Annotated in this window: 51 protein-coding genes, 1 other RNA gene and 1 riboswitch (1 of these 53 cut by a window edge); of the genes, 27 read left to right on the forward strand and 25 right to left on the reverse strand. The window is 65.9% G+C overall.

Annotated features, from left to right (window positions below; genetic code table 11):
• The 3 genes in view from AC1DES_RS08530 to wecB are tightly spaced (at most 28 nt apart) and all read left to right on the forward strand, a layout consistent with a single transcriptional unit that may run on beyond the window.
• Positions 1-885 carry the end of a DUF6541 family protein gene (locus AC1DES_RS08530; RefSeq protein WP_476895265.1) on the forward strand. 1,125 nt of this gene lie to the left of the window's left edge, so the window shows 885 of its 2,010 coding nt (coding positions 1,126-2,010); the start codon falls outside the window, past its left edge; it ends in the stop codon at positions 883-885.
• A 28-nt stretch (positions 886-913) separates the two neighbouring features.
• Positions 914-2,005 carry a polysaccharide biosynthesis C-terminal domain-containing protein gene (locus tag AC1DES_RS08535; RefSeq protein WP_476895266.1) on the forward strand — a complete coding sequence of 364 codons (1,092 nt, stop codon included), beginning with the start codon at positions 914-916 and terminating at the stop codon, positions 2,003-2,005.
• Positions 2,002-3,150: a non-hydrolyzing UDP-N-acetylglucosamine 2-epimerase gene (gene wecB / locus AC1DES_RS08540; RefSeq protein ID WP_476895267.1), complete on the forward strand. Its 1,149-nt coding sequence runs from the start codon at positions 2,002-2,004 to the stop codon at positions 3,148-3,150. The genes AC1DES_RS08535 and wecB overlap by 4 nt, the downstream gene beginning before the upstream one ends.
• Before the next feature lie 77 nt (positions 3,151-3,227).
• On the opposite strand, the gene AC1DES_RS08545 is transcribed toward wecB, so the two are convergent.
• From AC1DES_RS08545 to AC1DES_RS08555, 3 genes are all read right to left on the reverse strand, one after another.
• Complete coding sequence (locus tag AC1DES_RS08545; protein ID WP_476895268.1) at positions 3,228-5,102, reverse strand: hypothetical protein; 1,875 nt, start codon at positions 5,100-5,102, stop codon at positions 3,228-3,230.
• 309 nt (positions 5,103-5,411) lie between these two features.
• Positions 5,412-5,840 (reverse strand): DUF2304 domain-containing protein, encoded by a 429-nt coding sequence (locus AC1DES_RS08550; protein ID WP_476895269.1) that lies wholly within the window; start codon positions 5,838-5,840, stop codon positions 5,412-5,414.
• On the reverse strand, positions 5,840-6,580 hold the full coding sequence (locus tag AC1DES_RS08555; protein ID WP_476895270.1) for a glycosyltransferase family 2 protein: 741 nt from the start codon (positions 6,578-6,580) through the stop codon (positions 5,840-5,842). Before AC1DES_RS08555 ends, AC1DES_RS08550 begins: the two co-directional genes overlap by 1 nt.
• Before the next feature lie 162 nt (positions 6,581-6,742).
• Between AC1DES_RS08555 and AC1DES_RS08560 the strand changes: the two genes are divergently transcribed.
• Both AC1DES_RS08560 and AC1DES_RS08565 read left to right on the forward strand, forming a co-directional pair.
• Positions 6,743-7,768 carry a polysaccharide biosynthesis protein gene (locus AC1DES_RS08560; RefSeq protein ID WP_476895271.1) on the forward strand — a complete coding sequence of 342 codons (1,026 nt, stop codon included), beginning with the start codon at positions 6,743-6,745 and terminating at the stop codon, positions 7,766-7,768.
• Positions 7,769-7,770: 2 nt separating this feature from the next.
• Positions 7,771-9,006: a glycosyltransferase family 4 protein gene (locus AC1DES_RS08565; RefSeq protein ID WP_476895272.1), complete on the forward strand. Its 1,236-nt coding sequence runs from the start codon at positions 7,771-7,773 to the stop codon at positions 9,004-9,006.
• Positions 9,007-9,180: 174 nt separating this feature from the next.
• On the opposite strand, the gene AC1DES_RS08570 is transcribed toward AC1DES_RS08565, so the two are convergent.
• The 5 genes from AC1DES_RS08570 to AC1DES_RS08590 all read right to left on the reverse strand — a co-directional run bounded on the left by AC1DES_RS08570 (position 9,181) and on the right by AC1DES_RS08590 (position 19,528).
• Positions 9,181-10,455: a polysaccharide biosynthesis protein gene (locus tag AC1DES_RS08570; protein WP_476895273.1), complete on the reverse strand. Its 1,275-nt coding sequence runs from the start codon at positions 10,453-10,455 to the stop codon at positions 9,181-9,183.
• A gap of 103 nt (positions 10,456-10,558) precedes the next feature.
• Positions 10,559-13,606, reverse strand: coding sequence for a M43 family zinc metalloprotease (locus AC1DES_RS08575; protein ID WP_476895274.1), 3,048 nt, complete (start codon positions 13,604-13,606; stop codon positions 10,559-10,561).
• 268 nt (positions 13,607-13,874) lie between these two features.
• Positions 13,875-14,078 carry a hypothetical protein gene (locus tag AC1DES_RS08580; RefSeq protein WP_476895275.1) on the reverse strand — a complete coding sequence of 68 codons (204 nt, stop codon included), beginning with the start codon at positions 14,076-14,078 and terminating at the stop codon, positions 13,875-13,877.
• 415 nt (positions 14,079-14,493) lie between these two features.
• A complete protein-coding gene (locus tag AC1DES_RS08585) occupies positions 14,494-16,149 on the reverse strand; it encodes a L,D-transpeptidase family protein (RefSeq protein ID WP_476895276.1) in 1,656 nt (551 codons plus the stop codon).
• 607 nt (positions 16,150-16,756) lie between these two features.
• Positions 16,757-19,528 carry a GH25 family lysozyme gene (locus AC1DES_RS08590; protein WP_476895277.1) on the reverse strand — a complete coding sequence of 924 codons (2,772 nt, stop codon included), beginning with the start codon at positions 19,526-19,528 and terminating at the stop codon, positions 16,757-16,759.
• Between the two features lie 295 nt (positions 19,529-19,823).
• On the opposite strand from AC1DES_RS08590, the gene AC1DES_RS08595 reads away from it, so the two are divergent.
• The 13 genes from AC1DES_RS08595 (at position 19,824) to ssrA (ending at position 30,309) form a co-directional block, all read left to right on the forward strand.
• Positions 19,824-21,047 carry a CpaF family protein gene (locus tag AC1DES_RS08595; RefSeq protein ID WP_476895278.1) on the forward strand — a complete coding sequence of 408 codons (1,224 nt, stop codon included), beginning with the start codon at positions 19,824-19,826 and terminating at the stop codon, positions 21,045-21,047.
• Positions 21,047-21,901, forward strand: a complete 855-nt coding sequence (locus tag AC1DES_RS08600) for a type II secretion system F family protein (RefSeq protein ID WP_476895279.1) — start codon at positions 21,047-21,049, stop codon at positions 21,899-21,901. The genes AC1DES_RS08595 and AC1DES_RS08600 overlap by 1 nt, the downstream gene beginning before the upstream one ends.
• Entirely contained in the window at positions 21,898-22,839 is a 942-nt protein-coding gene (locus AC1DES_RS08605) for a type II secretion system F family protein (protein ID WP_476895280.1), read from the forward strand. The genes AC1DES_RS08600 and AC1DES_RS08605 overlap by 4 nt, the downstream gene beginning before the upstream one ends.
• A gap of 135 nt (positions 22,840-22,974) precedes the next feature.
• A complete protein-coding gene (locus AC1DES_RS08610) occupies positions 22,975-23,175 on the forward strand; it encodes a hypothetical protein (RefSeq protein WP_476895321.1) in 201 nt (66 codons plus the stop codon).
• Between the two features lie 43 nt (positions 23,176-23,218).
• Positions 23,219-23,644, forward strand: a complete 426-nt coding sequence (locus AC1DES_RS08615; protein ID WP_476895322.1) for a TadE family protein — start codon at positions 23,219-23,221, stop codon at positions 23,642-23,644.
• Positions 23,625-24,191, forward strand: a complete 567-nt coding sequence (locus AC1DES_RS08620) for a TadE/TadG family type IV pilus assembly protein (protein ID WP_476895281.1) — start codon at positions 23,625-23,627, stop codon at positions 24,189-24,191. The genes AC1DES_RS08615 and AC1DES_RS08620 overlap by 20 nt, the downstream gene beginning before the upstream one ends.
• Complete coding sequence (locus AC1DES_RS08625; protein ID WP_476895282.1) at positions 24,188-24,709, forward strand: pilus assembly protein TadG-related protein; 522 nt, start codon at positions 24,188-24,190, stop codon at positions 24,707-24,709. Before AC1DES_RS08620 ends, AC1DES_RS08625 begins: the two co-directional genes overlap by 4 nt.
• Positions 24,710-24,806: 97 nt before the next feature.
• Positions 24,807-25,922, forward strand: a complete 1,116-nt coding sequence (prfB, locus tag AC1DES_RS08630) for a peptide chain release factor 2 (protein WP_476895283.1) — start codon at positions 24,807-24,809, stop codon at positions 25,920-25,922.
• Between the two features lie 181 nt (positions 25,923-26,103).
• On the forward strand, positions 26,104-26,922 hold the full coding sequence (gene ftsE / locus AC1DES_RS08635) for a cell division ATP-binding protein FtsE (RefSeq protein ID WP_476895284.1): 819 nt from the start codon (positions 26,104-26,106) through the stop codon (positions 26,920-26,922).
• Positions 26,919-27,833: a permease-like cell division protein FtsX gene (gene ftsX, locus AC1DES_RS08640; protein WP_476895285.1), complete on the forward strand. Its 915-nt coding sequence runs from the start codon at positions 26,919-26,921 to the stop codon at positions 27,831-27,833. The genes ftsE and ftsX overlap by 4 nt, the downstream gene beginning before the upstream one ends.
• A 34-nt stretch (positions 27,834-27,867) precedes the next feature.
• Positions 27,868-29,250, forward strand: coding sequence for a peptidoglycan DD-metalloendopeptidase family protein (locus AC1DES_RS08645; RefSeq protein WP_476895323.1), 1,383 nt, complete (start codon positions 27,868-27,870; stop codon positions 29,248-29,250).
• Positions 29,251-29,355: 105 nt separating this feature from the next.
• Complete coding sequence (gene smpB, locus AC1DES_RS08650; protein WP_024367797.1) at positions 29,356-29,826, forward strand: SsrA-binding protein SmpB; 471 nt, start codon at positions 29,356-29,358, stop codon at positions 29,824-29,826.
• A gap of 114 nt (positions 29,827-29,940) precedes the next feature.
• Positions 29,941-30,309: a transfer-messenger RNA gene (ssrA, locus tag AC1DES_RS08655) on the forward strand.
• 195 nt (positions 30,310-30,504) lie between these two features.
• Here ssrA and AC1DES_RS08660 read toward each other — a convergent pair.
• On the reverse strand, positions 30,505-30,639 hold the full coding sequence (locus tag AC1DES_RS08660; protein WP_476895286.1) for a hypothetical protein: 135 nt from the start codon (positions 30,637-30,639) through the stop codon (positions 30,505-30,507).
• A 48-nt stretch (positions 30,640-30,687) separates the two neighbouring features.
• The gene (locus AC1DES_RS08665) at positions 30,688-31,059 is read right to left on the reverse strand and encodes a hypothetical protein (protein ID WP_476895287.1); all 372 of its coding nucleotides are present in this window, start codon (positions 31,057-31,059) and stop codon (positions 30,688-30,690) included.
• 153 nt (positions 31,060-31,212) lie between these two features.
• Here AC1DES_RS08665 and AC1DES_RS08670 point away from each other — a divergent pair, with 153 nt between their 5' ends.
• Positions 31,213-32,610 (forward strand): MFS transporter, encoded by a 1,398-nt coding sequence (locus AC1DES_RS08670; RefSeq protein ID WP_476895288.1) that lies wholly within the window; start codon positions 31,213-31,215, stop codon positions 32,608-32,610.
• 15 nt (positions 32,611-32,625) lie between these two features.
• On the opposite strand, the gene AC1DES_RS08675 is transcribed toward AC1DES_RS08670, so the two are convergent.
• The 10 genes from AC1DES_RS08675 to AC1DES_RS08720 form a co-directional block, all read right to left on the reverse strand.
• Positions 32,626-32,994 (reverse strand): fluoride efflux transporter FluC, encoded by a 369-nt coding sequence (locus tag AC1DES_RS08675; RefSeq protein ID WP_476895324.1) that lies wholly within the window; start codon positions 32,992-32,994, stop codon positions 32,626-32,628.
• The gene (locus AC1DES_RS08680; protein WP_476895289.1) at positions 32,994-33,443 is read right to left on the reverse strand and encodes a fluoride efflux transporter FluC; all 450 of its coding nucleotides are present in this window, start codon (positions 33,441-33,443) and stop codon (positions 32,994-32,996) included. Before AC1DES_RS08680 ends, AC1DES_RS08675 begins: the two co-directional genes overlap by 1 nt.
• A complete protein-coding gene (locus AC1DES_RS08685) occupies positions 33,444-34,157 on the reverse strand; it encodes a metal-dependent transcriptional regulator (RefSeq protein WP_476895290.1) in 714 nt (237 codons plus the stop codon). It lies immediately after the preceding gene.
• 16 nt (positions 34,158-34,173) lie between these two features.
• Complete coding sequence (locus AC1DES_RS08690; RefSeq protein WP_476895291.1) at positions 34,174-35,460, reverse strand: Nramp family divalent metal transporter; 1,287 nt, start codon at positions 35,458-35,460, stop codon at positions 34,174-34,176.
• Positions 35,461-35,654: 194 nt separating this feature from the next.
• The gene (locus AC1DES_RS08695; protein WP_476895292.1) at positions 35,655-36,431 is read right to left on the reverse strand and encodes a class I SAM-dependent methyltransferase; all 777 of its coding nucleotides are present in this window, start codon (positions 36,429-36,431) and stop codon (positions 35,655-35,657) included.
• A 118-nt stretch (positions 36,432-36,549) separates the two neighbouring features.
• Positions 36,550-38,019, reverse strand: coding sequence for an aminotransferase class V-fold PLP-dependent enzyme (locus tag AC1DES_RS08700; RefSeq protein ID WP_476895293.1), 1,470 nt, complete (start codon positions 38,017-38,019; stop codon positions 36,550-36,552).
• 34 nt (positions 38,020-38,053) lie between these two features.
• Positions 38,054-38,167, reverse strand: a riboswitch (SAM riboswitch).
• A 79-nt stretch (positions 38,168-38,246) separates the two neighbouring features.
• Positions 38,247-39,059, reverse strand: a complete 813-nt coding sequence (gene hisN, locus AC1DES_RS08705) for a histidinol-phosphatase (protein ID WP_476895294.1) — start codon at positions 39,057-39,059, stop codon at positions 38,247-38,249.
• 89 nt (positions 39,060-39,148) lie between these two features.
• Entirely contained in the window at positions 39,149-40,264 is a 1,116-nt protein-coding gene (rsgA, locus tag AC1DES_RS08710) for a ribosome small subunit-dependent GTPase A (RefSeq protein ID WP_476895295.1), read from the reverse strand.
• On the reverse strand, positions 40,248-41,669 hold the full coding sequence (gene aroA, locus AC1DES_RS08715; protein ID WP_476895296.1) for a 3-phosphoshikimate 1-carboxyvinyltransferase: 1,422 nt from the start codon (positions 41,667-41,669) through the stop codon (positions 40,248-40,250). Before aroA ends, rsgA begins: the two co-directional genes overlap by 17 nt.
• A 7-nt stretch (positions 41,670-41,676) precedes the next feature.
• Positions 41,677-42,225, reverse strand: coding sequence for a DoxX family protein (locus AC1DES_RS08720; protein WP_476895297.1), 549 nt, complete (start codon positions 42,223-42,225; stop codon positions 41,677-41,679).
• Between the two features lie 373 nt (positions 42,226-42,598).
• Between AC1DES_RS08720 and AC1DES_RS08725 the strand changes: the two genes are divergently transcribed.
• Both AC1DES_RS08725 and rsrA read left to right on the forward strand, forming a co-directional pair.
• The gene (locus tag AC1DES_RS08725) at positions 42,599-43,351 is read left to right on the forward strand and encodes a sigma-70 family RNA polymerase sigma factor (protein ID WP_476895325.1); all 753 of its coding nucleotides are present in this window, start codon (positions 42,599-42,601) and stop codon (positions 43,349-43,351) included.
• A complete protein-coding gene (rsrA, locus tag AC1DES_RS08730; protein ID WP_476895298.1) occupies positions 43,348-43,608 on the forward strand; it encodes a mycothiol system anti-sigma-R factor in 261 nt (86 codons plus the stop codon). The genes AC1DES_RS08725 and rsrA overlap by 4 nt, the downstream gene beginning before the upstream one ends.
• Positions 43,609-43,687: 79 nt before the next feature.
• On the opposite strand, the gene AC1DES_RS08735 is transcribed toward rsrA, so the two are convergent.
• From AC1DES_RS08735 to AC1DES_RS08755, 5 genes are all read right to left on the reverse strand, one after another.
• Positions 43,688-43,762 (reverse strand): 50S ribosomal protein bL37, encoded by a 75-nt coding sequence (locus AC1DES_RS08735; protein WP_104061284.1) that lies wholly within the window; start codon positions 43,760-43,762, stop codon positions 43,688-43,690.
• Between the two features lie 96 nt (positions 43,763-43,858).
• On the reverse strand, positions 43,859-44,482 hold the full coding sequence (locus AC1DES_RS08740) for a PadR family transcriptional regulator (protein WP_476895299.1): 624 nt from the start codon (positions 44,480-44,482) through the stop codon (positions 43,859-43,861).
• Complete coding sequence (locus AC1DES_RS08745) at positions 44,482-45,309, reverse strand: DUF4097 family beta strand repeat-containing protein (RefSeq protein ID WP_476895300.1); 828 nt, start codon at positions 45,307-45,309, stop codon at positions 44,482-44,484. The genes AC1DES_RS08740 and AC1DES_RS08745 overlap by 1 nt, the downstream gene beginning before the upstream one ends.
• A gap of 168 nt (positions 45,310-45,477) precedes the next feature.
• Entirely contained in the window at positions 45,478-46,077 is a 600-nt protein-coding gene (locus tag AC1DES_RS08750) for a GDSL-type esterase/lipase family protein (RefSeq protein WP_476895301.1), read from the reverse strand.
• Between the two features lie 87 nt (positions 46,078-46,164).
• A complete protein-coding gene (locus tag AC1DES_RS08755) occupies positions 46,165-49,980 on the reverse strand; it encodes a multifunctional oxoglutarate decarboxylase/oxoglutarate dehydrogenase thiamine pyrophosphate-binding subunit/dihydrolipoyllysine-residue succinyltransferase subunit (protein WP_476895302.1) in 3,816 nt (1,271 codons plus the stop codon).
• 335 nt (positions 49,981-50,315) lie between these two features.
• Here AC1DES_RS08755 and AC1DES_RS08760 point away from each other — a divergent pair, with 335 nt between their 5' ends.
• The 6 genes from AC1DES_RS08760 to AC1DES_RS08785 all read left to right on the forward strand — a co-directional run bounded on the left by AC1DES_RS08760 (position 50,316) and on the right by AC1DES_RS08785 (position 57,392).
• Positions 50,316-51,767 (forward strand): GuaB1 family IMP dehydrogenase-related protein, encoded by a 1,452-nt coding sequence (locus AC1DES_RS08760; protein WP_476895303.1) that lies wholly within the window; start codon positions 50,316-50,318, stop codon positions 51,765-51,767.
• 310 nt (positions 51,768-52,077) lie between these two features.
• The gene (locus tag AC1DES_RS08765; RefSeq protein WP_476895304.1) at positions 52,078-53,415 is read left to right on the forward strand and encodes a hemolysin family protein; all 1,338 of its coding nucleotides are present in this window, start codon (positions 52,078-52,080) and stop codon (positions 53,413-53,415) included.
• Positions 53,412-54,476, forward strand: coding sequence for a hemolysin family protein (locus tag AC1DES_RS08770; RefSeq protein ID WP_476895305.1), 1,065 nt, complete (start codon positions 53,412-53,414; stop codon positions 54,474-54,476). Before AC1DES_RS08765 ends, AC1DES_RS08770 begins: the two co-directional genes overlap by 4 nt.
• A 144-nt stretch (positions 54,477-54,620) precedes the next feature.
• The gene (locus tag AC1DES_RS08775; protein ID WP_476895306.1) at positions 54,621-55,583 is read left to right on the forward strand and encodes a metal ABC transporter solute-binding protein, Zn/Mn family; all 963 of its coding nucleotides are present in this window, start codon (positions 54,621-54,623) and stop codon (positions 55,581-55,583) included.
• A 113-nt stretch (positions 55,584-55,696) separates the two neighbouring features.
• A complete protein-coding gene (locus AC1DES_RS08780; RefSeq protein WP_476895307.1) occupies positions 55,697-56,500 on the forward strand; it encodes a metal ABC transporter ATP-binding protein in 804 nt (267 codons plus the stop codon).
• Position 56,501: 1 nt separating this feature from the next.
• Positions 56,502-57,392 (forward strand): metal ABC transporter permease, encoded by an 891-nt coding sequence (locus AC1DES_RS08785; RefSeq protein ID WP_476895308.1) that lies wholly within the window; start codon positions 56,502-56,504, stop codon positions 57,390-57,392.
• Positions 57,393-57,483: the final 91 nt, after the last annotated feature.

Raw genomic sequence — 57,483 nt, forward strand, 5'->3', positions numbered from 1 at the left:
GCCATAGGCGAGCTTCTGACCAGTTCAGGCATCGGCCGTTCGGTATCCTGGGCCATCGCGGCATTGGCCGTCGTCGGCCTGGTCACGCTGCTTGTGCGGCGTCATCAACTCTGGCTCGTGGGCATGTATGCCGTGATCGGTGGGCTCTTCGTCGTCGTAACCTCGTTCCCGTTTGGACCTGTGCGCACGTTCTTCACGGGTGTTTGGTACAACGACCCGCCCCGCCTGGCTTCGCTGCTGCCGGTGGTGATTCTGCCTCTGGCAACCGTGGGCGCCGTGTGGTGCTGGGACACCTGGATTCGCCCCCTTGCGGTTAAATACCCGGTTGGACGCAGTGTCCGGCTCGCGCATCGGCCCGACGGATCACCAGGTCTCGCGATGGGCGCGGCTGCAGTGATTGTGGCCGGCCTGCTGGCCGTCAGCACCCAGCAGGCGAACGTCCGCGAGGCAGTGGCCTCCGCAGCGGTGAGCTATCAATTGTCCAATGACTCGCCGTTGGTTTCCTCCGACGAGCTGGCATTGATTAATCGGATTCCCAGTGAGGTCCCGAAAGACGCGACCCTGGCCGGCAACCCGTGGAACGGAAGCGCGCTGGCGTACGCCTTCACCGGGCGCAGACTTATCCAGCTTCACATCCTGAGCGAGTTGCCGGCCGGCGCGGAGGAGGTGTTCACGCACCTGAATGAGGCGAAGTCCGATCCCGCCGTCTGCCCCGCCGTGCAGCGGCTCCACGTGGGCTACGTCCTGGACTTTGGCCACCGGGAGGTGCACGGGGGAGACAACGGGTTCAGAGGGCTGGACAACCTTGAGGCAGACGGCGTCGCCAGCCTCGTGGATTCCCAAGGACAAGCGAAACTTTACAAACTGACTGCGTGCGGACAGTGACGGCATCCACGTTGAAAGGAACAGTGCAGTGACGATCGCATTAACCGGGAGCAACGGCTTCCTAGGATGGCACACCCGGGTCCTCGCCCATTCCCTCGGCGAGACGACGGAGGCAATAGCCCTGGGCGAGAAGTTCGACGCCGCTGCGGCTTCCACCGCCGTCGAAAACGCAACGACACTGGTTCACGTCGCCGGGGTCAACCGTGGCGACGACGAGACCGTCCGTCAGGGAAACGTGGAATTCGCGGAGCAACTCGCGCTGGCACTCGAGACGGCGTCCGCGAAGCCAACAACCGTCGTGTATGCCAATTCCATCCAGGCCGGAAACAGTTCGCCCTACGGGCTCGGGAAGAAGCAGGCGGGAACAATTCTGGAAGAGGCGGCGAAGAAAGCCGGCGCCCGCTTTGTCGACGTCAAGCTCCCCAACCTGTTCGGCGAGCACGGGCTCCCCTTCTACAACTCTGTGGTCGCCACCTTCTGCCACCTCGCAGCCAACGGCAAACCTTTGCACGTCCAGGACGACAAGGAATTGCTGCTGCTCCACGCGCAGACGGCCGCGGAAGTCCTGCTGGGGCTGCATGAGCCGGAGGACGCGCTGGGCCTCGCCACGACCAGGCTGGTCAGCGAGGTGGCGGCCTTGATCCAAAAGACTGCGGACCATTATTCCACCGGGACCATTCCCGACATTTCCGGACCCTTCGAACGGGACATGTTCAACACCTACCGTTCTTTCCTGGTCGGCGACCGGCTCCCGATTTCATTGGACCGGAAGGAAGACGCGCGAGGCGCCTTCTTCGAAGTCGTGCGCAGCGGTGGAGGAGAAGGCCAGTCCTCGTTCTCCACGACGGTACCGGGCGTGACGCGGGGCCAGCATTACCACCGGCGCAAGATAGAACGATTTACGGTGCTGTCGGGCACCGCTGAAATTTCCATGCGAAAACTCTTCCGCGATGACGTTGTCACCTATCACGTCGACGGGCAAAATCCTGTCGCCATAGACATGCCGACAATGTGGTCGCACAAGATCACAAATACCGGATCCGATAAGCTATACACGATGTTCTGGATCAACGAAATCTTTGATCCAGCCTCTCCCGACACTTTCCCGGAGGAAGTATGACCGACGCTGGCCGCAGGCTAAAAGTTTTGACCATTGTTGGCACCAGGCCCGAAATCATTCGCCTGGCTGCCACAATTCGACGTCTGGACAGAAGCACGGACCACGTTTTGGTACACACCGGCCAGAACTACGACTACGAGTTGAACGAAGTCTTTTTCGAAGACCTGGGACTGCGCAAGCCTGATCACTTCCTGGCCGCCGACACGTCATCGCTGGGCGCCGTCCTGGGCTCGATCCTGGCGAAGACGGAGCAGGTCCTCCTGCAGGAGAAGCCGGATGCAATGCTGGTCCTGGGCGATACCAACAGCTGCATCTCCGCGCTGATGGCCAAGCGGCTCAAAATCCCGGTCTACCACATGGAGGCCGGCAACCGGTGCTTCGACGAGAACGTTCCCGAGGAAACAAACCGCCGCCTGGTGGACCATGTTGCCGACTACAACCTCGTCTACACCGAGCACGCTCGTCGCAACCTGCTCGCGGAAGGGCTTCACCCGTCCCGCATCCTGCTCACCGGTTCCCCGATGAAAGAGGTCCTGCAGGGCAACGCGGACGCCATCGCTGCGAGCGATGTCCTCGAGAAGCAGTCGCTTACCCCCGGCGGGTACTTCATGGTCAGCGTGCACCGGGAAGAAAATGTTGACAGCCCCGAGCGCCTGGCCGAGATCCTGAAGGCCCTCCAGGCCGTGAGCGAGCGGTACGGGCTTCCCGTCCTGGTCTCAACACACCCGAGGACCAGGAAGCGCCTCGAGGACCAGCCGGAAGAGCTTAAGCGCGGTCTGCGCTTCCATCCGCCATTTGGCTTCAATGACTACGTCAGGCTGCAGAAGGATGCACGGCTCGTCCTTTCGGACAGCGGGACCATCAGCGAGGAGTCTTCGTTGCTGGGGTTCCCTGCGGTGACCTTGCGGGATGCAATTGAACGGCCGGAGTCCCTCGACACCGCAGCCATCATCACGACCGGAGTGAAGGCCGACGCAATAGTTGATGCCATCACGATCGTTCTGGACCAGTTTGAGACGGATGGTCCGCCGGCAATTCCGGCGGATTACCAGATCAGCGATACGTCGCGCCGGGCAGTGAACTTTATTCGCTCGACCGCCCACACCCACCACCAGCGGGCCGGAATCGCCGTCAACCCCCGCTAAGACCGCGACCCAGAACTAAGGCCACCCCTGCGGCAGGGGTGGCCTTAGTTCTGTGCCAGCGGGCTGCCAGGCCGGGCCTAGTACGTAATGATCCGGGACGCGAACTGGGGACGCCAGGCCCGCAGTTCCGGGACCAGTTCCGGGTCCACGACGACGTCGATGTCCGGCTTGGCTGTCAGGATGGCGTCGATTGCCTCCGGGACATGGGACGGACCCCGGTAAAGCGGCTTGACCATCGGCACCGCGAGGTCGGAGGACGCCGTCCACTTCCCTTGCAGGGTCAAAGACCATTGTGCTGCCAGCTGGGGGTCAAAGGCGTCGTCGAAGCCGACGTAGATGAAAGGCCGCGGGTTCTTCAGGGCGGCCATTCCGGTCAGTTTTGAAATCAGCCGCGGTGCCGGGTCGGACAGTGCCTTGGACTGCTGCAGGACGCCTACGGCACCTTGCGCTGTCGGCTCCAGTCCCTGTTCGCTCAGATTCGTGAACGGCAGCCCGAAGAAGTGCGTGGCGCCCAGCGACGTCAACAGGGACGCGGCGACAAAGGTCTTTCGGCGGCTCTGTCCTGCCAGGAGGGGCGCCCAGAGTTCCGCCGCCCCAACAACGGTGCAAACGATGGCCAGGAGCTCGACTGCAAGGAACGACTTGTGGAAGTAGTACGTGACTTTGGAAGCTTCCATCAGCTGGAATACCGCCAGGCCGACGAGGAGAACGGCTGCGAAGAGCGGGGTTGCCAGAACGTGGAGAGACGTCAGGGTTCCCCGGCGGTCGTCGGCGTGGCCGACCTTCCGGCGGGAGTAGAAAGCCAAAGCCACAAAGGCATTTGCGACGATGCACAGCACAGCCACGCCTGTGTCGGCCGTGGCTGTCCCGCCTGGTGTGGTCAGGACCTCGCCCGCCGACAACTGGCGGAGCTGCCAGACGGCGCCGAGCACGCCGGACACGGCCACGGCCGCAATCGCCGAGTGGAGCGCCAAGCTGCGCCAGCCGGCTTCCCGCCGGTGCCAGAACAGGTAGACGCCGTAGACGAGGACACTCGGAAGGCAAAGGATCAGCAACAGTATCCAGCCGTGGGCGACGGCAGTCAGGATCAGGACAAGGGCACTCGTTGCGGCCACAGGGTGAACGACGCGCCGCAGCTGAACGACCGCGATGCAGGCGACGCAGAGTGCCACCCCCAGTCCGAAGTTTGGGAACGCATTGAACACAGGAATGGCTCCGGGTCCAACTATCCACGCAGTAGCCACAACGGCGACAAAGGGAAGCGTGACCAGGAAATGTCGCCGGAAAACGGGCAGGGAGGTGAGGGCCGCCACGACCAGGAGGGTGCCAAGGACGGCGGCCACGCCGACGAGTTTGAGGAACAGGACTGATTCCTGGGCGACGTCGCCGGCCTTGCTGCCGGCGACGACTTCAGCGAGGGAAGCCAGGAGTGCGTGGAACCCCTGCGGATACGAGGTGGCTGACCAGGCGCTTCCGTCGGGTGCAGAGGGAAGCAGCGCAATCACGGAGCCATGGTTGCGAATCATGTTGAACATGTTGAAGTGCGGGGCGAAGTCCCACGACCGCGTGAGGAGCAACAGCGTCGACTCGAAGGATTGTGCGAACAGGAAGTTCTGGACAACCCAGCCCGAGGCGACGCCGGCTACGGCCGGCAGGGCATCTACGGCCTGGAACCGTGGCACGAAGCGCCGGAACGACAACCGGCGGACGACTGCAAACGTGACCGAGCCAAGCAGGCCCGCGGCAGCCAGCGCGAGCAAGACCGTTCCGCGGTCAAGGTAGGGCACGTCAGCACTGAACCACCACATGAAGGGGGAGATGCCTGCCAGCGCAATAATCGAGAACAGGATTCGCTGGGACAGATTCCGGCCGATCGGCGTGATCACCATGACCAGTGCCAGAACCACAAGGTAGCGCCAGCCTGTCAGGCCGCCGGCCGCACGGAAAGCCACGACTGCAACAAACGCCGCGGAGCAGGCGAGAATTACCGCTATCCACGATGTGACGGGGCCGGCGGGCCGGCGACGGGCGCGGTCCGCAGGCGTCCGCAGCGTCCGGCGGAGGACGACGTCTGGAATGTCTAAATCCGGGCTGGTCACGACTTCCTAGGTGACCGCGGTCGGCGGGATCTTCCCCCGTCGTTCCTCACAGTCGTAGATCCCCGGTCCGAGCGCGTGCGCCGCTTCCCGCGGAATAACAAAGATGGACCATTGAATTCTACTTGAGGCCGTGCTAGGGGTCGGATGGCCGGCAGTCCGCCGTCATTCTCCAGGGCCGGCGGGGGACTGTTCGCTCGGAGACCAGGCAGTTTCCGCTGGCGCCTCCGGGCGCCGTTCCAGCTGGCTGAGGCCCGCTTCCACGCGTTCGACTGCCGAGCGCAGGATGGCCACTTCTTCGGCGAGCGTGCGGTTCTCGTCTTCGACCACCGACAGTTCCCAGGACAGGTGGAGGCACACACCCAGCAGCAAGATGATGCACAGTGCAAAGAGCAGGTTGGAGGCAACCTGCACGCCGAGAAGTTTGCTGACAGAGGGCAACAGGCCCGGCCACCCGGCCAGCACGAGGGCGCTAGCGCCGATAATCAGCCAGAGCGCCGCATATTTTTCCCGGAAGACTTTGCGGCGGACCAGTTCGAGCACAATCCCCACCATGACCAAGGCGAAAATGAATGCGGCCAGAGTGTTTCCCATTAGGCGGGGCCTTCCTGTACTGCGATTCTCGAGCGGCTCCGGGTCACGGCAAAGAGCAACGCGAACACGGACCGCAGCAGGTAGATAGCGGATTTGGCTGGGTTGTGGCTCGGCGTGCCCCCTTGTCGGGGCCGCATGGCGACGGGTATCTGCGTGACCCTGCAGCCTGATTTGATCGCGACGACCAGCGAATCGATGGTGTCGCCGAGATATTCTGCCGGGTAGTGATCCAGGTACTGTGCAATGGCGCGCCTGTTGCCGGCCCTGAATCCGGACGTCACGTCCGTCAGCTTTGTGTGCGCCAGGGCGGAGATCACGGCAGCCAGGAACACCATGGCCCAGCGGCGGGGTCCGGAGACCTTGTAGTCACCCTTGGCCGCGAAACGCGCTCCGATCGAGATATCCGCCGATTCCAGCCCCTTCAGTACCGCTGCGATGTCGCGGGGATCGTGCTGGCCGTCGGCATCGACTTGGATGACGGCGTCGTAGCCGTAGCGGTCTGCGTACTTGAAACCAGTGCGCATGGCTCCTCCGACCCCCATGTTGAAAGGGAGCCGGAGGACCGTCGCGCCAGCGGCCGCTGCGGCCGGGGCAGTGTCATCGCTTGAGCCGTCGTCGACGACCAGGACGTCGTATCCTTCGTTCAGGTCCAGCACCTCGGCCACCGTGCTGCCGACGGTTTCGCCCTCGTTCCAGGCCGGCATGATCACGAGAACTCGGCGTGTGTCTGGGCTAGGCATGATTGCGATTCTACGCCGAAACCCGGTTAACCCGAATTTGGCGACCGTCTATCCGTCGCCGCCGCTCATCCCGCCAAAACCGGGTGAGGGCGCCCCGCTGATATCATCTAACGGTTGCAGCCACACTCGCAGCCCTATATATCTGCTGACCAAGGAGACAAGTTGTTCAAGAACAAGACCCTTTTGATTACCGGAGGCACCGGCTCCTTCGGAAACACTGTTCTGAAGCACTTCCTGCACACAGATATAGGCGAGATCCGGATCTTCTCCCGCGATGAGAAGAAACAGGACGACATGCGCAAGGCCTACAGCAACGACAAGCTGAAGTTCTATATCGGTGACGTTCGCAACATTGACAGCGTCCGCGAAGCGGTGCGCGGAGTGGACTACATCTTCCACGCTGCCGCACTCAAGCAGGTGCCGTCGTGCGAATTCTTCCCGATGGAGGCTGTCCGGACCAACGTCCTTGGTACCGACAACGTCCTCACTGCGGCAATTGACGCGGGCGTCAAGAAGGTTGTCTGCCTCTCGACCGACAAGGCTGCCTATCCGATCAACGCCATGGGCACATCAAAAGCCATGATGGAGAAAATCGTCATCGCGAAGTCACGCAACGTCGATGCCACCGAGACTCTCATCTCCTGCACGCGGTACGGAAACGTCATGGCCTCGCGTGGCTCGGTGATCCCCTTGTTCGCGGATCAGATCCTGGCCGGAAAGCCCCTGACCGTGACGGACCCGCACATGACCCGTTTCCTGATGAACCTCGACGAAGCCGTCAAGCTGGTTCTTTTTGCGTTCGAGCACGCCAACCAGGGCGACTTGTTTGTGCAGAAGGCCGATGCGTCCTCCGTGGGGGATCTGGCGATTGCGATGAAGCAACTTTTCCGGTCCGACTCCGAGATCAACGTCATCGGTACACGACACGGTGAAAAGGCGCATGAGACCCTGCTCACGAGGGAAGAGCGGGCGAAGTCCGAGGACCTCGGAGATTACTTCCGGGTGCCCGCGGACACCCGGGACCTCAACTATGAGAAGTTCTTCGATGCCGGAGATACCGTCAGTGAGACGCTGGAGGAATACACCTCACACAACACCCACCAGCTGACCATTGATCAGATCATCGAAAAGATCAAGACCACGGACTACATCCAGGAACTCCTGCCGTCGATCCCGACAGCCTCCTAGCAGTGGCGGGCAACGCAAAAGTCCTGGTAGTAAGCCAGCACTTCTGGCCCGAGGGGTTTCGGATAAATGATATCTGCGACTACCTGGTCGAAAAAGACGTGGATGTCGAAGTGCTGTGCGGGCTGCCGAACTACCCCAAGGGTGAGTTTTTTCCCGGCTACACATGGCGCGGCCCCTTCAAAGAGCAGCACAACGGAATAAACATATTCCGGGCTCCGGAGATACCGCGCGGTGACAATTCAAGCCTGCGCATTTTCTTGAATTATGTTTCTTTTCCCGTAGCCAGCCTGATCCATCTTCCCCGCTTGATGTTCGGCAAGTACGACAAGATTTTTCTTTATCAGCTGTCGCCCGTCATGATGTCGATTACCGGCCTGATCCTGTCGAAGGTCCGTAAAATAGAATCGACTATGTACGTGCTGGACCTCTGGCCGGAAAACCTGTTCTCGGTTTTGAACATACAGAACAAATTCTTTCGCCGCCTTGCCGAAAAGGTGTCCCACTGGCATTACCGCCAGGCGGACAAGATCGTCGTGCTGTCCGAACAGATGCGCGGGAAGATCCAGAGCATCACCGGCCTGCCGGATGAGAAGATCACGGTGGTGCCCCAGGCCTGCGAGAGTCTTTACGAGCAGGAGATCCACGATCCCGAACTGGCGCAGCGGCTCGGCGGGGGCTTCAAGGTGGTCTTCACGGGCAACATCAGTCCGGCTCAGTCCTTTGAGACCATCATTGATGCGGCGCAGACCCTCAAGTCAGAGGGGCTCACGGATATTTCCTGGGTCATCGTCGGTGATGGCATGAGCCGGAGCGACGTCGAAAGCGAGGTCACCCGGCGCGGCCTTGGGGATGTTTTCCGGTTTGAGGGCCACCACCCGGTTGCCGATGTCCCGAAGTACACGACTCTTGCAGACGTCCTGGTGGGGTGCCTGGTGAAAAGCGATCTTCTGGAAGCCACTATCCCCGCGAAAGTGATGTCCTACATCGCCTCCGGCCGTCCCCTCGCGCTGGCCATGGATGGGGAAGTCCGGACTCTGGTCGAGGACCAGGCGCAGTGCGGACTCGTGGGGCCGGCCGGTGATTCTGCTGCCCTGGCGGAGAACATACGGTCGCTCCATGCCATGACCGACGCCCAGAGGCGCGACCTTGGAGCGAGGGGGAAGGCCTACCACTTCGCCAATCTCGAAAGAAGTATTGTGTTGGGGCGCCTGAAGGATTTCATCCTGCACGAGGCCTAAAGGTTTCCGGCCCGGAAGTCTATGGGCGGGACCGGTCATGAGCGGCAAAAGGACCTCCCGGGTCGCGCGTGGAGCTCAGCGTGAGCTGCACGACGCCGGGGGGTCCTTTTTTGTGTGCACTGCTGCCAGCTAGCCCGGGGTTCGCCGGCCAGTGGCCGTGGCCGTGGCCGTGAGCTAGACAGCGGCCTCGGCGGCCTTGGACGACAGCCCCAGGGAGAAGACATGAACCGCTATGCCTACTGCCGGGCCAAGCGTCAGCGAAAGGATGCAGCGGGCTTCCAACGGCAACGGGAGCAGCAGCACCGCGATAGCGACAGCGGTCGCCGTGACCCAGCCTGTAGAAAACGCCCGGTGATGTCCCATGGACAATGTGGCTGTTCCGGTCAACGTCAGGACGGCCATGACAACAGACGCCAGCGTCAGCAGCGCGAGCGTCATGCCGCCGACGTCGTAGCCTTTCCCGAAGAGCAGCATGAGGCTGGGCCCGATCAGGTAGGCCAGGACGGCTCCGGTTCCGCCGACTGCCACCAGAAGGAGAATCGGCTTGCGCAGCGCGCGCCAGCCCTCGGATCCCGCTCTGACGACGTGGGCGATGGCTACCCCTTGAAAGGCTTGAAGTGGCACCATGATCGGGGCTCTGGTCATGGAAATGGCCAGCAGGAGAGGAGCCGACTGCTCGTACACCGCCGAGGCAGTGGTCAGCTTGAGCAGGAGCGGGAAGGCGACAATCAGGGCGGCTGATGAGATTGAGGAAATCACCGCGTGAAATATTTGCCCCAGGAGCTTTCCCAGTGGAACGTCTGCACGCACTTGCAGCGATCGGCGGGCGGCCCGGGAGGTGGCGAGCAGAAGCAGCCAGGCAGCCAAGGCGCAAAAACAAGCAACCTCTAGTCCCAAGAGCCCGAGCGCCCAGGCCGCGGCGGCACCTACACAGGCAAGCCGGAGAAAAGCATCCAGAATCAGAAAACGGCCAAAGACGGACCACCGGCCGCTTCCCTGCAGGGTTCCGGCCAACGCGCAGTGACCGGAATAGAGGATCGCCGTGAGGATCAGGCCCAGTGAAATGATCTGTGAATTGTGGAAGAAATTGAATGTCGTCAGCAGGGGGGACAGGACCGCGATCAATGCCGCGACCACGCCTCCGCTGATCAGCCCAGCCGTAATGAGCCGGGGGTGGCGGGCTTGGTTGTGGCCACCCAGGGCCGAAACCGTGGACGCGGCACGCGTTGACTCCGTTTGAACGCCGCCCAGAACGCCATAAACGAAGAAGAGGCCGGCCCAGAACGCGAGGAACTCCGAGTTGTCCTCTTTGGACAGGGAATGACTGGCGATGAACAGGATCAGGATGCCGGACCCGGCCGAAACAGCGGATCCAATGGCCACTGCCGAGGCAGAACGACCGCCAAAGCTTTGACCGGGGTTCGTCGTGACGTCTTTTGATGCGGCCATACGTTTAGCGTGGTCTCCGGTTTCTACAGCACAGTGGATGCAGTTCCAAGAGTACCTTGTGGCAGATGCAGGGCAGCCTGGCGTCGTCTGCAGCCGGCTATGCCTAGGGCGCCTTCCTGGGGGTGACGGACGTTCCCTGGGTGGGGGACCACGTGATGGTCCCGCCTTGGTACTCCTGGAAGCAGCCGCCGTTGGGCTGGCCGCAGGTGACGTCGCCGGTGGGGTAGGCGAGTGGGCCCGTGAGGAACCCGGTGGCTGCCCAGGCGGATCGGATCGGACCGGTTGTGGGGTGGGCGCCTGTGGCCGGGGACCAGATGATTGCTCCACCCTGGTAGTCCTGGTAGCAGCCACCGGCAGGCTGGCCGCAGGACTGCTCGCCGGTCGCGTACCCCATCGATCCGGAGAGGAAGCCCACGCGGGTCCAGGCCGTCCGGATTGGCTCCGCGGCAGCGTGGGCGCCGCTGGCAGCGGACCAGGAAATGACACCGCCCTGGTAGTCCTGGTAACAGCCGCCCGAGGGCTGGCCGCACGTGACATCCCCCGTGGGGTAGCCCATGGTTCCATCCACAAAGTTCATCGATGCCCAGCGTGCCCTGATCGCCCCGAATGTCGGTCGGGCGCCTGTGGCAGGGGACCAGATGATGGCGCCGCCTTGATAGTCCTGGTAGCAGCCTCCCTGCGGCAGTCCGCAGGTGACGTCTCCGGTGGGGTAGCCCAGCGGTCCGGTGGCGGATCCGCTTGCGGTCCAGGCGGTGCGCACGGCCCCGCTCAGGGCGTGCGCCCCGGTCGTCGGGGTCCAGGTGATGATCCCGTTCTGGTAGTTCTGGATACAGCCGCCCGAAGGCTGGCCGCATGTCACCTCGTCGGAGGGGTAGCCGAGGGGCCCGTCGAGGAAGCCCGTTTTGGCCCAGGCCGAGCGGATGGGGCCGGTCGAGACGTGGGCGCCGGTTCCTGGGGACCAGATGATCGCGCCGCCCTGGTAATCCTGGTAGCAGCCGCCGGAGGGCAGCCCGCAGGTCACCTCGCCTGCGGGATATCCCAGCTGGCCGTCGAGGAAGCTGGTGGCCGCCCAGGCAGCCCGGATCGGGCCGGTGGAGGCGTGGGCGCCGGTTCCTGGGGACCAGATGATCGCGCCGCCCTGGTAGTCCTGGTAGCAGCCGCCGGAGGGCAGCCCGCACGTCATGTCGCCCGTGGGATATCCCATCGGGCCGTCCACGAAGTTGAGTGCGCCCCATCGTGCCCTGATCGGGCCGTAGGTGGTCCGGGCGCCGGTGGCCGGGGACCAGATGATCGCGCCGCCCTGGTAGTCCTGGTAGCAGCCGCCGGAGGCGAGCCCGCAGGTTACATCGCCCGCAGGATAGCCCATCGGTCCGGTGAGGAACCCGGATCCGGCCCATGCCGCGCGGATCGGACCGGTGGAGGGGTGGGCGCCGGTGGCCGGGGACCAGATGATCGCGCCGGCCTGGTAATCCTGGTAGCAGCCGCCGGAGGGCTGGCCGCACGTCACTTCACTGGTGGGGTAGCCGAGGGGTCCGTCGAGGAATCCGGTTTTGGCCCATGCTGCGCGGGTCGGGCCGGTGGAGGCGTGGGCGCCGGAGGCAGCGGACCAGATGATCGCACCGCCCTGGTAGTCCTGGTAACAGCCCCCCTGCGGCAGTCCGCAGATTTCGGCAGACGTGGGGTAGCCCATGGGGCCATCGACGAAGTTCAGCGCGCCCCATAGGGACCGAATCGCGCCGGTAGAGGGCTGGGCGCCGGTGGCCGGGCTCCAGATGATGGCCCCGCCTTGGTAGTTCTGGTAGCAGCCCCCGGTTCGCAGTCCACAGACGACGCCTGATGTGGCGCTGCCCAGGGAAGTCGTCGCCGAGGCCACCGGTGCAATCGCCCGGCTCGCAACAGCCGCCGTCGATTCGATGGTCACGCCGGCGGCCGTGTCGGAAATCCAGTCGATGGACACGCGCGTCCCTGCGTGCGTCGTGAACGCCTGGCCCGCCTGCCACGCGGAATTCCGGCTGTAGTAGCCGGAATAAGGTTGGGTGCTGGGCATCAGGATGATCGAACTGGCTACGGTGAGGCCTCCGTTCTGGACGATGTTCACGCCCCGGTTGCCGCCGACCGCGGTCGCGGCGTCGTATCCGACGGGAAGCCGCAGCTCCAGGTAGTAGACCTCGCCGCTCATGGGGTCGGTGAACTTCACGGCCCTGTTGGGCGCCGTGCCGGCCCAGGCGGTGAGGGTGAAGCTCCTGCTGTCGGCGATCCTGCCGGCGTCGAGGATCTCATCCCCGCGGCCGAACCCGCCGTACTGCCAAAGGCTTGAGCTGATCGTCGGCTGGCTGAGCTGGGAGACGCCCATGAGGTCGCCCGTGTTGCCGTACTCACGAATCGAGCAGCTGGAGTCGGCAAAGGACCCGTCGGTGTTGCTGGCGACGTCCGAGGCCCCGTCGGTGCACTGCAGGCTGTCGGAGTGCATGAGGCCGAACACGTGGCCGAACTCGTGGGTGATGACACTGTTGGTGAGGTTGCCCGGCAGCGGCATCAGCACACGCCCGCTGATCCCGGAAGCGCTCCACCCGGCGCCGTAGGCGTTTGACGACAGAAGGGGTGTGGGGATGAAGACGACCAGGGCGGTGTAGGGATTGGTGACCCAGTTGAGTTCGCGGGTGACGGTGTCCATGATCTGGGTGTACGACTGGCTTGAAGTGGCCGCGGACTTCACTCCGGTGCGGGTGGCGGCGACGGAAAGGGACAACCGGTTATTGGACATGGTCTTCCAGTACCGGCTCGCGGCGTCGATTGCCGCATTGGCCGCCGGGAGGGAGATTGCTGCTGTGTCGGCGGGCGATTTGTCGGCGAGCTGCACGGTCACCAGCGTCACTTTGATGTCGCCCGCCCGTGCCAGGGAATACGACTCGGTAGTGATTGCGGGGGCGGGGGCGCGGCCTTTGACCCCGGGCGCCGGAGGAGTTTCGAAGGTTTCGGCCGTCGTGGGCGGCGTATTCGTCTGGTCGACGGAAGGGGCCGGTGACGGTGTCGGTGCAATGGTCAGCGGGGTCTGCGCGACTGCGGCCGGTGCGGCCTGCGCCGGTGCCAGGGCGAGAATGGGGATAGACACCGCGGACAGCAGCAATGCAGTGAGTAGTGCTGCGAACATCCGAATTTGCTTCATTGTTTCCCTTTTAAAATTGCGGCACCTCCCTCGCCACCGCCAGGCGGCAGCAGGGAGGGAGGGAGGTCAAAGTAGTCTATGGAACAGCCCGGAGACAAGGCGGTTCATTTGGCCAAACCTGCGGAGTAGTTTTGTTTCGAGGCCGCATCCTGCGACAAGGGTGGGCGTTTCCTGCGGAGATCCGTCGCATCCCTGGACCCATAAGAGTCGGCTTGCCCGGGACCGTCGCAGGTTTTGTCTGCGCGCGGCGCATCTATAGACCGGCCGCCGTCGCCAGTTTCTTCATATTTGCCCTGCCCGTCGCTGTTTCCCACGATTTCGACGACGGCGTCGCGGCGACGAGCTTGAACAGGCGGGAGTCCTGAAGCGAGGCCACCACAAATTCCGTCGAGTCGCTCAGTTTGTTGACGCCGAATTTCGCTGGGTGCGCCAGCCCCGGAAGGTCTTCGGCGTTCATGAGGAGTGCAAATGGATTCGCGGCAATTGCCGCCTGTGGCGATGGATACGTCAGGACTTCGATGACAAGGCCGTTGGTCGTAACCCCGCTTTTGTCGAATGGATAAAGACAGGAGTCGGTGGTGGTCCCGTCTGGCGACCTTTCGGAACTCGGCTGGGAGGGACCCAGCGAGGACGCGACATCCCCCAGGGCGTCCTGGATGGCACCTTGGCTCAGCAGGGCGCAAGCAGCCGAGTCCGACGACGGCAGGACGGTCCGTCCATCCCTGCCAATGGTGGGCCCCGTGGGGGCGTTGCTGCTCGGTGGCGCCGCAGGGGAGTCGCTGCTCGCTCCGCTCCCGGACGAAGGCCCGCCGGACGAGCACGACGAAGCCGCAACCAGTATCACTAGTCCGGCGAAGCCGGCCGCCATGCGCCTACCGGAATACATCGGAGCCTACCCCCATGATGAGCCGATCGCCGGGTGCGGCTGTACGCAGGTAACGCACGATGTCGCTTTCGCTCAATGAAATACATCCCCAAGTGGCTACAGGATTGGAATGGAGGAAGATGGCGAAGCCGGCATTCATTGTGATGGGCGAGTCCGGTTCCCGGTTGTAGTTGATCACGGCGCCCTGCCTGTAGTCGCCCTGCCGGCGCGTGGCGTAGTACCACATGTTTTCATCCGGAAAAATGTCTGCGCTGGACTCGAAGTACCTGTTGTAGTTGCCGTTCAACCGTCCGCCCCACCGGGAATAGGGGTTCAGGGTGATGTAGTTCAAGGCCGTCCCTGGGTTTCCGATTCCGAAAGCATCAGAAATCGTGAAGGAACCGGTGGGCGAGTATTTGTTGATGGTCGGCCCGGTTGCAACGCCCGGACGGGCAAAACCGCTTTCGCCGTCAAATCCGCTGGTGCTCCATTCCGTGCGGTAGGCGCCGTTCTCGCGGACGCAGTTCACAAAACTGATGTGGGTCGACGGGTAATTCTCGGCAACCGCGAAGGACACCCGGGGTGTTCCTCCGGGGTACTTCGTGGTGCCGCGGTTCAGCGATTCGCAGTAGCTTGCCGGGAACTGCGAGTAGCTAATTCCGGACTGCGGCGACCAGCTGACCTTGCCAAACTGGTAGTACTGGGTGCACTGCCCGCCGCTGCAGGTTTCGGCTCCTGTGGGAAAACCAAGCGAGCCGCGGTCGAAGTTCCGTGCTCCCCATTCGGCCCGGGTGGCCCCCCACGTGGGCTGGGCTCCGGTGCCAGGACTCCAGATGATGGCGCCGCCCTGGTAGTCCTGGTAGCACCCTCCTTGTGTAAGTCCGCACGTTTCGGCGCTGGTCGGGTACCCCATCGGACCGTCGACGAAGTTCAGCGTGCCCCATCGGGCCCTGATTGCCCCCCAGGTGGGTTGGGCTCCGGTGGCCGGGCTCCAGATGATGGCCCCGCCCTGGTAGTCCTGGTAGCAGCCTCCCCGCGGCAGTCCGCAGGTCTCAGCGTTCGTCGGGTAGCCCATCGGACCGTCTACGAAGTTCAGTGTCGCCCACCGGGTCCGCGTGGCCCCCCACGTCGGCTGGGCCCCTGTGGCGGCAGACCAGATGATGGCCCCGCCCTGGTAGTCCTGGTAGCAGCCGCCCTGCGGCAGCCCGCAGGTGACGTCTCCTGTGGGGTAACGCATGGGGCCATCTACGAAGTTCAGTGTCGCCCACCGTGCCCGGGTGGGACCCCAGGTCGGCTGGGCTCCGGTGGCGGGAGACCAGATGATTGCGCCACCCTCATAGTCCTGATAGCAGCCGTTTTGGGGGAGCCCGCAGGTTGCGGCGGCAGTAGGGTAGCCCATTTTGCCATCCGCGAGGTTTTGCGCGGTCCACTTGGCGAGAATGTCGCCAGTGACGGGCTGGGCCTTCGTGGTGGCGGTCCAGGCTATGCTGCCGTTGGCAAATTCCTGGAGGCAGCCGTCGTTGCGCAGCCCGCATGACGCGGGCGCCTTGGCCGCCCCAAGGATGCCGGTCTGCGCCCCGAGGCTTGTCCAGCGATCAAGAATGGCTTGGGCGCCTGTGGTCAAGGGAACGCCGGCGTCCGCCTGGGCTTGGGCGCCTGCCACGGGGGGCGTCGCCGCCGCCTCCGGCGGCTGGATCGAGGGAGCCGGGGGCGTGGGGCCGGACGGGGCACCCGGGGTTGGCGACTGGGAAGGCGGCCGCGGCTCCGGCGGTGCGCCCGGTGCCTCTGAAGGTACCGCAGTGGCGTCGTTCGACGGCGTCGCGGCGGTTGCAGTCGGAACCGGCGAAGGGGCGGGGGTTGAATCTGCAACTGCCGGAGACCCGAGGGTTACCGCCAACGTCAGTGAACCCAGGACAACCCAGAAAGGTCTGTGGCGTGTTCTCATTTTGTGCATTTATCCCCCAATTAACGGCCCTCACGACTGCAAGAATCACAATAGCGGTTATTCGCGGTGTTTACCCGTAATAAGGAGGACGCGCCGAAATCAATAGTCGGCAGTGCCGGGCGTGGGGCAGGTTAGCCGGCACAAGTCTTCGGTGACCTTATGGGTCATTAATGATGGGGATTGTTTCGGAATTTCCCGGAGAAATGCCGCCGCAATCTGTGGTTCCAGTCGGCGTCTTATCCCCGTTCGTGCCAGTCCTATGGACGTTTTGCAGCGCTGTCCCGGCGGGCGTAAATCACAAAGCGCTGCCCGCAATTGCGCATCCCTACGGCGCAGTCCTGAGTTTGACCACGGCCCCCAGGGCGGCCGACCACGTGATGGTCCCGCCCTGGTAGTCCTGGTAGCACGCACCGGCAGGCTGGCCGCACGTGACGTCGCCGGTGGGGTAGCCCAGTGGGCCGGTGAGGAAGCCGGTTTTGGCCCAGGCTGCACGGATCGGTCCGGTGGAGGGGTGGGCCCCGGTGGCCGGGGACCAGATGATCGCGCCGTTCTGGTAGTCCTGGTAGCAGCCGCCGGAGGGTTGGCCGCACGTGACGTCGCCCGTGGGGTAGCCCAGCGGCCCGTCGAGGAAGCCGGTTTTGGCCCACGCGGTCCGGATCGGTCCTGTGGAGGGGTGGCCGCCGGTGGCCGGGGACCAGATGATGGCTCCGTTCTGGTAGTCCTGGTAGCAGCCGCCGGAGGGCAGCCCGCAGGTGACTTCGCCCGTGGGGTAGCCCAGAGGTCCGTTCAGGAAGCCGGTTTTTGCCCAGGCGGTTCGGGTCGGACCGGTGGAGGCGTGCGCGCCGGTCGCCGGTGACCAGATGATCGCGCCGCCCTGGTAATCCTGGTAGCAGCCCGCGGAAGGCAGCCCGCACGTGACGTCCCCGATGGGGTAGCCCATCGGTCCGTCCACGAAGTTCATGGCGGCCCATCGGGCCCGGATGGGTCCGTAGGTAGGATGGGCGCCGAGGGCTGCGGACCAGATGATCGCGCCGCCCTGGTAGTCCTGGTAGCAGCCGCCGGAGGGGAGCCCGCACGTAACATCGCCCGCAGGATAGCCCATGGGGCCGCTGAGGAATCCCGATGCGTTCCACGCCGTGCGGACGGACCCGGTCGCCGTGTGCGCGCCGGTTGCGGCGGACCAGGCAATCGTTCCGCCCTGGTAGTTCTGGTAGCACCCGCCGGCGGGCTGCCCGCAGGCGAGGTCGCCGGTGGGGTAGCCCATCGGGCCGTCGACAGAGCCGGCTTTGCCCCACGCAGTCCGGATGGGACCGGTGGATTCGTGGGCGCCGGTGCCGGCGGACCAGATGATTGCCCCGCCCTGGTAGTCCTGGAAACAGCCGCCTGAGGGCAAACCGCAGGACACGTCACCGGTGGGGTAGCCCATTGTTCCATCGACGAAGTTCAGCGCGCCCCAGCGGGCCCTGATCGGCCCGTAGGTGGCCCGGGAGCCGGCGCCGCTGGACCAGATGACCGCACCGCCCTGGTAGTTCTGGTAGCAGCCGCCCTGCGTGAGCCCGCAAGTGACCTCACTGGTCGGGTAGCCCAACGGGCCGGTGAGGTAGCCGGTTGCGCCCCAGGCCGTGCGGACGGATCCGGACGTGGTGTGTGCGCCCGTGGCCGGGCTCCAGATGATCGCCCCGCCCTGATAGTCCTGGTAGCAGCCGCCCTGCGGCTGGCCGCAGGTCACGTCGCCAGTCGGGTAGCCCATCGGACCGCCGAGGAACCCGGTGGCCGCCCACTCGGTTCGGATCGGCCCGAAGGAGGCGTGCGAACCCGTGCCGGGGGACCAGATGATGGCGCCGCCCTGGTAATCCTGGTAGCAGCCGCCCTGCGGCTGGCCGCAGACAATCCCCGAGGCCGGCGCTCCGAGCGACGTGGTGGAAGCTGCCGTTGCGGCAATCCCCTGAGTCGCAGCGGGCGGCACTCCAGTGGCAAACCGCTGGAGGCTGGCGTAGTCGCCGTTCCAGATGTTGGAGTCGCCAGCAAACGGGCCGGTGCTGCTGTACTGCCACATGCTGAAGTTGTCCCAGCTCGACGGAATCGGGCCGGCATAGTCTGAGGCGGATCCGGGATAGTAGGCGACCCACAGCGGATAGTCGCTAAAGCCGCCCGGATCGCCGGTGCACTGCTTCCACCAGGACGAGTTCGTGTAGATGACCGGCAGGCGGCCGGTCAGGGAAAACATCGTGTTTCCGAAGTCGTGCACCCAGGACGTCAGCTGCGCCGGTGACATGCCGTAGCACGTGTCGCCGAAATAGACCCCGTTGATGGTCCGGCCCGCGTACGGGTTGTACTCGAAATCCAGTACGGGCGGAAGGGTGTAGCCGTCCGAACTCCACCCGCCACCATTCTGGACGAAGTATTGTGCCTGGTCCGCGCCTGACGACCAGTTAGGAATTGCAAAGTGGTAGGCACCCCGGATCATCCCGACGCTGCGTGATCCGTCGTACTGGGAGCTAAAGGAATCGTTGGTGAAGTAGTTGCCTTCGCTGGCTTTTACGTAGGCGAAGCGGGCACCCATATTCCATTGCGTCGGCCAGTCGACGCCGGACTGGTAGCCGCTGACGTCAAGGCCCTTCACGCCAAACGACGGCGACCACGAGCCCTGCGTTGTCAGTGTTTCGATCGCTGCCGACTGCGTGCTGGTTTTGAGGGACGGCGAAGGTCCGGCAACCCGGGCGGAGCGCTGGCCCATCTCGGCGCCTCCAGGGCCCACGGCGGCAGCCATTGCGGCCTTGTCCTTCGACGCCGTGCCGGCAGCCGGGGCACCCACTGACGCCGTCGGGGCGGCGGCCGGGGCAAGAGGCGCGGAGTTGGGGGACACCGTCGGTGCCGGAGCCTGGGCGGCGGACGCGGGCGCGGGCGTGGTCGTCGGCGCTGCCGTCGCAGCTGCCGTCGCGGTGGTGGTCGCTGCGGAAACGGCCGGCGTCGGTGTCGGCTCGACGGCGGCGGACGGCGAGGCGAGTCCAAGCCCGGCCAACAGGGAGGCGGCCAGGGCGATGACCCCGACTCGGCGGCCGCGGTGACTATTGGGGGAAGTTAGGGTCCGCTTCATTTTCCGCTCCGGAACAACGACACGTTCTTAGGCCGCATCACATGGGTCTCAAGGCCGGGTCCAGCGCCAAGAAGTGGCCCGGCTAGAGAATGTCTGACTTGTCGCGCCCACCCTAACACCGGCAGAAATGTGAAACCAGTGATTCGGATGGTGCTGGTGTGAATGTTGTCATGCCGCAACCTTAAAAGTTGTCCACAAGCCCCGCGGCAGGCTCTTGCCCGGCCGACGGCCTCCGCCTATTTTTAACCCAATTGCACCGCCTGTCGGCAGGGGCGAAAGTCATATTGGGGGCCCCATGGAGGCTGTGCGTATTGTCGAGGACGAAGTCCGCGAGCTGATTCGGCGGCGGGGTCTGGACCCTCAGCGGCAGGCAGGCGAGGTCCGGCGTCTCGTGGACGCAGCAGTCAGTGACTACGACGAGCGGGCGCTCCTTGCGCCGCTGCCTCCGCTGGGACCCCTGGAGTCGGCCCGAAGATTTGTCTACGACGCGGTGGCCGGGTTCGGGTCGCTGCAGCCGTTGCTGGATGATCCGGCAATCGAGGAAATCTGGATCAACTCCCCCAACGAGATCTACGTGGCGCGCAACGGGGAATCGGAGCTGACTTCTGTCTCCCTGACAGGCCAGCAGATCCGGGACCTGGTGGAGCGGATGCTCAAGAGCTCCGGCCGCCGCTTGGACATGTCGTCTCCGTTTGTGGATGCCGCCCTTCCGGACGGGTCCCGTCTGCATGTAGTCATCCCGGATGTCACCCGGCGCCACTGGGCCGTGAACATCCGCAAATTCGTGGTCAAAGCCAGCCGGCTTGAGCATTTGGTGGAGTTGGGCACGCTCACTCCGCAGGCCGCACGCTTCCTCGGTGCGGCCGTGGCCAGCGGCCTCAACATCCTCGTGTCCGGAGCGACGCAGGCAGGGAAGACGACCATGCTGAACTGCCTCGCCGCGAGCATCGGAACCCGCGAGCGCGTCATCACGGTGGAGGAAATCTTCGAGCTGCAGTTTCCGCTCCGTGATGTTGTGGGTTTGCAGTGCCGGCAGCCCAATCTTGAGGGCGCGGGTGAAATCCCCCTGCGCCGACTGGTCAAGGAGGCGTTGCGCATGCGGCCGGATCGGCTGGTGGTCGGCGAGGTTCGGGAAGCGGAAAGCCTAGACATGCTGATCGCCTTGAATTCCGGGCTCCCCGGGATGTGCACTGTCCATGCCAATTCGGCGCACGACGCGGTGACGAAAATATGCACCCTTCCGCTACTCGCTGGGGAGAACATCTCCAGTGCCTTCGTGGTCCCCACGGTGGCCTCCTGTATTGACCTTGTAGTCCATTGCAGCAGGCACGCCAACGGGCGCCGGCAGGTGACGGAAATCCTGTCGCTCGGCCGCAGGGTGGAGAACGGCATCATCGAGTCGTCCATGGTGTTCGCTGTGACGGATGGACAGCTCCGTGCCAGGGCCAATTCGATGCCGGCCGCGGAGAAATTCGCGCAGTCCGGGTACGACGTCGCGGCGCTGCTGGGGCCGCTCTGATGGCGCCGCTGCTGGGGGTGCTCGGCGGGGCGGGACTGCTGTTGATCTGGTGGTCGTTATGGGAGAAACCGCGGACGGTCCGGCCCATGCGCCGGGCGGGGAGGCTGGAGGACCTGCTGCGGACAGCGGGCATAGAAAGAGTCAGCGCGGCGGGACTGATCACCTCTTGTCTAGGGGTCGGGGCCTTCACGACTATTACGTTTTTCGCAGTGACCCGGTCGTGGCCGATCTCTGGATGTTTTGGCATGTTCGGCGGTTGGCTGCCCATGGCTATCGTGCGATGGCGCGCCCGCAAGCGCGCAGCCGTCCTGCGCCAGCTCTGGCCTGACGTTGTGGACCACCTGAGGTCGGCCATCAGGGCAGGACTGTCGTTGCCCGAGGCGCTGATCCAGCTGGGGCACAAAGGCCCGGTGGAGCTCCGTCCTGTGTTTATCGACTTTGGCTCGGACTACCGTTCGGGAGGCAGGTTTGATCCGTCCCTCAATCGCCTGAAAGAACGGCTGGCGGATCCGGTGGCTGACAGGATCGTGGAAGCCCTCCGACTCACCCGGGAGGTAGGCGGCTCAGACTTGGGCCGGCTCTTGGGCACCCTCGCAGAATTCCTGAGGGAGAGCGCGCGGACCAGGAGTGAGCTTGAGGCCCGGCAATCCTGGACGGTCAACGCTGCGCGGCTTGCCGTTGCCGCTCCGTGGGTAGTTCTGGTACTGCTGGCGAGCCGCCCCGAAGCAGTGACGGCCTACAACACGCCGGTCGGCGCTGCCGTGTTGCTCGGCGGACTTGGGGTCTCACTGCTTTCCTACGCCATCATGCTCCGCATCGGTGCTCTGCCGGAAGACGAGCGGGTCCTCCGATGACAGGGCTCATGGCGAGCGCCGCGGCGTGCGGGCTTCTCCTCGGTTCCGGCCTGTGGCTATTGCTCGTGAGGCTCCCGTTCATGCGCCCCATGACGTTCGCGGATCGCATCGGGCCGCAACTGAAGACCCATAACCTGGAATCACGGCTCCTGCGGTCAGTGCCCGGAAACATCACCCCTTTTGGTCCACTCGAACGAATTCTTCGCCCTGTGATCAGCGATGCCATCGCGTCGGCGGGCAGGATCAACCTTGGCTCGACGGCCTTGAACCGCCGGCTTGCCCGCGCGGGCAGCAGCCGGACGACGGCGGATTTCCGGGCTGAGCAACTCCTGTGGGCTCTTGGCGGTTTCGCCCTCGCGGTCGGTGTGCTCGTCCTCGCCGGAGTGATCGGACGGTTCAGCCCGTTCGTGGCCGTCCTGGTCGCGCTCGGCGCCGCCACGGGCGGATTCCTCCTGAAGGACTATCTCCTGGGTGCGCTCATCAAAAAGCGCGAATCCCGAATGATGGCCGAGTTCCCCAGCATCGCTGAGCTCATGGCCCTTGCTGTCAGTGCCGGCGAAAGTGCCACCGGGGCGCTGGACAGGGTCTGCCGCAGTGCCAGGGGGGAACTGGTGAAGGAATTTACCCGCGTTCTGGCCGAGACACGCGCCGGGACGCCCCTCGTGGAGGCGCTGCAGGAGTTCTCAGCGCGGACGGACCTTGGCCCGCTGGTCCGCTTTGTTGACGGGATGATCGTTGCCGTGGAGCGGGGAACGCCCCTCGCAGACGTGCTGAGGGCACAGGCCCAGGATGTCAGGGACACGGCGAAGCGGGATCTGATGGAGTCGGCTGGGAAGAAGGAAATCGGGATGATGGTGCCGCTCGTTTTCGGAGTCTTGCCGCTCACCGTCGTATTCGCCGTGTTCCCGGGTCTGGCGGCGATCAGCCTGGGACTGTAGGGCCCGGATTCCCCCGGCACGTATCACGGGGGAAGTAAGGAACATATCACGAGGGAAGCAGAGACGAAGCAAGAGAAAGAGGACAAAGTGACAAAAATCGGAAGCCGCGTGGCGCTGTTGATCTTCACGCTTGGCATGTTGCTACGGCGGTCCGGTCCACGCACCGGAACCAGAAATTCCGCTGAAGATGGCCGGGGGCACAGCGAACGTGGCGACGTCCCGGGGTGGGTGATGATCACCCTGATGTCGGCCGTCCTTGTGGCGGCACTGCTGGCGCTCGCCGGGCCGGCCCTCGAGGCATTGTTCAACCAGGCTATGGACAAGGTCGGGCAATAGTCCACGGGAACCCGCCGGACATAGGGGCTGGAGGCGGGACATGATGGACGGGCGGGCGCCCGCTTGCCGTACCGGCGATTATCCCGCCCTGGCCGGAAGTGCGCGGCAAAACGGCTCGGCGGTTGTCGACTTCGTGCTGATCGGCGCCCTCGTGACGCTTTTCTTCCTGGCGATCATCCAGCTGACCCTCGTCCTCCATGTCCGGAACACGCTGATTGATGCGGCAGCATCTGGTGCTAGGTACGGCACGCTCGCGGACCGGAACTCCGAGGACGCGCGGTCCCGGACGTCCCAGCTGATCAGCGTGGCACTTAACCCGGAGTTCGCACAGGACGTGACGACGCGCGAATCGACGTATCAGGGCATCCCCACGTTGGAGGTGACGGTCCGAGCCCCATTGCCAGTCATTGGCCTGATCGGTCCCCGCGCAGTGCTGGAGGTGACAGGCCATGCGGCCATCCAGCGGTGAACGGGAAGTGCCCTGCCCCGATCAGCGCAGCCCCGGCATGGGCCGTCCCGGCCACGCACGGCCCGGTACGGGCCGCCCCGACGGCTGCCGCCTTGGCCACGCACGCCCCGGCGAGGAAGGCACGGGCGACGACGGCGCGGAACGGGGGAGCGCCGTCGTCGAGTTCGTCTTCCTGGCCCTGCTGCTGATGGTGCCGCTGGTCTACTTCATCATCACGGTGGGTCAGATCCAGGGCGGTTCCTTCGCCGTCGTGGGGGCCGCGGACCAGGCAGCCAGGGTCTTCGTCGCCCAACCCGACGCAGCCAGGGGACGCGCAGCCGCCGAACAGGCTGTGCAGCTGGCGCTCGCCGACTATGGTCAGCCTGCGGCCAACGCGAGCGTTGACACGAGTTGCGAACCCGCGGACTGCACCGCCGCCGGGTCGGCCGTGACCATCACCGTGCACCTCACCGTGCCGCTGCCGTTTGTTCCGTTCAGTGATTCGCTGCGGCTCAACGCCAGCCAACTCAGCGCCTCGGCGACCCAGATTGTGGGACGCTTCCGATGAGTCCCTGCAGCGACCGCCGCACGCCGCCCTGTCCCCTGGACCGCAGTCCCCTGGACCCGTGCCCCCTGGACCGCAGTCCCCAAGCACGAGGCGAGGACGGCCAGCTGATGGTGCTGATCATCGGCTACGTGCTGGTGGCCCTCCTGGTCGCAACCGTGGTGATGGCTGCATCCAGTGTCTACCTCGAGCACAAGAAACTGCTGTCCATGGCGGACGGCGCATCGATGGCGGCAGCGGACAGCTTCACCTTGGGACAGCTCGGAAGCGGCTCCGGCGCTCCCACCGCGATCCTCAGCGCCGGCAGGGTGCGCAGTACCGCCGCCGACTACCTGAGCCGCAATAGCGTCTTTGCGCGGTTCAGTGACCTCGCCGTCGCCCCGGCGACAGGGAGCCCCGACGGTTCTACCGCTGTCGTGGCGCTGAGCGCCACCGTTCACCCGCCCATCGTCAACTTCCTGGTCCCGGACGGCATCCGGATCGAGGCGACGTCGACGGCGCGGTCCCGGCTGACGCGCTGACCGCGCACCGGGTACGACCCCCGCAACGGGGCGGACCGGGACGGACCGGGGCGATCGGCGGGGCGGCGCGCGGGGGATAGCGTAGGCTTGAAAAACCATGGCAAACATTGATTTTCCCGCTGAAATCCGCGCGCTGCGCGCCACCTATGCCTCCATCGAGAACGTTTCGAATGTCGAGGCGCTCAAGGAAGACATCGCCGAACTGAGCGAGCGGGCAGGCGAGCCCAACCTGTGGGACGATCCCGCGGCCGCGCAGGTCATCACGTCCAGGCTCTCGCACCGGCAGTCGGAGCTGGAACGACTGAACTCGCTGAACTCGCGCATCGACGACCTCGAAGTCCTCGTGGAGCTCGGCCAGGACGAGGACGACGCCGCCTCCATGGGGGAAGCCGCGACGGAACTTGAATCGATCAGGAAAGCGCTCAAGGAACTCGAAGTCGTGACGCTTCTCTCCGGTGAGTTCGACGAGCGTGAGGCCGTGGTTACCATCCGTGCAGGCGCCGGCGGCGTCGATGCCGCGGACTTCGCCGAAATGCTGCTGCGCATGTACCTGCGCTGGGCCGAACGCCACGGCTACCCGACGACCATCATGGACACCTCCTACGCCGAAGAGGCCGGCCTGAAGTCCGCCACCTTCGAGGTCAAGGCGCCGTACGCTTACGGCACGCTGAGCGTCGAAGCCGGCACCCACCGCTTGGTCCGGATCAGCCCGTTCGACAACCAGGGCCGCCGGCAGACCTCGTTCGCCGCTGTGGAAGTGATCCCGCTGATCGAGCAGACCGACTCCATCGACATCCCGGACAACGAGATCCGGGTGGACGTCTTCCGCTCGTCCGGCCCGGGCGGCCAATCGGTCAACACGACGGACTCCGCGGTCCGCCTGACCCACATCCCCACCGGAACCGTGGTGTCCATGCAAAACGAGAAGTCACAGCTCCAGAACCGCGCGGCGGCCCTGCGGGTGCTCCAGTCCCGCCTCCTGCTGCTCAAGAAGGAGCAGGAGGACGCCGAGAAGAAGGCGTTTGCCGGCGACGTCAAGGCCTCGTGGGGGGACCAGATGCGCTCCTACGTCCTGAACCCCTACCAGATGGTCAAGGACCTCCGTACCGAGCACGAGGTCGGCAACACCTCGGCCGTGTTCGACGGCGAGATCGACGACTTCATCGACGCCGGGATCCGCTGGCGGACCGACAACCGCAACGCCGAGAAGTAGGCCCGGCGCGCCCGTGCTGGGAGGTCCCTGGCAATCGCGCGACACGCCCTGCCGCTCCGGCCCATCCTCCGGCGTCCGTGCGTATAGTCGAGGGGCCGGAGCTCTACTTCCCCCAAACGAAAGCCCGTGCACCGGCAGCAGAACAGGGTCCTAGCGCCCGTCCTGCAGGGTACTTAGGGCCATGATCCGTTTCGAAAATGTCACCAAGGTCTACGACCAGAACGCGCGTCCCGCGCTGGACTCGATCAACCTTGAGATCGACCGTGGTGAATTCGCCTTCCTAGTCGGCGCCTCAGGCTCCGGCAAGTCGACGTTCCTGCGCCTGGTCCTCAAGGAGGACCGGGCCTCCTCCGGTGCCGTCTATGTTGCCGGCCAGAACGTCGCGAACATTTCCAGCTGGCGCGTGCCCAGACTGCGACGGGGCATCGGCGTCGTCTTCCAGGACTTCCGGCTGCTGCCGCAGAAGACGGTCTTCGCCAACGTCGCCTTCGCCATGCAGGTCATCGGCAAGAGCCGCAGCGTCATCCGGGACACCGTGCCGGAGGTCCTCAAGACGGTAGGCCTCGAGGGCAAAGAGAACCGGCTGCCGCATGAACTTTCCGGCGGCGAGCAGCAGCGCGTGGCGATTGCCCGCGCCGTCGTCAACCGCCCCGGCATCCTGTTGGCCGACGAGCCCACGGGAAACCTCGACCCCACCACCTCTATGGGCATCATGGGGGTGCTGGATAAGATCAACCAGAACGGCACCACCGTGGTGATGGCGACGCACGACGACGACATCGTCAACGAGATGCGCAAACGCGTCGTGGAACTGAAGAACGGCGTCGTGATCCGTGACGAGGCCAAGGCACTGTACACGTCCATGATTCCGGTGGTGGGGCAGTCCCGCCGACTGCGGGACGCCAGCGGCCGGGACTCCGAGCCCGTCGCCTCCGCCCGCAGCGAAGTACGGGCCGACTCGCGCGCTGGTGCCCGAGCCGCCGGGGAGGGCCAGCTGTGAGGCTCGCATTCGTCCTCGGCGAAATCGGCAGCGGCCTGCGCCGCAATGTGGCCATGGTGGTCTCCGTCATCCTCGTGACCTTCGTGTCCCTGACGTTCGTCGGCGCCGCCGGCATGCTGCAGCTGCAGATCAACCAGATGAAGGGCTACTGGTACGACAAAGTCCAGGTCGCCATCTTCCTGTGCAGTGACGGCTCGTCGGCGCCCGGCTGCGCTACCGGACCGGCCACCCCGGAACAGCAGGACAACCTCCGCAAGCTCCTGCAGTCGCCGGCGGTGTCCCAATACGTCAACGACTTCCAGTTCGAGTCCAAGGACGACGCCTACAAGCACTTCAAGGAGCAGTTCTCCAATTCCCCGATCGTGGACTCGGTGACGCCGGACCAGCTGCCCGCCTCCTTCCGGATCAACATGAAGGACCCGGAAAAGTACCAGATCATCAGCGAAACGTTCTCGTCCCAGGCCGGCGTGGAAACAGTGATCGACCAGCGCCAGCTCCTGGAGAAACTGTTCTCGGCCATGAATGCCGCCTCGCTCGTGGCGGTGAGCATTGCCGGCGTCATGATCGTCTGCGCCATCCTGCTGATCGCGACGACGATCCGGCTCTCGGCCTTCAGCCGCCGCCGGGAAACCGGAATCATGCGCCTGGTGGGGGCATCCAAGGCTGTCATCCAGCTGCCCTTCATCCTTGAGGGCGTCATCGCGGCCGTGATCGGGGCTGCCCTTGCCTCGGGCACGTTGTGGGCCGTCGCCCACTTCTTCCTCGGTGACTACCTTTCCAAGCTTTACCCGGACACCGCCTTCATCTCGCCGGGCCAGACCCTGATCCTGGCGCCTGCCCTGATCGGACTGGGCGTTGTCCTGGCCGGAATATCCTCGCTCCTGACCCTCCGCCGATACTTGCGGGTCTAGAGTGCGCAACGAAAAGGGAACGCTTATGACACCGATGGCCCGTCCCACCCTTCGGCTCCGCCTGGTCGGACGCCGCAGCCGCATGATCAGCGCCACCCTGGCATTGGTCCTGGCGGGAAGCATGGGCGCGTCGGCCCCGGTTGCATTTGCGGACAACCTTGAGGACCAGCAGGCCGCCCTGAAAGACCAGGCGGCGCAGGTCCAGGACTCCCTTGAGTTCGTGGACGCCAAGATCTCCCAGGCCGCAGCGGATCTGGTGGTCTACCAGGGGCAGCTCCCGGGAGCCCAGCAGGCGCTCCTTGATGCCCAAGGCCGCGTGGCCGGCGCCGTCAAGGAATCGGAAGCACTGGCTGCCCGCGTGGACCTGGCGCAGCAGAACAAGGCCAAGATCACGCAGCAGCTCGAGACCGACAAGCAGAAGATTTCGGACACCAAGAAGCTGATCGGGCAGATCGCCACGCAGGCGTACAAGTCCGGCGGCGTCCCGTCCAACCTTTCGCTGTTCTTCGGCTCCAACAGGAGCGGGAGCCTGACCGACACCATCGACCTCGCCGACCAGGCGATGCGAAGCCAGAACTCGGCGATGGACAAGCTCACCCAGCAGAGCGCCACCAACGTCAACTCGCAGGCACGGCTGGAGGCCGTGGAAACGGAAATCACAGACCTCAAGGTCAAGGCGGACGCGGCGCTGGAACGGGAAAAGGCGGCCCGCGACGAAGCTGAAGCCAAGAAGGCCCAGGTGGACAAGCTCATCGCCGACACCACCCGGATCAACGCCGAACTCCAGGCGGCCAAGCCCGGCATCCAGAACCAGCTCGCCCAGGTCAAGGCCCAGCAGGACGCCGTGGCCGCCGAAATTTCCGAGCGTGACCGCAAGCTCCGTGAGGCCTGGGAAGCGGAACAGCGCCGCATCGCAGAGGCGGCTGCTGCGGCGGCGCGCGCTCAGGGACAGGCTGTCCAGCCCTACGTCCCGCCGGCCCAGGGCTCGCCGTCGGCGTTCGGGCTCCGGCACCCGTTCGATTCCAACATCCCCATCACTTCCGGATTCGGGTGGCGCGCGACGCCGCCGGGCACCATCGACTTCTACGGCACCGGCGGCTACATGCACACCGGCATCGACTTCGGCGCCACGTGTGGCACCCCCGTGTATGCGGCGGCGGCGGGCACCGTCTTCTCCGCCGGTTGGGGAAACGACGGCGGCGGCAACCGGGTGAAGATTTCCCACGGCGTCGTCCAGGGCAACTCGCTGACCACGATCTACTACCACAACACGTCAGTGGTCGTTTCCGTCGGCCAGCAGGTCAGCCAGGGACAGCTGATCGCCTACTCCGGGACCACCGGAAACTCCACCGGATGCCACGCGCACTTCGAGACCTGGCTCAACGGCCGGGCTGTGGACCCCATGACCCTGCTCTGACCCGGTCCAGCAGGGAACCGCAGCGTTGGCTGCCCTGCCGTAAACTGGAATAGCTCCGCGCCACACGGCCGGAGCGAACCACCAACAGATTCGAGGAGTCCTACCGTGCCCAAAGAAAGTGGCCGAAAGGTAGTGGCCACCAACCGCAAGGCCCGGCACGACTACCACATCCTTGACACGTATGAGGCCGGCATCGCGCTGATGGGCACCGAAGTGAAGTCCCTGCGCGAGGGCCATGCGTCCATGGTGGACGGCTTTTGCACCTTCTACAACGACGAGCTGTGGATGGAGGGCATCCACATCCCTGAGTACCACCAGGGGAGCTGGACCAACCATGCCGCACGCCGGCGCCGGAAGCTGCTCCTGCACCGCGACGAGCTCACCAAGATCTCGCACAAGATCCGCGAATCAGGCTTCACGATCGTCCCGCTGCAGCTGTACTTCCTGGACGGCCGGGCGAAGGTCGAGATCGGCGTCGCCCGCGGCAAGAAGGAATACGACAAGCGCCAGACACTGCGTGAGCAGCAGGACAAGCGGGAGGCCCTGCGCGTCATGCGCGAACGCAACCGGCGGTAGTGACCGGGTTCGGCCGACCGCCACCTGCGGGAATGATTCCGGCAGGGCGTGCGTTATGATTAGTAGTCCGGGAAGGATACGAAAGTATCCGGACCGGGTTTGATAAAAAAATACGGGGATGATCGGTTTCGACGATGTTAGTCGCGACAGGTGAAGCGGGCCGAGGATGCAGAATTATCTCGTAAACGCTGTCTGCAAACCAATAAGTGCCGAATCAAAACGCACTGACTTCGCTCTCGCTGCCTAAGCAGTAAGACAGTCCGTCAGCCCGAGGTTGCTATTGCCCCGGATCCTGGCGTCATTTAGATAGCCACTGCTGTTTACCTCCGTCATCGGGGTGAACGGGACTCTTAGATGACTGGGCCCGGATCAGCCAGCTGTTTGCAGCATGGCCGGGGCCGAGAAAGTCCGACGCAAACTGCGCCCGGAGAAGCCCTGACAACACGACATCGGACGGGGGTTCAATTCCCCCCATCTCCACCATGGGAGCCCCGGCAACGGAGCTCCACCCCGTAGAACAGAACAAAAGACCGGAAGCTCTTGCTTCCGGTCTTTTGTTTTTGCTGTGGCTCATCAGGAAACCGGCTGGCCCCGCGCCCGCTCTGTGCCTGGGAGTCCGGCGCCTGCCGGGCGCCTGCCGGCGCTTCTGGAAAGCGCCTCCCGACTGGCGCTTGCAGGTCAGCGCTTCTTGATGTGTGCCACCGGGTCGGTGTGGGTGTCAGCGACGTTTTTCGCCTTTTTATCGGCCCGTTTTTCCTTGATGGTCTTCACCGGTTTCTTTGTCAGATGCTGGTGCGGCGACTTGTCAGGCATTGTGCCCTCCCTCACGGCAGGGGCCCGGAATGGCCCCTTGCTCTTAAGTTACGCCTCGGGGACGGCGACGTCCACGATGCCGACGAAGCGGCTGCCGACGCCCTCATACTCGCTGCGGACGAGTCCTGCGGCCACCGCGGGGACCTCGTAGGGTGCATGGTGGGCGCAGCAGACATAGGTGAAGTCCGGCCACCATTTTTTGGGGCGGGCGGCTTCGGCGAACCCGCAGACGGCGCACGTCAGCTGGACCCAGACAGGGCGCTTGCCGGTCCGGTTGGCCTTGGACTGGACCAGCCAGGCCGGGGGATTGTCCAGGAGATCGCCGAGCTCGGCGTCGGACAACCGGGACGGGATGCCGTGACGGTGCGCCATTTCCAGGGGAATGTCGAGGATCTGGGCTGCTTCACGTCGGGTAACCATCCTTCAACTTTACGGGATTTCAGGTCACCTCCCGGACCGGGAACTGCGCTCAGGGGAGGCCTGGATCCGCCTGGACCAGTCCTCCCGCGCCGGACACGCCGGTGTTAGGCTCATCCCAGGATCCGCAGCCCCAAGCCGTAGGAGGTAGCAGCCATGTCCGGCGCCTCCGAGGCCAGCACCCTGGACTTGCAGAAGCGGGTGCTGTACGTGGCGATCGTTGCCTCCTTCATCGCATTCCTCGACGGCTCGGTGGTGAATCTCGCCCTTCCGGCCCTCGAGCGCGAACTCGGCGGCGGCCTCGTGGTCCAGCAGTGGGTCGTTGACTCCTACCTGCTCACCCTCGGCGCACTCATTCTGGTGGCAGGCTCGCTCTCGGATTCCTTCGGCCGTGCAAGGGTCCTGCGCTGGGGCCTGGCCGGATTCACGATCACGTCCGTTCTCTGCGGACTGGCGTGGAGCGGGGAGTTCCTCATCCTGTTCCGCGGGCTCCAGGGCATTGCGGGCGCCCTGCTGGTCCCGGGCTCGCTGGCCCTGATCGTCACGTACTTCGAAGGCCCTGAACAGTCCGCCGCGATCGGCAAATGGTCCGGCTGGACCAGCGGAGCCATCGTCGCGGCACCCCTCATCGGCGGGCTGTCCGTGGACCTGCTCTCCTGGCGGGTCATCTTCTTCATCAACATCCTTCCCGCGGCTGCAGTGTGGCCTGTGCTCAGCGGCCTGCTGCGCACGGACAGGGTCCTCGGTCCCGGCAGGCACATTGATTTCCGGGGTGCCGCCCTGGCCGTCGTGGGCCTCGGGGGCGTTGTCTATGCCTTCATCGAACGCGGCAGCCTGGGCTGGGACAGCCCCCAGGTCTGGTTGCCTTTGAGCGTGGGCATCGCGGCCCTCGCGGCATTCCTGACATACGAGGCACGTGCCACCACCCCGATGATGCCGCTGCGGCTTTTCCGTATCCGCAACTTCGGCTGGGGCAACCTTGCCACCAGCGTCATTTACGGCGCACTCTCGCTCGGGTTTTTCGTGCTCGGCCTCTACCTGCAGCAGGTCGCCGGCCTGGGCGCGACGGCGGCGGGGTTCGCCCTGCTGCCGTCCACCCTCATCCTCCTGCTTCTCTCCGCGCGAATGGGCCGGCTGGCGGGCCGCTTCGGTTCCCGCTGGTTCATGACCGGCGGTCCGCTGCTGTGCGGCGCCGGCTTCGTGATCCTGACTGCCGTACGGACGCCCCTGGACTATGCCTCGCAGGTGCTCCCGGGAGTGCTGGTGTTCGGCCTCGGCCTCGCGGTCACTGTGGCTCCGCTGACGGCAGCGATCCTCGGCGCGGTTCCCCCGGAAGAAGCGGGCATCGGATCGGCCGTGAACAATGCCGTCGCGCGTATCGCGGGTTTAGTTGCGATCTCCTTCGCCGGGCTGATCGTGGGACCTGCGGTGACGACGTCGGGGCTTCATGCCGTGTGCTACGCCACGGCAGCGCTGTTTGTCGCGGGCGCGGCCTTCTCTGCTGGCGGCATCCGGAACCCCGCGCCGGCGGCGGAGCTTCCCGACGCCGAATAGCGCCGAAAAGGACTGCTAGCCGGCGAGGACGAGGCCGAGGGCGGCCGCCGTGAGACCAGCCAGGAGATTGCCCGCGACATTGAGCGCGGCGGCGCGGTAACGCGTCTCGCTCACCAGCCGCACTGTCGCGGTGGTCCAGGAGCTGAACGTGGTCAGTCCGCCGGCCAGGCCGGTCGCGACCCCGGCGTGCCAGTCTGCGCCCAGCTCCAGGTGGCCGGCCAGGCCGATGGAGAGGCCGATGATGAGGGAGCCGGTTACGTTCACCGCGAGCGTGGCCCAGGGCCAGTGCGGATGGGGGCCCGGGTGGTGGGCAAACCAGGAGTCGACGGCGAACCTGAGCAAGGCCCCTGCCACACCGAAGATTCCCACCAGGAGTGCGGTCATCATGGGGCGCCGCCGCCGAGGTCGGCGATGGCCTTGCCGGTCTTCCAGCCTGCCGCCGCGGCCCCGAGCCCCAGCACGAGGGAGAGGCCCAGATAGGCCAGCCACGTGGCATGAAAGCCGGTGCGGAACTGCTGGTCGACTGCCATCACGAGCGCCGAAAACGTCGTGAACGAGCCCAGAAGGCCCGGGCCGATCCCGGCCCGGAGCCAGAAAGCCGTCCTGGGCCGTGCGATCCAGATGGTGGTCAGGGTTGCCAGGACAAAGCTCCCGACGACGTTGATCACCAGGGTGGTCCACGGTACTGCGCCTGCCGGCTCGGGAAAGAGCAGGCCGGCGCCGAAGCGCAGTTCCGTCCCGAGGAAGCCGCCGACAGCGACGGCAGCCCAGGCCCGCCAGCCCGGCATGCCGGGGCGCCGGGCGGTACGGCCTTCCGCCAGCACGGTCTTCACTCAGTGTTCTTCCATGGTGCAGTCTGCATGGGTCGCTTCGCTGTGGACCCAGAGGGCGGACGCGACTTCCTCGGCGAAGTCGAATTCGCGCGGGGCTTCGCCTGAGCCGATCCGAACCACGAGCGGGCCGCCGAACGGCCTCCGGCCCAGGATCTCCACCTCGGCGTCCACGTCGATGTCCTCCGCCGCCAGGTAGCGGAGCAGTTCCGGGTTGTCGTCGCTGATCCGGGTGATCCGGCCGGTGTGGCCGTCGTCGAGCTCGCTCATGCGGTGCGCCGCGGGCATGAGGACGGAGCCGTCCGCGGCGGGGATGGGATCGCCGTGGGGGTCCCTGTCCGGGTTTCCCAGTTTGCCGGCCATCCTGTCGATGAACGTGTCCGAGACGGCGTGTTCGAGCAGTTCGGCTTCGTCGTGGACCTCGTCCCAGCGGTAGCCCAGTTCCCGGACGAGGAAGGTTTCGATCAGCCGGTGCCGCCGGACCATGGACAGGGCCAGCCGGACGCCGTCGGGCGTCAGCGTGATGGCGCTGTAGGGCTTGTGGTCCACGAGGCCCTGGTCCTTGAGCTTGCGGACCATCTCGGAAACGGAGGAGTTGGCCACACCCAGCCGCTGTGCAAGCTGGGTGGAGGTGATGGGCTTCTCCTGCCACTCGGTGAAGGAGTAGATGACCTTGACGTAGTCCTCGATCGAGGAGGAGGGCGTACTGGTCTTCACAGAGCCAAGCCTACCGTCAGCCGCGCCCGGCGAACGTGAGCCACAGCAGGACCAGATTCAGGGCCACCACCAGCACGACGCTGATGATGGCTGCGATCCGAAGGACCGGACCGTCCGCGAAACCGCCCATCAGGGTCTTGTTGCTGGTCAGGACAACCAGGGGAACGAGGACAAAGGGGATGCCGAAGCTCAGGACCACCTGGCTTAGGATGAGTCCCCACGTGGGATCGAAACCGACGGCCAGCAGCACGATGGCCGGGATCAGCGTGACAACGCGGCGGGTCATCACAGGGACGCGGACCTTGAGCAGGCCCTGCATGATGGTCCCGCCGGCGTAGCAGCCCACCGAGGTTGATGCCAGGCCTGAGGCGAGCAGCCCCACGGCAAAGACGACGCCGACGACGGGGCCAAGGTTCGCCGAAATGGCCGCGTGGGCGCCCTCTATGGTGTCTGTCCCTGCCTCGCCGCCCAGCGTCGATGCCGCCAGCAACAGCATCCCGATGTTCACGATGCCTGCAATGGCGAGGGCGGCCACGACGTCGAACCGGGTGGCCCGGACAAGGCGCGCGATGGCGGGGACCGGGATGTGCCCGTGCTCGTCCGGGCGGTGCCGGTCCCGGGAGAGAGCAGAGTGGACGTAGATAGCGTGCGGCATCACGGTGGCGCCGAGCATGCTGGCCGCCAGCAGGACCGTGTCCGGGCCCTGGAATCCCGGTACGAGTCCGGCCAGGGCGCCGCCGGGATCGGGCGGGCTGATGAACAGGCCGGCCAGGAATCCGATCGTGATGATGCCCAGCAGGAACATGATGATGAACTCGAACGTCCGCTGCTTTTCCCTGCTTTGGACCGCGAGGAGCAGCATCGAGACGGCGCCGACGATGACGGCTCCGAGGGGGAGGGGGAGGCCGAAGAGCAGATGCAGTGCGATCGCCCCGCCCACCACCTCGGCCAGGTCGGTGGCGGCGGCGACGATTTCAGCCTGCAGCCAGAAGGCCCGACGCCAGAAGGGCTTGAGCCGCTGGCCGAGGATTTCCGGCAGGCTCTTGCCGGTGACGATCCCGAGCTTCGCGGACTGGTACTGGACCAGCACGGCCATGACGTTGGCCACGACCAGGACCCACACGAGCAGGTAGCCGTACTTCGCTCCGGCCGTGAGATTGGCCGCGACATTCCCCGGGTCCACGTAGGCGATGGATGCCACGAACGCCGGTCCCAGCAGTCCAAGCAATGCCCTGCGCGCACCCGGGTGCTTCCGCGTGGGTATGCCGTGCGGCGTCGGTTCGTGTCCTGTTACATCCAGCACTGCCAGCTCCCGTGATTCGTCGCGTCCGCGTTGACACGACGGGTGGTTCCGGCCGGCACCAGGGCCGGGATCCAGGTTTTTTGCATGCCTACATATAAGAGTTAGGCATACCGAAACAATAAGCCCCGGGCGCGGTGCATGCAATGCGGCAGGCGCGGACCCGGGTCAGAGTCAACGCCGGTGCGGCAGCCGGGTCAGGCCCGGACCGCCCGCCAGGTCTGCGTCAGGTACGGCAGGCTGAGGATCTCGCCGGGGGCATGGGCCAAATGCTCCTGCAGGTACCAGTCCAGGTTTCCCATGACTTTGGACCGGGTGGCCTCCGTTGCTGCCAGATAGTAGCTGCGGGTCTTGGCCAGTTCCTTGATGTCCTCCGGGGTCACGGAATCTTCCCAGCGGGTCAGCTGGCTGGCCAGGCCGGTGAACTCCGGGCCCACGGTCGGCGTAAAGTGCGGTTTGTGGACGTCCCCTGCATGCATGATGCGCGAGAGCCGGTGCACCCAGGGAACCGAGGTGTCCAGCTGGTTCCAGACCAGCCCCAGGACACCACGGGGCCGGAGGACCCGGGCGATCTCCGTGCTGGCCGGAAGGGGATCACACCAGTGCCAGGCCTGGGCCACCGTGACAAGGTCGAAGGCTTCAGCCTCGAGTCCGGTGTCCTCCGCCGTTCCCACGACGGCGGGGACCCCCGGCAGCGTCCGGCGCAGTTGTTCCAGCATGTCCGCCGAGGGATCGACCGCGACCGTGTGCAGTCCACGATCGATCAGCAGCGCGGTGAACTTGCCGGTTCCGGCGCCGATGTCCGCGGCATTCCGCGCCCCGGCCGGGATCAGCCAGTCTGCGGATTCGCCAGGGTAGCCCGGGCGGACACGCTCGTAGTGTTCCCCGCCGTCCTGGAAGCTTTGCCCGAGCTCCTGGCGCCGCCCGCTGTGGAGTTTGGGTCCGTTGTGGAGCCTGGGGCCGCCGCGTGCCACGTGCGATCTCCTTCGGGAAAGTCCTGGTGTTGTGGATACCCTTCGAATTTACCGCACTCGCGCTGGCCTTCAGGGCGAGGTCTTCAGTGACTGGCCTTCGGCGCCTGGCCGCCAGGGCCTAGTCTTCAGTACACGGCGCCGCGCCTGCGGTGCCGGGTGTGTTCGGCGCCCAGTGCGGGTAGCTGCGGGTGTCGTTCGCCGGCACCCACCGGCCGGCGTCCACCACGTAGTCCCAGCCAAGTCCGGTCTGCCGGAGTCGTTCGATGCCGGCCAGCAGCCGCTGTGCATCCTCCAGCCGTGAGCCGAGGCCGAAGCTGGCCCGCAGGGAGCCGGCGGGCAGGCCGAGCCGTTTGAGCAGCGGGTGGGCGCAGAAGCGGCCGTCGCGCAGGCCGATGCCGTGTTCGGCCGAGAGATAGGCGGCCACGAGGCCGGCGTCGTAGCCTTCGACCGAGAAATTGACGACGCCGATGGTGCCGGTGCCCTCCCCGTCGCCATCTGCAGTGGTGTCTGTGAAGATGTGGTGGACGCTCACGCCGTCGATGCCCTGGAGCCCGTCGACAAGGAAAGCGCGGATGGCGTTCTCATGGGCGTGCCACTGCTCCTGGTCCAGGGCGGCGATCACTTCCGTGGCGCGGGCCAGCGTCGCCGCGCCCAGGACGTTGGGGGATCCGCCTTCGTGCCGTGCGGGGCCGGTGGTCCAGCTGACCGAATCGAGCCGTGCGTCACGGACGGCGCCGCCGCCGGCCAGGTGCGGGGTGCCGGCGTCGAGCCAGTCGGGGCGTCCCACCAGGACGCCCGCACCGAACGGCGCGTACAGCTTGTGGCCGGAGAAGGCGACGTAGTCGACGTCGTCGGCGGCGATATCGATCCGCCGGTGCGGCGCCAGCTGGGCGGCGTCGACGACGATCCTCGCCCCGAACTCGTGCGCCAGGGCGGCCAGTTTCCGGACGGGCAGGATTTCCCCGGTGACGTTGGAGGCTCCAGTCACGGCAAGCAGGCTGATGCCCCCGTGCGCCAGTTCCCCGCGCAGCTTCTCCACCGTGGCCGTGAGGGTGGGGGCCGCGACGACACTGCGGTGGGGCACGCTCTGCCACGGCAGGAGGTTGGCGTGGTGTTCGATGTCGAGGTAGAGCACCTCGCCGGTGTGCCGGCCCCCGCTCACGGGCAGGCATCCGGCCAGCAGGTTGAGGGAGTCGGTGGTGTTCCGGGTGAAGATGACGGAGTCATCGGCGCGGCCGCCGACGAAGTCCCGCACGATGCTCCGGGCGTTCTCGTATACCGACGTGCTGATCTGGGAGGCGTAGCCAGCGCCGCGGTGCACGCTCGCATAGAACGGCAGGATCTCGTTCAGGTAGGCAGAGACCACGGACAGGGCGGGGGCCGAGGCGCCGTAGTCCAGATTGGCGTAGCGGACGTGTCCGCCGTTGATCAGCGGAGCCTGGATCTCTGCACCTGTTACCGCGGAGAGCGGCCGGCGGGCGATGGCGAACCGTGCGTCGGAGTCCGCACCGGACAGCAGAACGTCGGGGCGGCCGGCCTGGGAGCCTGCTGTGGCACGGATGGCGGCGGGAAAAGTGGCAGTTGTCATGGGACCTCGCTCGAAAAGGACCCCACGCACCGGGGATCCGCGCTTGCCGGGTCCGTACCGGACCGGCCAGGTCGTCACCCGGGGCACCCCACCGCGAATGGAGGGTTGCCGGCCAGCAAACCGGGGTTTTGCGCTGGCACTCGTGACCTGCTTCGAGCCTAGGACATCCGCGCAGCCGGGGAAAAGGCCCGGCGCCAATGTGAAGCGCTTTGTTACGGGACGGGCGCTTAGAGGAGGTCGTCCAGGCCCGGGTTGAGGCGCTTCAGGACTTCTGAGTGGAGGATCGAGTTTGTTGCCAGGGCGTTGCCGCCGAACGGGCCGTCTTCGCCTTCCAGGGACGTGAAGCGGCCGCCGGCTTCGGTCACGATCGGCACCAGGGCGGCCATGTCGTAGAGGTTCAGCTCCGGCTCGCAGGCGATGTCGACCGCGCCCTCGGCCACCAGGCAGTAGGACCAGAAATCGCCGTAGGCCCGGGTGCGCCAGACTTCTTCGGTGAGGCCCAGGAACTCGTCCAGGTTGCCGCGCTGCTTCCAGCCGGTCAGGCTCGAGTAGGACAGTGAGGCGTCCGAGAGCTCGGAGACGTTGGACACCCGCAGCCGGGTGGCCGCAGCAAGTGATCGGCCCGTGTAGGCGCCGGCACCCTTGGCCGCCCACCAGCGCTTCCCCAGTGCCGGGGCGCTGACGACGCCGACGACCGGTTCGCCCTCGTCCACGAGGGCGATCAGGGTGGCCCAGACCGGGACGCCACGGACAAAGTTCTTGGTGCCGTCGATCGGGTCGATGATCCAGCGGCGGGAGCCATGGCCGGAACTGCCGAATTCCTCGCCGAGGACGGCGTCGCGGGGGCGGGAACGGGACAGCTGGCCCCGGATGGCCTCCTCCGCGGATTTGTCGGCGTCGGTCACAGGCGTGAGGTCGGGCTTCGTCTCTATCCGAAGGTCGAGCGCCTTGAAGCGGCTCATGGTCTGGGAATCTACGGAATCTGCCAGTACATGGGCAAGGCGCAGGTCATCGTTGTAGCTCGAAGCGGGTTGACTCATGGTTCCAAACTACCGCCAAAGCGGGCCGGCAGGCGGTAGGCCACGTCGCGGCGCCGCAGGCCGGGGGACCGGCAGCCCGGCCGTAGGCCCTACGAGACGGTGCCCAGTTCCTTGACGTCCTGGGCTTCCATCCGCGGGTCCGTCCCCAACAGCCGGCGCAGGGAGGCGAGCCGGGCCGGGCCGGAGGCTCCCGCGTGGCCGGCGGCCACCCAGGCGTCGACCCCGCAGTTGACGGCGGTGGAATCGTGCTTGCAGCCACGCTCGCAGTCATCGGTTCCCGGCTCGAGGTCGGGGAAGGAGCGCAGGATCCGGTCCGGATCCACATGGGCCAGGCCGAAGGACCGGATGCCGGGGGTGTCGATGATCCAGCTGCCGGCCGGGGCATCGTTGACTTTCAGGGCCAGCGCCGAGGAGGAGGTGTGGCGTCCGCGGCCGGTCACCGCATTGACGCCGCCGGTGGCCCGCTCGGCTCCCGTGAGCGCGTTGACCATGGTGGACTTGCCGACGCCGGAGTGGCCCAGCATGACAGTGACCTTGCCGTCGAGGTAGCCGCGCAGCTGGGACACCGCGTCCTTGTCCAGCCGCGCGGAGAGTCCGTCGTCCGAGCGGGCGTCGATGCCGGACGCAGCCGAATCCGCCGTCTTGGAGATGATCACCGGGAAGTCGAGGTGCCGGTAGTTGGACAACAGCTCCGCGGGGTCCTTGACGTCAGCCTTGGTGACGAGCAGCAGCGGTGCGATGCCGGCATCGTAGGCGGCCACGAGGGCCCGGTCGATGAAGCCTGTCCGCGGCTCCGGATTGGCCGCAGCGACCACCACCACGAGCTGGTCCGCGTTGGCGACGACGGCGCGTTCAATGGGGTCGGTGTCATCGGCGCTGCGCCGCAGGAGCGTCTTGCGGTCCTGGATCTTGACCAGGCGGGCGAGGGTGTCCGGTTCACCGCTGACGTCTCCGACCAGGGAGACGAAATCGCCGGCGACCACTGGGGAGCGGCGAAGTTCGCGGGCCCTGGCGGCGATGATCTTGCGTTCGTCGCCGGTGCCTTCGCCAACGACGGCAGTGTAGCGCCCGCGGTCCACCGTGATGATCCGCCCGGTGACCGCCTCGTCGTAGCTGGGCCGGTCCTTGGTGCGGGGGCGGGTGCCTTTTTTGTTGGGGCGGATCCGGACGTCGGATTCATCCCACGAGTCAGTGCTGCGTGCCAACGGTGGCATCCTTCTCTTCGGCGGGGGCCGCGCGTTCCGTGGCGGAGCCCGGCAGGGAACCGTGGGCCAGCATCGCGGTCCAGAGCTGCGGGAAGTCCGGCATGGTTTTGGCCGTGGTGCCGATGTCGTCGACTTCGACGCCGGGTACTGCCAGGCCCAGGATGGCGCCTGCCGTGGCCATGCGGTGGTCCGCGTAACTGTGGACGACGCCCCCGTGCAGGGCTGCCGGGCGGATGATCAGGCCGTCGGAGGTTTCCTCGGCATCGCCGCCGAGTCGGTTGATTTCGGCTACCAGTGCGGCGAGACGGTCCGTCTCGTGTCCCCTGAGGTGCGCGATGCCGCTCAGGCGCGAAGGGCCGGTAGCCAGGGCGCACAGGGCTGCGACGGTGGGGGCGAGTTCGCTCGTTTCGTCGAAGTCGGCGCCCCGGATCTCCGGCCCGCCGGTGACGGTGAGTGTGCCGTTTTCCAGCGTGACGGTGGCTCCCATAGTGGCCAGGATGCTGCGCCAGAGATCGCCGACCTGGGTGGTCCCGGACGGCCAGTCCGGGATCCGCACCGTGCCGCGGGTGGCCAGGGCCGCCGCCAGGAACGGGCCGGCGTTGGAGAGGTCTTGTTCGATCCTGTGGTCGAAAGCCCTGATGCTGCCGGGCGAGACGATCCAGTGGTCCGGGCGCGAGTCGTCCACGCTGACGCCTACGCCGCGCAGCACGGAAACGGTCATATTGATGTGGTCGAGGCTCGGCACGGGCGGTCCGACGTGCTCCAGGTGCAGCCCGTCCGCGAAGCGCGCCCCGGCCAGCAGCAGCGCGGACACGAACTGCGAGGACGCGCTGGCGTCGATGACAAGGTGGCCGCCGCGCACTGCGCCGGCGCCCTGCACGGTGAACGGCAGCGAGGACGCCGGGCCGCCGTCGGGGCTGCCGACCGCGACGCCGAGCCCCGCGAGGGCCTCGATGATGGTTCCCATCGGCCGTTTGCGGGCGTGGGGGTCCCCGTCGAAGAGTGTCAGGCCCTGGCGCAAGGCAGCGACCGGGGGAACGAACCGCATGACGGTGCCGGCCAGGCCGCAGTCGATGGACGCCTTGGTTGCGGGTGTGTCGAGGCTGATCGGGGTGATGCTCAGGTCAGGGCCAAAGGCGCCGTCACCGGGGACTTCAGTGATGGTGGCCCCGAGTTGGCGCAAGGCGTCGATCATGAGGGCCGAATCACGGGAGTGCAGGGGGGCGCGCAACCGCGACGGCCCGTCTGCGAGGGCTGCCAGCACCAGGTACCTGTTGGTCAGGGACTTGGACCCCGGGACCGTAACGGTGGCGTCGACCGGCCGACCGGCGAACGGGGCCGGCCAATGCCGGCCGCTGTCGGACGGGGCCGGGCCGGATGGTGCGGTGGAGGTGGCGCCAGTCATTGCCGTCTTAGGCCCCGACTGCGTGGTCTACGGCCTTGCGCACTGCTTTGTCGGCCTTCTTCAGCCGCTTGCCGGTGTTCTTCCTGGCATCGGCGGCGAGGTGCCCCGCGTTCTTCCTCGCGTCGGCGGCGAGGTGCTCGGCGCGCCAGGCCAGGCTCGGTTTGCCGGCTGTGTCCACGGAGGCCAGCAGCACGCCCCCGGTGAGCGAGACGTTCTTGAGGAGCTGCTTGCGGCGGGCGTCCCGGCCCTGCTTGGAGGAGGTGTCCGCACTGCGCCATTCAACGTAGCCGTTGAGAGCGGAGATAACGGCCAGGACAGTGGCGGCAAGGCGGGCCGATTTGCCGAGGGCAAAGCACACGCCTGCGCCGATCTGGGTGCCGCCAATGACCCGGGCCAGCACTTTCTCGTTGGTCTGGAACGGCAGCGATTCGGCCGCGCGGCGCAACAGGGGAGACAGCTGTGCCGCAGTGTCATCCGCGTTCCTTAGCTTGTCCATGCCTGCGAGGACGAAACTGGAGGCGAGCATGGGTCGGGCGAGAAAACGGACAAAGGACATGAATTTCCTCCTGGATGGACGAGCCGCGGACGCTGTGCGGGAGAACCGGTTCCAGTCTTGCACTTTTGCGGAATATTTGCCTGTTGCGGGTGGTTGTGAATTGCAGGTCCCCGACACGCTTTGTGGCCGGGTTATGAGCAAGTCGGGCCCGTGATGACGGGCCTGGAGACGGTTGGGCCAGCAATTGGCGGTCAAAGGAGGCAACGGTTTGATTCTAGTGAAGGACGGCGCAAAGCTGACCAGCCCGCCGGGACCCGCGCGGCTGGATGCTGGCGCGCTGGAAGCCTGGGACATGACGGTGCGGGCCCTCGGGTCAGACGCTGCGGCGGCGTTTTCGGCCGGCCGCAGAAAGGTGACAGTAGACTTGAAGGCAATGAGCACCATGGACCCGGCCGTTGCGGCCATGCACGAGGTTGCCGGAAACGACGCCAAACCCGCTGAGACACCCGTTGCCGGCCCGGAAAGTGCTGTGCAGGAGACCCTGGTCGACGGGAAGCCGCTGGACGTCGCCACCGAGACCACAGAAGAGCGCCGGCTGCGCTTTGAGCGTGACGCCATGCAGTATGTGGACCAGTTGTATTCCGCGGCCATGAGGATGGCGCGGAATCCCTCGGACGCGGAGGACCTCGTCCAGGAGGCGTACACGAAGGCGTTTTCAGCCTTCCACCAGTACAAGCCCGGCACCAATTTGAAGGCGTGGCTGTACCGCATCCTCACCAACACCTACATCAACTTGTACCGCAAGCGGCAGCGCGAGCCGCTGCAGTCGAATTCGGACACGATCGAAGACTGGCAGCTGGCCCGCGCAGAATCCCACACATCGTCGGGACTGCGTTCGGCCGAGGCCGAGGCGCTTGACCACCTCCCCGACTCGGACGTGAAGCGCGCCCTGCAGTCGATCCCCGAGGAGTTCCGGCTCGCCGTCTACTTCGCCGACGTCGAGGGCTTCGCGTACAAAGAGATTTCAGACATCATGAACACCCCGATCGGGACTGTCATGTCCCGGCTGCACCGCGGCCGGAAGATGCTGCGGGATATGCTCGCCGACTACGCCGCCGAGCGGGGATTCCGGGCCGCAGATTCCACCGCGGCGGCCGAGAGCAACCAACAGGAGAACAGGAAATGAGCGACTGCCAAGGACTGGGCGACTGCGACGACGCCCGGATGCAACGCATTTATGAGTACCTGGATGGGGCGCTCACGCATGACGACATCGCTGAGATCAAGGACCACCTGGACAGTTGCCCGGAGTGCTTTGAGCAGTACGACCTCGAGTGTGTCATCCGCGTGATGGTGAAGCGGTCGTGCACGGAGGCGGCTCCCGAAAACCTCAAGAATTCCATCCTGGACCGGATCCATTCGATCCGGCCGGTCGAGGCCTGAGACAAGTATTAAGCGAAAGACCCCGGCAACCGTAGGTTTCCGGGGTCTTTCGCTTAAAGCTGTTATTCCAAGCCTTGGCTTAGGCGTTGGGGCGCTTACCGTGGTTCGCGCCGCCACGCTTACGGTCACGACGTTTACGTGCACGCTTGCTCATAGCTGGCCTCCTTAATCTTGGTACTCAAAAGAGCTGCCCTCAAGTCTCCCACATCACGGCACGCGCCGCGAACCGGGAGCCGGCCTGCGCCGGGGTTCAGCCCTCCAGTGAGTTGCGGATGGAGATCCTGGCCTGGTCCAGCACCGTCTTGACCGTCTCGAGCGTAACCGCGGTGACGGGCCTGCTGCCGGCATGGCGTCGAAGCTCGACCCGGATGTCGTCCCGGAACGCCTGGACCAGCATTTCCGCTTCCCTCAGCCGGCGGTCGCCCTCCTGGGAGTACCGGGCGCCGGCCTGCGTCCCGGGCGCTGTTCCCGCGGAACGGACGGTGGAACGGGCCGCCTCCGCGGTCGCGGCCAGGTCAGCCCGGAGGCCGCGCATGTTGACCCTGATGTCCTGCCGGAGGTTGTCGGCGAGCCGGCGCACCGACGCGGAGATGTCGTTCTCCACCCCCGCGAGTTCGTCCCGCCGGTTGTTGAGCTCCAAGAGTCCCGCCGCAGTGATGCTGTAGTTGGTGCGCCGGCCCTCCGCCTGGGTGGCCACCAGCCCCTCCTCCTCAAGCTTGCCCAGGCGCGGGTAGATCGTGCCTGCACTGGGGGAGTAGGTCCCACCGAAGCGGTCGCTGAGGGCCTTGATGAGCTCGTACCCGTGTTTGGGGCCGGACTCGAGCAGCGCCAGCAGGTACAGCCGCAGCGCACCGTGGGCAAAGACCGGGGGCATCAGAGCCCCGCTTCGTGATCCGCGGTCGGCTGGCCGTGGAAGATCGAGGTCTTGCCCGAGACCGAGTTCGTGCGGACCAGCATGAGCTTTTCATCCGGCCCAGCGATCGTTTGGACGGTGCCGCCGGGCTGGGCGTACTTCTGGTCGTCTATGACGACGGCGCCGCTGGCCGTCTTTGCGATGATGTCGACTCCGACGTCGTGCGGGACCCGGATGGTGACGTCGCCCGAGACCGAGTTGGCACCGAAATCCCGGGTGAAGCCGTGAAGGTCAAAGCTGAGGTCGCCGCTGACGGTGTTGGCGCGGATGTTGCTGAACTCCCCTGAGGCCGTCACTTCACCGGAGACGCTTTTGGCTGTCAGTACGCCGTGGTGGTTGCGGGCGATCACCTCGCCGCTGACCGTATTGACGGAGAGGTCCCCGGACGTGCCGTCGGCCAGCACGGAACCGGAAACGGTGTTCAGGCGCGTGTGGCCGCTGATTCCGGCCACCATGCCGTCCCCGCTGACGGTTCCCGCTTCAACCTCGACGCCGGCAGGCAGGGCGATGCTGATGACCACGGAGTTGCTGCTGCTGTTGTTGACGGTACCCATCAGGTTCTTGAACCAGCCCTGCGCGCCGTGGAGCTGGTGCCGGACTTCCAGCCGGCCGTTGACCAGGACGATCGAGAGCGGGTCGCCACGGATTTCGGAGACCTCGATCCGGGCAACGTCCTCATCATGGGTGACAACGTCGAAACGGCCGCGCACGATTCCGAGCTTGAGCGCGCGGACGCCGTCGACGTCGATGGTCTGGGGACCGGTGACGGTCCACGTGTTCTCTGACATGGGTTCCTCCGGAAAGCGATGCGGGAGTCGGGACGAATTGCGATATATCGTGACTGTTAAGTCACGATATATCGCGCCCTAGCGCCCGTCAAGATATATCGCGATATTCCCCGGCGGAATGGCCCTCGCAATGCGGACTGCCATGTGCTGGTTGCGCGGTGCGGAGGCCTACTCCGGCGCGTCAATTCCGAGCCACTGGAACCAGCCGCGGTGCAGCACGAGCCAGGCCATGAGTCCGTAGCCGGCCTGGCCCGGGGTCCCGCCGTTGGCGGCCAGGTCCTGGCGCCACTGCTCGTGGTTCAGCAGCGGGGAGAAGGTGTCCACGTAGAGGTGCTTCCGGCGCGTGGTCACGTCGGCGAATGCCGTGTTGAGCTCGCCGAGCCGGCGGTTCTGCGTCGGGTCGAGGGTGGGCGGCGGCCCCACGACGAAGACTTCGATCTTGTTCTGCGTGGCGGAGTCCAGGATGTTCGCCAGGTTCAGCCGGCTTCGCGCGGTGGAGAGGCCGAATTCGATGTCGCGGCCGGACAGGCCGATCACCAGGCGGTTCTCGTGGTGGTTGCCGAACCGGCGGCCCGCCTCCTCGAACCAGCGCGCAGCCAGTGCCTCCGTGCCTTCTTCGGGGCACGGCAGGGAGTAGCTTTCGAGTTCCAGGCCGTCCTGGGGCGTGCGGGCCAGGACGCGGCCGAACCAGCCCAGCGCGCGTGGATCACCAAGCCCGGCCAACAGCTCGTCCCCAACGGCCGCAATGCGCAACTTTCGATCTTCCACGACTACCTCTTCACTCCACGCTGTTCATTAAACAAAGCTGCCCGGCCGGAGTTGCGTGATTCAGTCTCCGGCCGGGCAGCGATGACACTATTTACGGGCGAACGCCTGCTTGAGCAGGCTGTCCTGCTCGGCTGCGTGGCGCTTCATCGACCCTGCGGCGGTGGAAGCCGAGGCGGGGCGCGAAACGAGGCGTACACGGCGGTCCAGCGCGTCCGGAAGGTTGAGGCCGATGAACGGCCACGGACCCTGGTTGGCGGGCTCGTCCTGCGCCCAGACCACTTCGGCGTTGGGGTACTTGGCCAGCTCCGCGGCAATCCCGGCGGCCGGCAGCGGGTACAGCTGCTCAACGCGGACGATCGCCGTCGTCTTGTCCTCGGTCTTCTGCCGCGTGGACAGGAGATCGTAGTACAGGCGGCCGGAGACCAGCAGGACGCGTTCGACGGCGTCCGGCTGCAGCTGCTCGTGCTCGGGGATGACCGGCAGGAATGAACCCGTGGTGAAGTCCTGCACGGAGGACGCTGCGGCCTTGAGGCGGAGCAGCTGCTTCGGGGTGAAGATGATCAGCGGCTTGCGCGGCCTGCTGTAGGCCTGGCGGCGCAGCAGGTGGAAGTGCGAGGCCGACGTCGTCGGGTTTGCCACGATCATGTTCTCTTCGGCACACATCTGCAGGAAGCGCTCGATGCGGGCGGAGGAGTGGTCCGGTCCCTGGCCTTCGTAGCCGTGCGGGAGCATCAGCACGAGCGAGGAGCGCTGGCCCCACTTCTGCTCGGCCGAGGAAATGAACTCGTCAATGATGGTCTGCGCGCCGTTGACGAAGTCACCGAACTGCGCCTCCCAGAGCACGAGGGCATCCGGCCGCTCGACGGAGTAGCCGTATTCGAAGCCCATGGCAGCGTATTCCGAAAGCAGGGAGTCGTAGATCCACAGCTTGGCCTGGTCCTCCGAGAGGTGGGCCAGGGGCAGCCACTCGTCGCCGTTGGCGCGGTCGTGGAAGACGGCATGGCGCTGCACGAACGTGCCGCGGCGCGAGTCCTGGCCGGCCAGCCGGACCGGGACGCCTTCCATAATGAGCGAGCCGAAGGCCGCGAGCTCGCCGAAGCCCCAGTCGATGCCGCCTTCACGGGACATCAGCTCACGCTTCTCCAGGAGCTGCTTGAGCTTGGCGTGGACGGTGAAGCCCTCCGGGATTTCGATGTGGGCCTTGCCGATGCGGGCCAGCATTTCCGTGGAAATCGCGGTCGACGCCGGGGCCTTGACGCCGGTATCGGACTGCTGGGCCATGGGACGCTCGATGTCGGACACCGCGGCGGAATCGGCCGTGATGATCGGAATCGGGGACGTCTGCGCGGCATGGGTTTCGGCGAAGACGCGCTCCAGGCGTTCCTGGTAGTCGCGCAGCAGCTGCTCGGCCTCTTCCTCGGTGATGTCACCGCGGCCGATCAGCGATTCGGTGTACAGCTTGCGGACCGAACGCTTGGCTTCGATCAGGTTGTACATCAGCGGCTGCGTCATCGAGGGGTCGTCGCCCTCGTTGTGGCCGCGGCGGCGGTAGCAGACCATGTCGATGACAACGTCCTTGTGGAAGCGCTGGCGGAACTCGTACGCGAGCTGGCCGATCCGGACCACGGCCTCCGGGTCATCGCCGTTCACGTGGAACACCGGAGCCTGGATCATCTTGGCGACGTCCGTGGAGTAGGTGGACGACCGGGACGACGACGGCGCGGTGGTGAAACCGACCTGGTTGTTCACCACGATGTGGATGGTGCCGCCGGTGCGGTAGCCGCGCAGCTGGGAAAGGTTCAGTGTTTCCGCAACGACGCCCTGGCCCGCGAAAGCAGCGTCGCCGTGCACCATGATCGGCAGCACGGGGAAGGCCTCGCCCTGGTCCAGGCGGTCCTGCTTGGCGCGGACGATGCCCTCCAGGACGGAGTCCACAGCTTCCAAGTGGGACGGGTTCGCGGCGAGGTAGACCTTGGTCTCCTTGCCGGCGTCGGAGGTGAAGGTGCCTTCGGTGCCGAGGTGGTATTTCACGTCGCCGGAGCCCTGCACGGAGCGCGGGTCCTGCGTGCCTTCGAATTCGCGGAAGACCTGCGCGTAGGTCTTGCCCGCGATGTTGGTGAGCACGTTGAGCCGGCCGCGGTGGGCCATGCCGATGGCAACCTCGTCGAGCTCGTCGTCGGCCGCGTCGGAGATGATGGCGTCGAGCAGCGGAATCAGGGACTCGCCGCCCTCCAGGGAGAAGCGCTTCTGGCCGACGAACTTCGTCTGCAGGAACGTCTCGAAGGCTTCGGCAGCGTTGAGCTTGGAAACAATGCGCAGCTGCTCATCGCGGCTCGGCTTGGAGTACGGGTGCTCGATCTGGTCCTGGAACCACTTGCGCTCGGCCGGGTCCTGGATGTGCATGTATTCGATGCCGGCCGTACGGCAGTAGGCGTCGCGGAGGACGCCGAGGATGTCACGGAACTTCAGCATCGGCTTGCCGCCGAAACCGCCCGTGGGCCATTCGCGGTCCAGGTCCCACAGGGTCAGGCCGTAGGTCAGGACGTCGAGGTCCGGGTGCTTGCGCTGGACATACTCGAGCGGATCGGTGTCCGCCATGAGGTGGCCCCGGACGCGGTAGGCGTGGATCAGCTGCTGGATCCTGGCGACCTTGTTGATTTCGTCGGCCGGGTCCACCTGCAGGTCCGGGCTCCAACGCACGGGCTCGTACGGAATGCGGAGGGACTCGAAGATCTCGTCGTAGAAGTTCTGGGCGCCAAGCAGGAGCTGGTGGACCAGCTTGAGGAACTCGCCGCTGCCGGCACCCTGGATGACGCGGTGGTCATAGGTGGACGTCAGGGTGAGGACCTTGCTGATGGCGTTGTGCGCGATGATCTTTTCGCTGGCACCCTGGAACTCCGCGGGGTAGTCCAGCGCGCCGACGCCGATGATGGCGGCCTGGCCCTTGGACAGGCGGGGTACCGAGTGCACTGTGCCGATGCCGCCGGGGTTGGTCAGGGAGACGGTGGTACCGGAGTGGTCATCAGCCGTCAGCTTGCCCGCGCGGGCACGCTTGATCAGGTCCTCGTAGGTGTGCCAGAACTCGGAAAAGTTGAGCGTCTCCGCCTTCTTGATGTTCGGCACCATGAGCAGTCGGGTGCCGTCCGGCTTGGGCATGTCGATGGCAATGCCGAAGTTCACGTGGGCCGGCTGCACGGCCACGGGCTTGCCGTCGACCACGTCGTAGTAGACGTTCATCGACGGGAACTGGGAGAGGGCGCGGATGACGGCGTAGCCGATCAGGTGCGTGAAGGAAACCTTGCCGCCGCGGGCGCGGGCGAGGTTGGAGTTGATGACCACACGGTTGTCGATCAGCAGCTTCGCAGGGATGGCACGAACGCTTGTAGCGGTCGGCACTTCCAGGCTGGTGATCATGTTGGAGGCGATGGCCTTCGCCGGGCCGCGGAGGACGGAGACGACATCTTCCTCGGGGGCCGTAGGGGCCTTGACGTTCTTGGGCAGCTGGGCCGGAATCGGCTGGGCGGCGGTCCCGGCTTCCTGGCTGCGGCCGCCGTCGCGGGCGACAGTGGCGGGGGCCTTCTGGGCGGGAGCAGGAGCGGGTGCTGCAGTCGCGGCCGGGGCAGGAACCGGAGCGGGTGCTGCAGGCGCTGCCGGCGGCGCTGCCGGAGCCGCGGCAGCAGGCGCTACAACGGGAAGTTCACGTGTCGTGGGGTGCGCAACAGGTGCTGCGCCTGACGTTCCGTTGGCAGACGAGCCATCACCGGCGTCGAAGGATTCGAACAGGGGCCACCACTTGGCGTCAACCGTGTTCTTGTCCTGCTGGTAACGCTCGTACAGTTCGTCAACGAGCCACTCGTTTCCGCCAAATTCCTCTGGTAGACGGTGGCTAGGCTGCTCTGGCACTTGAAATACGCCTCTTCCATGAGTTTGATTCCTCTGGTTTCCACGGTGCCGCGGCACGACGATCGAACCAGTCTCTGCGTCCAGTGAACCCAGACCCATGCCAGTCTAGTGACGATTCTTGCCAAACCGCCAATAAGCGTGACTCAAATCATGAACTCGTCCGGACCCCGCAGTTCAGCGCCGCGACATTGTCCGCCGGGCGGCTCCGCAGGGCCGCGCCGGAGCCGCGCCGCAGCCGCGCCGCGGCCTCGCCGGCCTCGCCTAGAATCGCAGGGAGGACCCGTGTGGCGCCGGGAATGCATGTCAATACTGAGTACGCCTACAAAGGAGCAACCGTGCGTTTCCTGACTGAGCCCACCACCGACCTGACCTACTCCGACCTCTTCCTTGTGCCGTCCCGTTCCGACGTCACCTCGCGGCTCGATGTGGACCTCGCCGCGGACGACGGCACGGGCTCGGCCATTCCGCTGGTCGCCGCGAACATGACGGCGGTGACAGGCAAGCGGATGGCGGAAACCATGGCGCGCCGCGGCGGACTGGCAGTCCTGCCGCAGGATGTGCCGCTCGATGTCATCCGGGACGTCACGGCGTGGATCAAGACCCGCCACCCGGTGCTGGAAACCCCGGTCAGCCTGACGCCCGCGGACACGGTGATCGATGCCCTCCACCTCATGGGCAAGCGCCCGCATGGGGCCGTGGTGGTCGTGGACGAAGCCGGTGCCGTCGCGGGGGTCGTCCGCGCGGCCGACTGCGAGGGCCAGGACCGCTTCGCGTCGCTGGCCTCCGTGATCCGCCACCAGCCGCTGGTCCTGGACGCTGAAACGCTCGACGGCGGCTCGGACGCCGGCCTCCGCCGAGCCTTTGATGCGATGGACGCCGCCGGCACGGACTACGCGCCCGTGCACCAGGCCGGCGTCCTGGCCGGCGTCCTCACCAGGAAGGGGGCCCTGCGTTCCACGCTGTACCGCCCGTCCCTGGACAGGGACGGCAAACTCAAGGTGGCTGCCGCCGTCGGGATCAACGGTGACGTTGCCGGGCGCGCCGCCGAACTGCTGGCCGCCGGCGTGAACGTGCTCGTCCTTGATACCGCGCACGGACACCAGCAGAAGATGTTCGAAGCCCTGGCCGCCGTGAAGGGCCTGAATCCCGGCGTGCCTGTGGTGGCCGGCAACGTCGTCACAGCAGGGGCGACGCGCGAGCTGATCGAGGCCGGGGCGGACATCGTCAAGGTCGGCGTCGGCCCCGGCGCCATGTGCACCACCCGCATGATGACGGCCGTGGGCCGCCCGCAGTTCTCGGCCGTTCTCGAGTGTTCCGCCGCGGCCAGGGATGCCGGCGGCAGGGTGTGGGCCGACGGCGGGGTCCGCTACCCGCGCGACGTCGCCCTGGCCCTGGCCGCAGGCGCCAGCCAGGTCATGATCGGTTCCTGGTTTGCCGGTACGCACGAAAGCCCGGGTGACCTTCAGCTGGACGCCAACGGGAGGCAATACAAGGAGAGCTTCGGCATGGCCTCGGCCAGGGCTGTCCAGAACCGCAACCAGCGCGAGGGCGCCTTCGAGAAAGACCGGAAAGCCCTGTTCGAGGAGGGCATTTCCACGTCCCGGATGTACGTGGACGCCGCCCGGCCGGGCGTGGAGGACCTGCTGGACATGATCACCGCCGGTCTGCGCAGCTCCATGAGCTACGCCGGTGCGGCCGACCTCGCCACCTTCCGGGAACGTGCCGTGGCGGGGATCCAGTCCGCGGCCGGCTACGAGGAAGGCCGTCCGGTCCCGCAGAGCTGGTAATTCCGGCGGCCGGCGGTGGCTGCTCCTGTAGACTGGCATTCTTATGGACAGTAAATCTAGGTGCCGGCCTGGGGGCTGTCAGCGCAGAACGCCCGCCGTTCCCGCACAGCCCACCCGCAGAGCCGGCAAACCCCGAACACGTGCCCATCATTCTCCGGCAGGGCACCACGCCGGAGTCTTCCAGGAAACAGGGTCGGCCTCCGCTGACCATCCTCCGCCGGGGCGAAAGCTCCAGCGATCACGCTGCCGGAGCACACTGCTCCAGCACTCCAGCCTGCACCAGTGCCCTGCGCCGGAAGCAGGCCGCTAAATGGAGTGGATCCTCCTTGCGGCAGGCCTCCTGCTCATCCTCGGCACAGGCTTCTTCGTAGCCGTCGAATTTTCCCTGGTCGCCCTGGACCAGTCCACTGTCCAGCGCGCAGTGGACAGCGGCGATACCGCCGCCGCACCCTTGCTCAGGTGCCTCAAGTCCCTCTCCACCCAGCTTTCCAGCTGCCAGCTCGGCATCACCATGACCACCCTCCTGACCGGTTACGTCATGGAACCTTCCGTCGGCCAGCTGCTCGAAGGCCCCCTGACCGCCGTCGGGGTTCCCGTGGCTGCCGCCGTCTCCGTCTCACTGGTCATCGCGATGATCATCGCGACGCTGCTGTCCATGCTGATCGGCGAGCTGGTGCCCAAGAACATGGCAATCGCGCTGTCCTTTCCGATCGGCAAGGCCCTTGCCCGGCCGCAGCTGGTCTTCACCGCCGTCTTCAAGCCGGCCATCGTGGTCCTCAACGGGTTCTCCAACAAGGTCCTCAACATCTTTGGCCTCGAGGCCAAGGAGGAGATCTCCGGCGCCCGGACCCCCGCCGAGCTGGCCTCACTGGTGCGCCGGTCCGCGGCGATGGGCACCCTCGACGCCGGGACCGCCAACTTTGTCGCGCGCACCCTAAAGTTCTCCGGGCGTACGGCAGCCGACGTCATGACCCCGCGGATCCGGGTCGAGACGATCGACGCCGACCAGCCGGTCTCGGACATCGTGGAGGCGGCCAAACGCACCGGCTACTCCCGATTTCCGGTGATCGGCGAATCCTCTGACGACATCCGCGGAGTGGTGCATATCAAGAAAGCGATCGCCGTCCCCTCGGACCGGCGTGCAAACCTCCAGGCCGGCGCCATCATGACCGATGTCCTGCGCGTGCCCGAAACCATCCACCTCGACGCCTTGCTCGCCGAGCTTCGCGAAGGCAACCTGCAGCTGGCCGTGGTCCTGGACGAATATGGCGGAACAGCCGGCATTGCCACTCTTGAGGACCTCGTCGAAGAAATCGTCGGGGAAGTCGCCGATGAACACGACAAGGTCCGGCCCGGGCTGCTCCAGAGCGCCTCGGGTGACTGGTACTTCCCTGGACTGCTCCGCCCCGATGAACTCTCCGAACAGATCCCGGGCCTTTCCGTGCCTGACGAAGCTGCCTACGAAACAGTGGGCGGGTATGTGATGAGCGAGCTCGGCCGCATCGCCACGGTGGGGGACACCGTCGACGTCGGCGGCGGGACGCTGAGCGTGACCCGGATGGACGGGCGCAGGATCGACCGGATCTGCTTCCGGCCCGTCCGGGTTCCCGGCGTTGACCACCCAGCCGGCCAGGCCGGTGCCGCATGAGCGACTGGGTAGGGATTCTCTGGCTTGCCGTCCTCCTGGTCGGCAACGCCTTCTTCGTGGCCGCAGAATTCGCGGTCATGTCCGCGCGCCGGAGCCAGATCGAACCGCTGGCCGAGGCCGGATCCGTGCGCGCACAGACGACGCTGCGCGCCATGGAAAACGTCTCGCTGATGCTTGCCTGCGCGCAGCTCGGCATCACGGTGTGCTCCCTCTTGATCCTGCAGGTTGCGGAACCCGCGATCCACCACCTCCTGGCGGTGCCGCTCGGGGCGGTAGGCGTTCCGACGGAAATTGCGGATATCGCGGCGTTCGCCGTGGCACTCCTGGCTGTCACGTTCCTGCACGTGACCTTTGGCGAGATGGTGCCGAAAAACATCTCCGTCTCGGTTGCGGACAAGGCGGCACTCTTGCTCGCTCCGCCGCTGATCTTCATTGCCCGGATGCTGAAGCCGGCCATCGTGGCCCTGAACTGGTCCGCGAACCACATCCTCCGGCTCCTGCGGATCGAGCCGAAGGATGAGGTCACGTCCTCGTTCACACTCGAGGAGGTGCAGTCGATTGTGCAGGAATCCACGCGGCACGGGCTGGTGGATGACGACGCCGGGCTGATCACCGGTGCCCTGGAGTTCTCCGAACACACCGCGTCCCACGTGATGGTTCCGCTGGACAAGCTCGTGATGCTCAAAGCGGCTACTACGCCCGCGGAATTCGAGAAGGCCGTGAGCCGGACCGGGTTCTCCCGCTTTCCGATGCTCGATGACGACGGCATGCTCTCGGGCTACCTCCACATCAAGGATGTGCTCTCGATCCCGGAGGCCGGCTACCACACGCCGATTGCGGAAAGCCACATCCGGTCCCTGGCGAACCTGGCCATGGACGACGAGATCGAGAAAGCCATGTCCGTCATGCAGCGGACCGGATCGCATCTGGCCCGCGTAATTGGCCCGGACGGACTGACCCAGGGCGTGCTGTTCCTCGAGGACGTGATCGAGCAGCTCGTCGGCGAGATCCGGGACGCGACGCAGGCCACGGGCTACCGGAGGCTCGGGCAGGATCAGTAGCCAGCGCCGGTAGCTTCGGCGCCGGGTAGCCCCGACCGGTAGCCTTGGCGCCGGGTATCCCTAAATAGGAATGATTCCTATTTAGGGATACACTCGAGCTGTTGCTAATGCTCCCGATTCTCAATAACAGATCCGAGGTCTCCCGTGCGCCGTCCCGCTGCCCGTGCCATGGCGGCCGCCCTTGCCGGCGCCGCCATGCTGCTCACAGCCTGCGGCGGCCCCACGCAGGGGAGTTCCCGGGGTACGCCCGGGGACGGCGTCGTCGACGTCGTGGCCTCCACCAGCGTCTATGGGGACATCGTCCGCAGCATCGGCGGGGACAAGGTTCATGTCAGCTCCATCATCACGCGCACGAGCCAGGATCCGCACTCCTACGAGGCCACCACCCAGGACAAGCTGGCCGTCTCCAAGGCCGAACTCGTGGTCGAGAACGGCGGCGGCTACGACGACTTCATCCGCAAGCTCGCCGATGACACCGGGCTCGACGGCAATAACGTCCTGAGCGCCGTGGCAGTCTCCGGGCTCGCTCCCCAGGGCGCTGCCGGGCCATCGGCCGCCTCCGATGCCGCCGGCCGCGGGAAGGCCGGCTTCAATGAGCATGTCTGGTACAGCCTGCCCGCCATGACGCGCCTGGCCGACGCCATCGCCGACAAGCTCGGCAGCCTGGAACCCTCCTCCGCGGCGATCTTCCGGACCAACGCGGCGGCGTTCAAGGACTCGCTCGGCGCCCTGTCGGCCAAGCTCTCGGCCATTAAGGCGTCAGCGGGCCACGCGGCGGTGGCCATCACCGAGCCCGTACCGTTGTACCTGCTCGAAACCGCCGGCCTGGAAAACAAAACTCCGGCCGGGTACACCACGGCGATCGAAGAAGATGCCGACGTCCCGCCCTCCGTCCTCAAGGCTGCCATAGATCTCGTCGGTTCAGGCGGAATCCGGTTCCTGGCCTACAACCCGCAGACCGAAGGCCCGCAGACCCTGGCGGTGAAGAAGGCCGCCCAGGCTGCGGGCGTTCCGGTGCTGAACTTCAGCGAAACCCTGCCCGAAGGCCAGTCATACCTGCAGTGGATGGGCGGCAACGTGGACAGCATCAGCAAGGCCCTGGCCTAGCGGCAACCAGGCCGCAAGCCGGTCCTCACCAGCCGGCCCGGGCCTAAGATAATCGCAACAGCGTGAGCAGTCGGCTCCGCAGGAAATCGAGGAAACCTCCTTTGACACCAGTAGTGAGCCTCCGTGGTGCCGCTCTCGCGTTCGGCAGGCGGACCCTTTGGGAGGGCCTGGACCTCGACATCAACCCGGGCGAATTCTTTGCTGTGCTCGGGCCCAACGGCAGCGGCAAGACCACCTTCCTCAAGGTCCTCCTCGGGCTGCAGGAGCTGAGCGCCGGCACGGCCGTGCTTGACGGCAGGCCGGTCGAACGGGGAAGCCGGGCCATCGGCTACATCCCGCAGCAGAAGTCCTTCGATCCCGATACGCCGCTGCGCGCCCGCGACCTCGTGGGCCTGGGCGTAGACGGCCACCGCTGGGGCATCCGGGTCGGTGCCGCGAAAGTGAACCGCAAAATCGATGAACTGCTGGAACTCGTGGGTGCAGAGGACTACGCCAAGGTACCGGTGGGCCAGTTGTCCGGCGGCGAGCAGCAGCGCCTGCGGGTGGCCCAGGCCCTAGCGACCGGCCCCAAGGTGTTGCTGTGCGACGAACCGCTGCTGTCCCTGGACCTGCAGCACCAGCAGGCCGTCAGCTCGCTGATTGACAAACAGTGCCACGAGGCCGACAGCGCGGTCGTCTTCGTCACGCATGAGATCAACCCGATCATGGATTACGTGGACCGGGTCCTGTACCTGGCCGGCGGCCGGTTCCGCGTGGGAACGCCCGCCGAGGTCATGACGACGGAGGTCCTCTCCGATCTGTACGGCAGCCATGTGGAAGTGGTCCAGGCGAACGGCCGCCTGATCGTGGTGGGGCTCCCGGACGCCACGACGCACCACCATGAGGACGCGCACGCGGTGGCGGGGGAGATGGGCTGACATGGATCTGGGTGCCGTGCTGAATTCAATCTTCAACTTCGAGAACTATGGCGAACTGCTGGTCCTCGTGCAGAACTCCATCTGGGCCGGAGCCGTGCTCGGCCTGCTGGGGGGCCTGATGGGAACCTTCGTGATGAAGCGGGACCTGGCCTTCGCCGTCCACGGCATCTCCGAGCTCTCGTTCGCCGGGGCGGCCTTCGCGCTGCTGATCGGTGCGGACATCATCGTGGGCTCTCTGGCGGGATCCGTGACCGCTGCCCTGGTGCTCGGCATGATGGGCGTGCGTGCACGGGACAAGAACTCGATCATCGGCGTCATCATGCCGTTCGGGCTGGGCCTGGGCATCCTCTTCCTCTCGCTCTACGAGGGCCGGGCGGCGAACAAGTTCGGCCTGCTCACGGGGCAGATCGTGTCTGTCGGAACCGTCCAGCTGCAGGTGCTGGCCGCCGTCGCCGTGCTCGTCATGCTGGCGCTCGTCGCCATCTGGCGGCCGCTCACCTTCGCCAGTGTGGACCCCGACGTCGCGACGGCCCGCGGCGTGCCGGTCCGGGCCCTCGCGATCGGCTTCATGGTGCTGCTCGGCGTGAGCGTGGCGCTGTCCATCCAGATCGTGGGCGCACTCCTGGTGCTGGCGCTGCTCATCACTCCGGCGGCGGCGGCCCTGAGGGTGACGTCCTCCCCGCGGCTGGTGGTGAGCCTGAGCGTGGTCTTCGCCATGACCGCGACGGTCGGCGGCATCCTGCTGGCCCTCGGCGGCCGGCTTCCGATCAGCCCCTATGTGACCACGCTGTCCTTCCTGATCTACGTGGTGTGCCGGGTGGTCGGCGGCATCCGGACGAAGCGGGGAATCAACGGGCGGGTCCTGCGGGTTTCCCCGGGGTCGGCTGCCTGAGGCGCGGCGCCCGGCGCCGGGTGCTGCTCCCGGCGGAATTCCGCCACCTTTGAAGCCCGCCGACGGCGTGACGGCACAACGCGCCGGTGTG

The sequence above is a fragment of the Arthrobacter sp. 05T442 genome, from assembly GCF_056395945.1.

Coding starts and splice junctions, on each gene's coding strand:
- wecB (WP_476895267.1), top strand. CDS start 2,002: ATGACCGACGCTGGCCGCAGGCTAAAAGTTTTGACCATTGTTGGCACC.
- AC1DES_RS08550 (WP_476895269.1), bottom strand. CDS start 5,840: ATGGGAAACACTCTGGCCGCATTCATTTTCGCCTTGGTCATGGTGGGG.
- AC1DES_RS08555 (WP_476895270.1), bottom strand. CDS start 6,580: ATGCCTAGCCCAGACACACGCCGAGTTCTCGTGATCATGCCGGCCTGG.
- AC1DES_RS08570 (WP_476895273.1), bottom strand. CDS start 10,455: ATGGCCGCATCAAAAGACGTCACGACGAACCCCGGTCAAAGCTTTGGC.
- AC1DES_RS08575 (WP_476895274.1), bottom strand. CDS start 13,606: ATGTTCGCAGCACTACTCACTGCATTGCTGCTGTCCGCGGTGTCTATC.
- AC1DES_RS08580 (WP_476895275.1), bottom strand. CDS start 14,078: ATGAACGCCGAAGACCTTCCGGGGCTGGCGCACCCAGCGAAATTCGGC.
- AC1DES_RS08590 (WP_476895277.1), bottom strand. CDS start 19,528: ATGAAGCGGACCCTAACTTCCCCCAATAGTCACCGCGGCCGCCGAGTC.
- AC1DES_RS08595 (WP_476895278.1), top strand. CDS start 19,824: ATGGAGGCTGTGCGTATTGTCGAGGACGAAGTCCGCGAGCTGATTCGG.
- AC1DES_RS08600 (WP_476895279.1), top strand. CDS start 21,047: ATGGCGCCGCTGCTGGGGGTGCTCGGCGGGGCGGGACTGCTGTTGATC.
- AC1DES_RS08605 (WP_476895280.1), top strand. CDS start 21,898: ATGACAGGGCTCATGGCGAGCGCCGCGGCGTGCGGGCTTCTCCTCGGT.
- AC1DES_RS08610 (WP_476895321.1), top strand. CDS start 22,975: ATGTTGCTACGGCGGTCCGGTCCACGCACCGGAACCAGAAATTCCGCT.
- AC1DES_RS08615 (WP_476895322.1), top strand. CDS start 23,219: ATGGACGGGCGGGCGCCCGCTTGCCGTACCGGCGATTATCCCGCCCTG.
- AC1DES_RS08620 (WP_476895281.1), top strand. CDS start 23,625: ATGCGGCCATCCAGCGGTGAACGGGAAGTGCCCTGCCCCGATCAGCGC.
- AC1DES_RS08625 (WP_476895282.1), top strand. CDS start 24,188: ATGAGTCCCTGCAGCGACCGCCGCACGCCGCCCTGTCCCCTGGACCGC.
- prfB (WP_476895283.1), top strand. CDS start 24,807: ATGGCAAACATTGATTTTCCCGCTGAAATCCGCGCGCTGCGCGCCACC.
- ftsE (WP_476895284.1), top strand. CDS start 26,104: ATGATCCGTTTCGAAAATGTCACCAAGGTCTACGACCAGAACGCGCGT.
- AC1DES_RS08645 (WP_476895323.1), top strand. CDS start 27,868: ATGGCCCGTCCCACCCTTCGGCTCCGCCTGGTCGGACGCCGCAGCCGC.
- AC1DES_RS08660 (WP_476895286.1), bottom strand. CDS start 30,639: ATGCCTGACAAGTCGCCGCACCAGCATCTGACAAAGAAACCGGTGAAG.
- AC1DES_RS08665 (WP_476895287.1), bottom strand. CDS start 31,059: ATGGTTACCCGACGTGAAGCAGCCCAGATCCTCGACATTCCCCTGGAA.
- AC1DES_RS08670 (WP_476895288.1), top strand. CDS start 31,213: ATGTCCGGCGCCTCCGAGGCCAGCACCCTGGACTTGCAGAAGCGGGTG.
- AC1DES_RS08675 (WP_476895324.1), bottom strand. CDS start 32,994: ATGACCGCACTCCTGGTGGGAATCTTCGGTGTGGCAGGGGCCTTGCTC.
- AC1DES_RS08700 (WP_476895293.1), bottom strand. CDS start 38,019: ATGACAACTGCCACTTTTCCCGCCGCCATCCGTGCCACAGCAGGCTCC.
- hisN (WP_476895294.1), bottom strand. CDS start 39,059: ATGAGTCAACCCGCTTCGAGCTACAACGATGACCTGCGCCTTGCCCAT.
- aroA (WP_476895296.1), bottom strand. CDS start 41,669: ATGACTGGCGCCACCTCCACCGCACCATCCGGCCCGGCCCCGTCCGAC.
- AC1DES_RS08720 (WP_476895297.1), bottom strand. CDS start 42,225: ATGTCCTTTGTCCGTTTTCTCGCCCGACCCATGCTCGCCTCCAGTTTC.
- AC1DES_RS08725 (WP_476895325.1), top strand. CDS start 42,599: ATGAGCACCATGGACCCGGCCGTTGCGGCCATGCACGAGGTTGCCGGA.
- rsrA (WP_476895298.1), top strand. CDS start 43,348: ATGAGCGACTGCCAAGGACTGGGCGACTGCGACGACGCCCGGATGCAA.
- AC1DES_RS08740 (WP_476895299.1), bottom strand. CDS start 44,482: ATGCCCCCGGTCTTTGCCCACGGTGCGCTGCGGCTGTACCTGCTGGCG.
- AC1DES_RS08745 (WP_476895300.1), bottom strand. CDS start 45,309: ATGTCAGAGAACACGTGGACCGTCACCGGTCCCCAGACCATCGACGTC.
- AC1DES_RS08765 (WP_476895304.1), top strand. CDS start 52,078: ATGGAGTGGATCCTCCTTGCGGCAGGCCTCCTGCTCATCCTCGGCACA.
- AC1DES_RS08770 (WP_476895305.1), top strand. CDS start 53,412: ATGAGCGACTGGGTAGGGATTCTCTGGCTTGCCGTCCTCCTGGTCGGC.
- AC1DES_RS08785 (WP_476895308.1), top strand. CDS start 56,502: ATGGATCTGGGTGCCGTGCTGAATTCAATCTTCAACTTCGAGAACTAT.